This window comes from Spongiactinospora sp. TRM90649, from assembly GCF_029382225.1.
In the GTDB taxonomy this organism is placed as follows: domain Bacteria; phylum Actinomycetota; class Actinomycetes; order Streptosporangiales; family Streptosporangiaceae; genus Spongiactinospora.
The window spans coordinates 1-42,284 of record NZ_JARLTC010000054.1; the positions used below are offsets into that span (position 1 = coordinate 1).

The window sequence follows — 42,284 nt, forward strand, 5'->3', positions numbered from 1 at the left end:
CCCATCTGGGCGCCTTCCAGGCCGCCGCCCGCCTCGTCGTGAGCTCGGCGGAAACCCCGCCGTTCACGCTGCGCACCTGCCCCCTTCCCTCCCCTGACCCGGAGTTGCCGCAGCGCATCCGGGCCGCCGCCGCACAGGCGCACGGCCGTACCCGCGCCCGCCCCGAAGCCCTGCCGCAGGACGACCCGCGGCAGCGACCAATAGGAGGAAACTCATGAACGAGCACTACACGCCCCGCGTGCTGGCGTCGCTGGCCACGCGGCTGACCGGCCGTGACCGCAACCTGCTTCGCCTGGTCTGGGACCACAAGGTCCTCACCGGTCACCAGGTCACCCGCATCGCCTTCAACGACCCGAGCACCGCACGCCACCGGCTGGTCAAACTCCACCGCCTCGGCGTCCTGGACCGCTTCCGCCCCAAGCCTCCGGTCGGCTCGGCACCCTGGCACTACGTGCTCGGCGAATCCGGCGCGGCCGTCCTGGCCGCTGAGGAGGGCGTCGAGCCGCCCGAGTTCGGCTATCGCCGCGACCGCGCCCTGACCATCGCCTTCAGCCAGCGTCTCGCGCACACGGTCGGCACCAACGAGGTCTTCGCCGACCTGTACGGCACCGCCCGTCAGACGGACGGATGCCACCTCTCGACCTGGTGGCCCGAGGCCCGCTGCGCCGCACAATGGGGCAAACACGTCCGGCCCGACGCCTACGCCCGCTGGACCGAGGACGGCCGGACGTTGGACTTCTTCCTCGAATACGACACCGGCACCGAGACCCTCGACAGAGTCGCGGCCAAACTGCACGGCTACGCCGCGCTCGCCTCCGCAAGCGGGATCACCACCCCCGTCCTGTTCCTGACCAGCTCCGCACGACGAGAGACCAGCCTCCACACCCGGCTCCAGCTCCGTGCCACCCAAACGGCAGTGCCATGCGCGACCGCCGTGGCCCGTGCCGCCACCGCAGATGCGATCTGGCTCCCGCACAACCGCAGAGACGGACGGCTCCGCCTGGCCGCACTCGCCGATCACTGGCCTCAGCTCCCTGCGGAGGGACGCCGATGACGCAGGAAGCCGGACTGGTCCCGGCCATCGCCGTGGGCGGCGGTCTCATCGCCGGCGTTGTCCTGCTCGCCGGGATGTCCGCTGGCGCCCATTACGCCATCGCCCCTGGGGCCGGCGTATGCGGCGGGGGGAGACAGTGCGGAGAGGAGGTCATGGCCCTGGCCGGGAGGGGACTCGGCGTGGTCGCCGTGCAGGCCGCGCTGCGCATGCGCGGCGTGCCGTACTCCTGGGGCGGCGGCGGACCGGACGGCCCCAGCCTGGGCATCGGGCACGGTGCCGCCACACGGGGTTTCGACTGCTCTGGCCTGACCGAGTACGCGTGGTCGCGGGTCGGCGTCCGGATCGGTGGCGACACCTCCGCGCAGTGGAAAGCCGGAGTGCACGTGCCCAGGAGTCAGATCAGGTCTGGTGATCTCATCTTCTTCGCGTTCAACCCGGCCAGCCCGGCGACCATCCACCACGTCGGCCTGGCGATCGACGCCACCCGCATGGTCCATGCCCCGTCCACGGGCAGCACCGTACGGGTCGAAAGTTGGGCGGGCGTCCCATACCGGGAACGGGAGTTCATCGGCCTCGTCCGGCCTCGACACTCCGCTATCCGCGGTCCTGGCAGCGCCTTGTCACCGAAGGTAAGGTCGTGGCGACCGATTTCGGCTTTCCTTTGATGAAGAACTGATGTTGGTCCGAGGGCCGGTTTCGCACCCGGCCCTCATCACTCTTCCAGGCATCGGCGCAACAGCAGGAAGCCCGGCATCGTCTCCCTCGGCCGGATCCCCACCTCAAATATCTCCGGCTCTTCGAAGACCGGCTCCCCGCTGGGACGGCGCGCGTAGGCGACCCTCCCGTAGTCCACGCCATCCTCGCGATCGAAGCTCATCCAGGTGATCGCCTCCTGCTCCCCCTCCCTCAGAGGATGGTTGGAGACCGCCCGCACGGCGACCGTCCTCGGCGGAGTGAACAACCACACCTGCGGAACCGCGAACACCCAGCGCACGACCTCGATCTCCCGCGCCTTATCGGCAGCCCTGGTCTCGAACGCCACCGCAGCGGCACTGTCGCGCAGGTAGTCGTAGTCACTCAGGACCAGCTTGCTCGTCCCTTCGACGACGGCCAGGGCCGGGCACTCCCGGACCATGATGTTCTTCTCCAAGCGCTCCACCGTGTCGAACAACAGATGCGCGGTCGCCTCATTCATGTCACCCTCCACCCCAATGCTTGCAGCGCGCCGCTCCGCCACGGGCGCAGAAACACGCACCGGGGGGCGTGCGGCCCCGGGAAGGGGAAGGGCGACGTGCACCCAGACGTCGGCATCTGTGATCAAACCGTGATCGTCTCCGCAATCCCGGCTGACCCGCAAGCTGACCAGGGATTGACCTGCCCGTTGACCCTCATCACGACGATCGCCCGCGTCCCTAACCACACCGCGTGACCACGACACTGCACCGAACGCCTTGACCGCTCGCCATCGCTGATCGATATTCCAATTGATCGTTCGTTTTTCAACCTTTACGTTGACAGCGGCGACCGACCGGCGTCGCAGGTTTCATTCGCTTTTGGAGGCTGCGGCGTGGGTTTTTCGCGTGCCCGTTTATGGCTGATCGGCATTCTGGTGGCCGCGGTGGCCCTGTCCGGGGTCATCGTATTGAGCGATGCGAATCGCGGCCCCAGCGGTTCGGAACAATCGGTCGAAGGCCGCGAGATCCAGAAAGTCGCCGACACGACAGGTGCCGAGGACGCCCCTCCGCCGGTACGTGAGAAGGCCCCGCCGAACTGGCCGAAGCCCGCGACCGGGGACGTGCCCGTGGCGGCCACTCCGGCGCCGGTGCCTGGGACGCCGGTCATCGTCGCCGCCGCCGGGGCGAACGGCCCGGCGAAGGTCCGGATCCAGACCTACGGCCGCGAGGTGGCCGAACGGCTCGGCGGAGTCGGCATGGCCGTACGCACAGCCCGCGCCGACGGCGTGACGACCCCGGGGAAGGTCCGCCTGGCGCTTGACTACTCCGGCTTTCGTGACGCTCTCCCGGCGACCGCCGTCTCCCGCCTGGCGATGACCCGGATGCCTGCCTGTGTGCTGGAGCAGAAGCCCGATGAGACCTGCGTGCGCCAGGCACGATCCGCACGCAGGATCGCGGTCCGCAACGACCAGGCGCGTGGCCGCATCCAGGCGACGGTCGATGCCGACGACTCGGTGTACGTGCTGACCACGGCGGCGGCGGCCGATGACCCCGGAGCGGGAACCGGCAACTTCGCCGCGACCGACCTGAAGGCGGCGGGCACCTGGCAGGCCGGCGACTCCGGCGGCGGGTTCTCCTACTCCTACCCGATTCCGGTGCCGCCGTCGGTGAACGGCCCCGGCCCGGAACTGGCGTTGTCGTACTCGTCGTCGGCGATCGACGGCCTGACCAACTACACCAACAACCAGGCCTCGGTGGCCGGGATGGGCTGGGACGTCGGAGCCGGGTACATCGAGCAGCGGTTCCGGCCGTGCGCGGAGGACGCGGCCGAGACCTACAAGGGGGACCAGCTCGACTGGAAGGACCTGTGCTGGGAGTCGCCGGACGAGAACGACGGGGACGCCACGACCACCGACTACACCACCTCTCATCTGGTGGTGTCGCTGGAGGGCAAGTCCACCACGATCGTCAAGGACAAGGCGACCGGCGCCTACAAGACCGCCGAGGACTACGGGTGGAAGATCGAACGGCTGACCTCCAGCGTCACGCAGCAGCCGTTCTGGCTGGTCACCACCATCGACGGCAACGCCTACCGGTTCGGCTACCGCCGCGACTCGATGTGGCAGACCCCCTACCTCGGCGACGATACCGGTGAGCCCTGCCGGGACAAATACCCCAACGAGCACTGCTTCGCCCCGTGGCGCTGGAACCTGGACCAGGAACTCGACACCAACGGCAACCTGGTGGACTACCGCTACCAGCGGGAAGAGAACTGGTACTGCATCATCCACGGCGCGATGTGCAACCCCGGCGGGCCGTGGGACCCGGCCGACTCGCGGATCGCCTACGACCGCGGCGGCTACCTCCAGCAGGTCGAGTACGGCCACAACAAGCTGATCACCGGCACCACACCGATCGCCCGGGTCACCTTCAACGCGGTCGATCGCGGCACACCGCCCGCCTCCGGCGTCCCCTGGGACGACGACACGCCAAGTGATCTGGACTGCTCCAGCCCCGCCCCGGGCGAGTTCGTGAACTGCGATTCACCCGGCCCGACGTTCTTCACCGGCAAACGGCTGAACACCATCGTCACCTCCACCGCCAACACCTCCGGTGGATGGGACGAGGTCACCCGGCTGGAACTCGGCTACAAGTGGGTCTACACCCAGATCGTGGACCCGCTGCCGCCCGGCGGGCCGGTGCTGTGGCTGGACACCATCCGCACCGTCGGCCTGGCCGGGAGCGGCCCGGACATCCCGCTGCCACCGGTCGACTTCGAGGCCACCCTGCTGGACAACCGCGCCGACTACAACGAGAGCCAGGGCAAGGCGCGGCTGCGCTTCCCCCGGATCTCCGCCGTCTACAACGGGCTGGGCGGGCGCACCGACGTCTCCTACGGCCAGGCCAACCCGTGCCCCGTGCCGTCCGGCTACCCGGCCACCGGCTGGGACAACAACGCCCGCGACTGCTACCAGGCCACCCTCGGGGTCTACTACGACGAGGGCGGCATCGCCCGCACCGCCCGCGCGGTGTACATGAAGTGGCTGGCCACCCAGGTCACCGACAAGGACCTGGTCGGCGGCTCCCCCGACGTGATCACCCGCTATCAGTACGTCGGCACCCCGGCGTGGGCGCGGCCGTTCAACTACAACGACGCCGAAACGGTCAACGGCACCTTCTGCGGGCTTCCCGCCAACCAGTACTGCAAGCGGCTGAACGAGGACTGGGACGACTTCCGCGGCTACGGCACCGTCCGCACCATCACCGGCGACGGACCCGGCCCCGACGACTACAGCGTCACCAGCGCCACCTACTTCCGCGGCATGTACGACGACCCCCGCGCCGACGGCACCACCAAACAGGCCACCGTCACCGACTTCGACGGCACCAACCACAACGACCTACGCGTCCTGGCCGGCCGTACCCTCCAGGAACAGACCCTCCGCGCGACCACCGTCACCACCGGCGGCCTAACCGTCAACGCCCCTGCCCCGGCTGCAGCACCGTCCGGCAAGGGGATCAAGGTGGCCGCAGCCGTCGTCGCCCCCGCCCGCCGCCTGGTGAACCTCCTCACCGGCGCCGGCGAGCGCACCCTGGCCTGCACCTATCCCCTGTGGGAGAGCGGCGGCTTCTACATCAAGAACGACCGGGTCACCTGGAAGGACCACCACTGGGAGGCGACCGCCCCCACACTCTCCGAACCCGGTGCCAGTACCACCTGGCGCGACCTCGGCGTATGTGCGACCACCCCGACGCCCACCGTGACGGCCACACCGACGGTGACCGCCACTCCCACCGTCACCACCACCCCGACCTCCCCGACCGGCCCCGGCCCCAGCGGATTCACCGAGGTCAGCTCCACCCGGTATGAGTACGTCCGGACCTCCACCGGCACCGGCCCCGGCATCCACGACCCGCTGATGATCAGCACCAGCCGCGAGGTCACCCGCGAAGCCGCCACCACCGGCTGGCGCTACACCGACCAGCGCACCACCTACGACACCTACGGCCTGCCGGCCGATGTCAACGACTACGGCGACACCTCCACCGCCGCCGACAACACCTGCACGCGCACCAGCTACGCCCGCAACACCGCGAAATGGATTCTCAGTCCGACCGCAGAGGAAGTGCGCCGAGCCGGAGACGACTGCGCGACGGGGACGGTGCTCGGCAGGTCGATCAGACTGTACGACGGTGCCACCACACCATCGGCCAATACGCCCACACGTGGCAATACCACGGAGAAGCGCGCCTTCAGTAGCGGCTCTCAGTACAGCGCTGTCCAAACGACCTTCGATGATTACGGGCGTCCTGTATCAGTGACTGACCAGTTGGGCAAGGTCAGTACCACCGCCTACAGCCCAGCGACCGGCTGGCCACGTACCGGCATCACGGTGACCAACCCGCTCGGCCACACGATCACCACACGCAACGTCGCGCACAATGGCAGGCCGGGGTGGATATCAGATGCCAACGCCCGCGTCGTCGAGATGGACTACGACGCACTAGGGCGAACGTCGGCACTGTGGGGGCCGAGCGAGCCCCGTACCGGGGGCACTCCGACGGCGACCTTCGCCTATCAGATCCCCACCGGCAGCAGCGGCCTGGTGACCGGACCGGCAAGAACAACGACACGCCGGATTCTGTCCGGCAGCGGAGCGACCGCGAGCTACATCAACGCCTACACCTACGCCGACGGTATGGGGCGGCCCAGGGAGATGCAGACCGTCTCTCCTGCCGGTGGGCGGATCGTAACGGTTACCGGCTACGACGCCCGCGGACTGACCACGGTCGAATCCGAGCCCGCCCACAACGGTGGCGAGCCGGGCAGCGGACTACTCAACCCGGCCGTCACGAGCCTGCCGCAGTGGACCAAGTCGGCTTATGACTCCTTGGAACGCCCGGTGGCACGTATCGATCACCACCTGGCGAGTGAGCTGCGCCGCATCAGCACCACCTATCCCGGTGCCGACCGGGTCGAAGTCACCCCCCCGATCGGCGGAAAGACCGCCACGGTCAGCGATGCGCGAGACCGGCCGACCAAGATCGAGGAATGGGTCGACGGCACGACTCACCACGACACCACCTACGGCTATGACCACAGCGACAACCTCACTCGCGTAACCGACGCCAAGGGCAACGTTCGGACCTTCACTTACGACTTGCTCGGTCGCCGCGTCTCTGGCACCGACCCAGACTCCGGATCGTTCAGCGCGGGTTACGATGCGGCCGGTCGCCAGTTGTGGAGCCTGGACGGCAACGACACCAAGATCTCCTATACCTACGACGACCTGGGACGGCGCACTGGTCAGTGGTCCGGTGAGGCGGGCACCGGCACCCAACTCGCCAAATGGATCTACGACACCATCGCCAAGGGGCAGACGACCTCCGCTACCCGTTACCTCAACGGCGAAGCATATGTCGATGCGGTCACCGGCTACGACGCCGCATACCGTCCGACCGGCTCCAAATTGACCATTCCCGCTGCTGAGGGGCTCCTGGCCGGAGACTACGTCTCTACCGTCGGCTATGACCGGGCGGGCAACCAGACCCACGCCGGCCTGCCCGCCGCCGGTGGTCTGCCCGCTGAAACGCTCAGCCTGACCTACACCGGCCTCGGCCTACCCCGTGGCATGACTTCAGACTTCGGGGGCGGCACCACCTACGTCAACAACACCGCCTACACCGCTACCGCCCGCCTGGCCGAACGAGCATACGGTGCCAACGCCCAAATCAAGCGTGCCTATGGGCGGGATGAGCAGACCGGCTGGCTGACCCGGCTGACCACCACCACCAAAGCCGACACCACGGCGCCCCAACTCGCTCAAGACGACCATCTGACCTACAACCAGGCCGGCGATCTGACCCGAATCTTGGACGCCACCTCCGCCGTCTCCGGTGCGACCCCTGGCCAGTCCGAGTGCTTTGGATACGACGGACTGCACCGCCTCACCTCCGCCTACACCACCACTGCGCTCAACTGCGGGCTCGGCTCCAACGATCAGGGAGTCGACCCCTACGACCAGAGCTTCACCTACGACGCGGTCGGGAACATCACCGCTCTAACCGACGCTGGCATCACCGCTGGCTATACCTACCCTGCCTCCGGCCAGAACGCGGTACGTCCGAACGCGGTCACCGCCATCACACGTCCCGGCCGAACCGATACCTACAGCTATGACGATGCGGGCCAACTCACCGCTCGCACCGTGGACGGCAAGCAAGGCACCTTCTCCTGGAACCCGCTCGGCCAGTTGGAGACCGCGACCATCGACGGCCAGGACACCTCGATGGCCTATGACGCCGACGGCGAACGGCTCATCCGCCGCGACCCCGGTGGCGCCACAACGCTCTACCTCGGCTCCATGGAGATCACCGCCTCAGGCGGTCAGGTCAAGGCCACCCGCTACTACACCGGCCCAGACGGCACCGTAGTCGCCATGCGCACAGGCACCGGACTGACGTGGCTCGCCTCGGGCCTGCACGGCTCGACCCAACTGGCCATCGACGCGGCGACCGGCAACATCCGGCGGGAACGCTACCTGCCCTACGGCCAGCGCCGGGGCGAAGACGACCTGCCGTCCACCGACCGCGGGTTCCTCGGCCAGATCGAGGACGAATCCACCGGCCTGACCTACCTGTCCGCCCGCTTCTACGACCCTGCCATCGCCAAGTTCATCTCCACCGATCCCCTCCTCAGTCTCGAAAAGCCTCAGTGGCTCAACCCCTACAGCTACGCTGGCAACGACCCCATCGGACAGTCGGATCCAGAAGGTCTGCGCCCCGACCACGGCTGCAGCAGCCCCAAAGAGAAGAACTCGATCGCCTGCAAGAAGGCAGGCGATGACGCCAAGTGGCTGAAATGCGAAAATAAGCACGGAAAGGCGAAATGTAAGGAGTGGCGCAACACCGCTATCGATGTCCAGTTGATGCAGCTGTTCATCAACGACTGCGTCCCATTCGTCGCCTCACACGGCAAGGCGTGCACCCAACTCGCGGGGGCACTTGAAATAACCACCGAGCAGTGGAAGAAACTGGATGAAGACTGGCTCAAAGAGACGAACCTATACAAGGCCATCGACTTTGTAGCGAGCGACGCACGAGAGTGCCTTGAAGGATCTTGGGTCTCATGCATATCAATGACTGCCGATCTAGCCCCGACCACGAAGGTCGGCAAGTTTGTCGGCAAATTCTTCAAGATTCTCAAGAAATGTAGCAGCTTCGTCCCCGGCACCCTCGTGCTGATGGCGGACGGCACACGCAAGCCCATCGAAGCTGTGAAGGTCGGCGACAAGGTTCTTGCCACCGATCCGAAGACCGGTAAACCTTCAGCACAACCAGTCATCGCGCTCATAGCAAGCAAGGGCACCAAACACCTTGTCCAGATCACTATTGACGTTGACGGGAAAAATGGCAACGCCATCGGCATCATCATTGCCACTGACCAGCACCCCTTCTGGGTTTCAAACCTAAAGGTCTGGGCCGATGCTGCGGACCTCCGGCCGGGATCGTGGTTGCAGACAAATACCGGCACACATGTGCAGGTCATTGCCATTAAGTCTTGGATCGCACATGATCGACCGGTTCATAACCTATCGGTTAGCCGCATCCCTACTTACCATGTCGGCGCCGGCGGCGAGAACGTTCTTGTCCATAATGCTGGCCCCTGCTTCACCGGCCCTCCCCTAAGCATCTCCAGAAAACAGTTCGGCAAGAAATGGGGCAGGCATGCTGAAGACTTCGGGCTGAATGCTGGAGACCCCAAAGCTCGCGAATGGTTCACTCGCACCATCAAAGATGTGTACACTAATCCAGATGAAGTTCGGCGCGGCGATTGGAACCCCAATCGCGGAGGAGGGAGCGGCTACTGGTTCTACCGAAAAGGCAAGATCCTGGTAATCCTCAAACCAGACGGGACATTCGTGACGGCATTTCCAGACACCGCGGGAAGCAAATGGTTCAAGAAGGCCAAGAAAATGAGTTGATCGGAGTCGATCTCCTCGGCAAGAGCCTGACTCAGGTCAGGGCCACGTTCTACGAGTTCCAGGGAACGACAGAGAAGCAGGAAGGACTGGTCGAGCTTACGTTCACAGATGGAACATGTAGACGCTTCGAAGTCGGCGCCGATGGGGAGTCTCTGCGCGGAAGAGCCGGGCCGTGGGTAGATCCGTTTACCGCTCCTCTGAGTGAGGAGAATGAGCATTACGTCAGGCAGCACGGCAAATATACTGCCTTTGACCTTGCCGACGAACCCGGCTATCGGCAGATCATCGGACGGCGCGTTTCGGAGGTTAGGCCAATATTTGATGAGGAGTCTGGCAAACAGATCGGCGTCGTAGCCAATTTCGACGGAATCTGCTTGTGCATCGAGGTGGCAGCCGACGAACTTTACGTCAGTTTCGAGAAGGAAGGAACAAGGTAAATAGCCCCGCCGTCGACACTTGTTCCGCTGACACGGCTTCAACTTGACCACCAGGGCCCTTCCTTTGCTCTTTGTAGTTAGCTTGGTTCAACCGGTTGCTCGACACCGCGTCCGACCAAGAGGAGGCTCGTTCCGCATGGGAGACCAAGAGAGAGCATCTTGGCACCTTCGCTCTCAGTACGGCGGAGCCAATGAAATGCAACAAGGGCAATATCCAGGAACCGGCAGCCAACAGAAGATAAAACACATTGAGCGTTACTCACTGCGAGGGCGCACAAAGCCGTTGCATTCTCATCTGGCGAGATAATTGCAGCCCTGGCCTGGGCGGGCAGTTGAGCGTGCACCCGATACGGAAATGATAAACGCACCCCCGATGATCGCCGGTTGTCTACGCCAGACGATCGAAACAGGGACCACACCCGCTTGTTCTTGCCTCCTGCAAGGGGTGCGCAGCGGACCTTCAGCTCTTTGATAAACCTTGTTGGCCAAGGTGATGATCCCGGAGAGCAGGTCTGGCGACACCGTACCGGTAGCAGCAAGGATCACCAGGGCCAATGCCAGATCGGCGCTACTGGAGTAGACAGGGGCGCCCGCCGAACGCACATTCATCATGGCCTGCTCGTCGGGCCAGTTCATTCCGCTGTTGAGGGCGGCGGCACGCAGACGGTCACGAACAGGCCAGGCCGACGGTGCCGGAATGCCTCTGCGACGCAGCCTGGGAGTTCCGGGCATCGTGTCGGCGTCATTGTCTACAAGCCGGCCGACCGTTCCGATGCGGACGGCCGACCGCATGGAGGCGTACGCCACCGCGCTCACCATCCCGCCGGAAGTACCGGATGGGCGAAGCTGGGGTATTCGCGCGCCTGCGCGGCGATCGCGTCCTCCTGCTCACCCCAGTCGATGCCGAACATCATGGCGGGCGGCAAGCCCACCTGGATCGCCTGCCTGAGCAGCAGGGCCCACCTGTAGTCAGGATCGGCGGACAACGCCCGTTCGATGGCGACCCCCGCCAGCGCACCGTCTCCCCGGTACAGCGCGGCGAAGGCCAGGAGTGAGGCGGGAGCGGCGCCGAATGCGGGTGGAACCTTGCGGGTCACCTCCATCCACAGTTGCACCTGTACGTCGGCGCTGTAGCGCTCGATGCGGGTCAGCGCGAAGTCTCGGACCGCGATCGAGGTCAGCGCAACGCCCAGCCAGGCCACCGTTTCAACATCGAGATCCTGACCGTCCCGGATGCGATCCAGAGCTTCGGTGACCCGCGCGACGCCCTCGCCGTACCAGTCATGGCCTTCCTCGATCAGTTGCCGGGCATGAGCGCACATTTGCTGCATGGTGCTGTAGCCATGAGCCTGATCGAAGCCGCTCGATGGGTCCAAGGTCGCGGCAAGTGCCGCACGGTCAGGGAGGGCACGCATGCCGGCCAGTACCGCTGTCGCGGCGGGCACGCTGCCGGACACGTCAACCGCCACCCCATCGGGTGGACAGCAGGTCATGTCCGGACACAGGTAGGACCAGTAACGCCCGTCCTCGACGCGGAGAGCGTCTCCAACGCCGATCCCCGCGCTGCACATGGCCTGCATGGCGGCGTCCATGACCGGCGTGACTCGGGTCCCAGGTCCGTACCCCACAAGCAGTGCCTGCCGGATGCCATTGCGGACCAGAAGCCGAGCGGCCTGGGTCGTCTGTTCTGCGGTTTCCTCCGCCTCCTGTGACAGGTCGAAGCGAAGGATGCCTGCTGCGGTGCGCCCGTCGTCGGAGATCATGAACACGACCAGGCTCAACGACGGATGGAAGCCGATCATGTACGGCACGACGGCGATGGCGTCGGCCGGGCTCGTGATCACGATGGTAGGCATGGACTCGGTGACAGGCTCCGATACAGCGGTCATGAGGTACCTCCAGATATGAGAAAAGCCCTCATGCGAGGGCGAATGAAGTGAGGTCAGCGGGGCTGGTCAGACCCGTGACCGGCGATGTCGAGGACAGCGCCCTCAGAGGGCGTCCCAACAGACTTCGGAGAGGCGAGCAGTTCCCCTGTAGTGGCCAGAAACTGGCGTGCGGCCGTCCGTGAGGCGTGGGCCAAAGCGTGATCGAACAGAGTCCCCGGCCGAGCGGCTGCTGTTTGCCCGGTCAGATAGTGCCGCGCCCGCACGCGTACCCGCCGCACAGCGTGCGCCGCCTCGGCACCCTCTCGGCTGATGTGAGTGTCGACCTGTTCCCACCAGACCCGTACGGCGGCGCAGTATGCGACCGAGAACAACATCTGAGAAGTGAGCCGCTCGCCACGCTGTACCTGACACACCAGTTCTGCGGAAGCCGAGTAGTCGGCGTGCCGGGCCTGCTCGATAGCGTCGGCGATCTGTTGTCCTTGTGAAACACCCAACGGTCCCCCTTCCTGGGTGCGGCGCGTCAAGGAAGCGGGAAGGATCACCCAACTCAACCTGAACTATCACGCCATATGAACGCGCTCGCGTTGCTGCACTCCCGTGACGCGTCCTCCCCCTTTAATACGGTGACCAGAACGGCCCGACCGTCCGCACCCGGCGGCGTTCTCCAAGTCGCACGCCTCCGTTAACGACGGGCCGTCCCAGCCTCCCTTGTCCGCTCGCGACGCATCCATATCGAGCCGCGTATAAGGACAAGTGAGAAGCGGAGCATCACCGTTCACGTCGAGCGCTACCGGCGAATCTCGATCTCACTTAAATACGGTTAGCGGAGGCCCTCAACCGTCCGTGACTCCAACAATTCATGAGTCCAGCAAGATGGGATCGGCGTCACCGGTACAACAAAGGGCCCCAGAACTCCGCTGAGGCCCTCTGCGTTTCTCGTGGGTCAGTCGCCCTGGCTTTCCGCATCGCCGTACGTCAGCGTGTCCCGGGCCTCGTCAAGCCGCTCGGACAGTTCCCGCCACTCCACCCGCGCCGCCTCCCGTACCCGGATCACGGCCCGCCGGGAACCGTACGCGCCGCCGTAACGCTTCTGCGCCACCTTGCTCAAGATCCCCGCCCGCCCCAGATCATCGGCCCGCGCAGCAAGCTCCATGACCTCCGTGATGGTAGGAAAGTCCTGGCCGTCCCCGAAAGCCTGCCGGAAGATGGTGGCGCTGTTCTGCGCGACGCAGAACGCCACGGCCGCCTGTGCGACGTTCTCCGCATGCGGCAGCCCTCGCATGAGCTGAGCGCCCGGCGTGGCGTCGATCTCGCTCGGAGGCACGTCGATCCGGTACCCGTTCCGCGCCGCCGCATCCCGGACGGCCCACCGCTGTAGCGTCGTCCTGGTGATCGTCATCTCCGCGCCGTCCCGGCGGACGTAGACCCACGCCAGAGCGTCGGGCGTGCTCTCGGAAGCCGCACGGCAGGACGCGACAACGTCCCGAAGCCGCTGAGCGAAGAGGAGAACGGCGTCCTGCGTGACGTCATCCGAGACGTCATCTGTCCCGTACGGCGCGTGTCCCTGCTTGACGATGGTGGCGCTTCCGTCCATGCGCTTGCGGGATCGCGTGGCGTCGACCGTACGGCAGTAGCCCCGTGCCAACCGCTGAATTTCCGTCCAGTCGTCCGGCGTCACGCGCGCCATGTCTTCCGACGTAAGCCTTTCTCCAGGAACATTGGTGGGAACGGATTTACCGGCAGCGAGACTCGACATGATCTATCTCCGAACTGTTCTGATGCGACGCTCTTATACGCCGCACTTTCCTTTGATAGATCCATTCCATCTACTCGCGCCACGCAACACAACGACATCGATCGCGTCCCAGGCAATAGAATCGCAAATCTCAACACCACAAATTGTTGCACGCCAAGCAACCTCGGCGCGCGCACACAAAGCGCTCCGCCATAACGACAAGGTGATAGGAATGCCTTTTGATGCGACAGATATGAATTCACGGAAAAGCGGAGGGTGACATTGAAGGTGCGACCGCCAAAGGAAATTGCTCAACCCTTCCATCTTCTGATGGGCAAGGACATCCCTTCAGTCGGGCCACCGATCGGTTATGGCCGCCCGACCGTGACCTGGGAGTCCAGGCCACGCCTCTTGACCGCTCTCAATCGGCTACCCATCGGTGTGCCATCGGTCATTTCAGCGGTTGATCGAGCCGAATGAAGGCATAGTGCAGGGCAGTGGAAAGTCAGCCAGCACAAGAGCACGCGGCCTATCGTCACCTGCCGGGCCGCTCGCGCGAATCCGGTTCAATCATGCTCGACCGACACCGTCACCCATGACGGGCCACATTGACGGCTGAGATCAGCAGGAGGATGGCCAGAACGGGGATGAGCACCAGGGCCGGCATGACTCCCAGCAACAGGCTACCGATGAGCGCGCCCGTGATCGAGCCGACGACCATGACGGCAGCGAAGCGTAGGTTGGCTACCAGGACGGCGAAACTGCCATCACGGCTGTAGCGGGCGAAAGCGACGAGCATGGTAGGCAGGGAGACGAGTAGGGACAGGCTGCCAGCGATCTTGATGTCAGTCGCGTAGAGCAACACGATCGTAGGAATCAGCAGTTCGCCGCCTGCCACGCCCATAATGGCGGCCACCACACCGATGCCGAACCCAGCCGCGACAGCGGCGGCCACCCGGGCCGGGCCGGGCAGCTCCAAGGTGCCCAGAACGGTTACGTGGGCGAGCACCAGGGCGGCGGCCATGCCCATCATCAGCACGGCGAGCACCTTGTACAGGGTGGCGGTGTGCATGCGCACGGCCCACGTCGCGCCCGCCCAGGCCCCCAACAGGCTCCCGGACAATAGGTTGGCAGCGACGGTCCAGTGCACGGCCAGGTCGGTGAGGGGTACCGCCATCAGCCAGGCGGGCAGCGCGGTAAACACCATGATCAGGCTCATTGCCTTGTTCATGATGACCGCTGCCAGAGCGGCGAACCCGAACAGGCTGATGAGCAGTGGTAGTCGGAATTCAGCTCCCCCCAGACCGATCATGCCGCCTAACACGCTGACGGCGGCACCTGCGGCGAACACCAGTGGCAGGCAACGGGCGGCACCGACGGGCGAAGCGCTTTGGCCCGCGGACATGCGATTAGGCCCGCCAGCATTGGGACGCCGTCGCCAAGGCGCTCAAGCCCGTCTATACCGCTCCGACCGAAGCCCGCTGCCTTGGAGCGGTTCTTGGAGTTCGCGGAGGTCTGGGGCGGCCGGTATCCGGCAATCGTGAGGCTGTGGGAGGACGCCTGGGCCGAATTCGTGCCCTTCCTCACCTTCGATGCCGAGATCTGGCGGGTGATCTGCTCGACCAACGCGATCGAGTCGGTCAACGCCCGCATCCGCCGGGCGGTCAAGGCCCGCGGCCACTTCCCCAACGAGCAGGCCACGCTCAAGTGCGTGCACATCGCGGTCATGAGCTTGGACCCGACCGGGAAGGGCCGCAAACGCTGGGTCACCCGGTGGAAGCCGCGTTGAACGCCTTCGCCATCACCTTCGAAGGCCGCTTGACCCCGACTGCCCGATAGATCCCCTTCACAACCGAGATGCACCGATTACTGGACAAACCCATGACAGAGCGTGGGGATTCTTCCACACAGAAGTCGTGGCATATCAGTGTGTACGGGACCAACGTGATTGCCTTGTAAGTCGATCGCGATTGACAGCGAAGATCGCTGTGTAAGGGTAGACGCCATGAGCATGAAGCCACACAGCTTGATCGGCATGGGGTACGAGGGTGTGGGAGACATCGCATCGTTCCTGCGACGCGTCCAGGCGCACGACGTCTCAACCATCGTTGATGTGCGCCTCAATCCCATCTCGCGGAAGCGTGGCTTCAGCAAGACCGCGCTGAGCAATGCGCTGGCCGATGTTGGGGTGGCTTATGTCCACGCACGTGAACTCGGCAATCCTAAGTGGAATCGGCCCGGGTTTGCCGGGCCTCACGATGAGCTGATGGCGGCTCGCGCGATATATGCGAAAATCATCGATAGCGCTGATGCCGATGCTCGACTCGATGAGATCGCCGCTGCAGCAAACGATAGCATCGTGGCTTTGTTGTGCTTTGAGACCGACGAGTTCCGTTGCCATCGGCACGTTCTCCTGGACCGGCTCACATCCGGCAGGGGGTTGCCAGCCGGCATCGGCTAACGGCGGGGATAGAAGACGCCGAGCACGCTGAAGACGTGCTCACGCTTGGCCTGGTTTCCGACGTAGAACACTACGTCATTGCTGGGCGCGCACATTTCGCTGAGCCACCGTTTGCGAAGAGCTTGCATGGCCTCACGGTCGTCGAGTCCGGTCAGGTTGCGCTGCAACGCCACCAGTTCCCAGTCCAGAAGTCCCTGGCGATGGCCCGAGCAACGCGCCTCATGGCATCGATACCGGTACCACGCCTTGAACCGCGGAGCCTGGAGCGCCGTGCGCGGAGCCGACTCGAACAGGTCCAGCTGGCTGACGTATCTGTCGATTTTCACCCGTTCATCGAAAGTCCATCCCGGATGCGGTTCGATGTCGAAACCGGTGACCTCGCGCGGACGGATGGCCGCCAGTGACCGGCCTGGAGGCCTCGTACGGACTGCCTCCAAGAGTCCGCACATTGTCCCATGAATATGTTCCCGCACGTAGGGCAGTCGCCTGTTCCACGTCGGCAGGTGACCCTGCTTGGTGACGGTTGCGACAACAGGCCGCCAACTTTCCGGACGTCGATCACTGCGGTTCGGTCGTGCGTCAAGGGTGATTATGTCGTATTTCTTAAACTTGTTCGGCTGATCGAGCTCTCGATAGTTAATCGGGTAAAGCCGCACCCACCCTTCCTTCCCGAGATCAAGCCGTAGAGCAGCGACGCACACCGTCTCCCCGTACGACGCGGACGGATTCGGCGCTGCTTTCACTGTGATGAGCAACCGCATCTGTTCGACGCCTGGATGAACAGGTTTCACTGGGGTCTGATCCGGATCTGGAGCGAACAACGAGTGCTGCGTCACCTTGAGTCCTCCCCAGTGGGCGATCCCGACCTTTCATAACTAACCCGGAAGTGCCACGCCAGCAATAGCCCCGGGTGTTCGCCGCCACAGGTCGCGACTCAAGGAGTCCTCGCTATTGATTAAGGTGCAGCATCTCGACAGTTAAGGAACGCCCGAATTGCTGGCGCCAATGAAGCGAGGCCGCAGCGTCCGGAAAGCTGACCTACCTGCGCGATGAGCAATTGCCGGCTTCACCGCTTGGCCCTACGGCCAGCACCCGATCTCCGGCGGTGGGCGGTCGTACTTTAGCTTGTTCGCGGTGCTGCACGGCTTAGGTCTGTGAACCTCTAGCTTGATCACCATTTAGGTGGTACGACTAAACTATGGTTAGTGTCGGGAGGTTGGAGCCCGTGCCCTTGCGTGCAGTATGGCCGAACGAGGCTTCAGACTTCACGCCGTGGCTGGCGGATAACCTTGATGTACTCGGCCAGGCGGTCGGGCTTGCACTGGTGTTGAAGCAGCGCGAGTATCCGGTGGGCAGATATTCCCTGGACCTTCTGTTAGAGGACGCCGAAGGGCGAGTCGTCGCCGTAGAGAATCAGCTGGATCAAACCGATCATTCGCATCTCGGGCAATTATTGACGTACTGCGCCGGCGTTCAGGCGCAGTACGTGATATGGGTGGCTCACTCCATTACCGATGAGCACGCAGCGGCCCTAGCATGGCTGAATGAGAACACCATCGAGGGTGTTGGCTTCTTCGGCGTACAAGTCGAAGCGCTACGCATCGGTGATTCTTCGCCCGCGCCAAACTTCAACGTGATCGTCCGGCCCAATGATCAAATCAAAGCTGCGCGCCAGGCCCGTATCCGCGCGGACTGGACTTGGGGCGGCTATGCGGAAGAGCTGCGCATCCCCCCGGAGCGGATCGAGATTGGCCGTCTCCTCGTCGAGACCGTAGCAGAGGCGGTGGAAGAACGCGGACTTGCCTGGCAGAAGGTGATGAACAAGGGTTACATCGCGTTCCAACGCCCTGGTAGCTACAACGTTCTGATCATCGACCTCTGGTACAAGCGGGTACCCCGCCTTGCGGCCAAGGTCCCAGGTGCGCCGAGCGAAATCGGTCTCACCAATCCGTTCCCGCAACTGGAAGAATCGTGGGACAGCGACAACAGGGAGTGGGGCTGGACCGTCGCACCAGGTACTGCGATTCCCGACCTCAATCCGCTCCTCGATCTCATTCAGCCTTTGCAACCAGCCTCAGGACCGATGCAGGCCAGAGCAGGGTTGATTGCCGACGGCCATGACAAGCTCGTGGTGGGCGGCCAGTTGAGTCCCGGCTGATGGCCACGGAAATTCCTGGTGGATGGCCCCGGGTGTCCTGATCTCCGTCCTGTTCAGGGAAACCTCCCCGGACCGGTTTGCTGATGTTTGCCGCATTTCGCAAACCGACCGAAGAGGTCCCGTGACCAAGTCTGACAGGGAGATCATGAAGATCTTTGAGGCATACGACCTGACCAAGACGGTCTGGTCGGCCGCGCAGCTGACCGGAGCTGATCCCAAGACCGTGAAACGGTATGTCGAGCTGCGGGATCTGGGGCTCGACCCGCATAAGCGGGCGCCCCTGCCGAAGCTGATCGACCCGTTCCTGGAGAAGATCGAGGAATGGGTGGAGGCGTCGAAGGCGAAGATCCGTGCTGATGTCGCGCATGGCAAGCTGACCGCCATGGGCTATCGCGGCTCGCCGCGCTCGACCCGGCGGGCGGTGAACGCGGCCAAGACCGCGTGGAGGGCCAGTCGGCGGCGCACCTATCGGCCGTGGATCCCTGAGCCGGGCATGTGGCTGCAGTTCGATTGGGGTGAGGGGCCGCGAGTTGGCGGGCGGCGGACGTGGTTGTGGTGCGCCTGCCTGTCCTGGTCACGGTTCCGGGTGGTGATCCCGGTCTGGGACCGCACCCTGGGCACGCTGGTGGCGTGTCTGGATTCGGCGTTGCGGCGGATCGGCATGGGCGAGTCCGCGACACCACCAGCCGCGACGGCGAACCCCGCCTGCGTGCCACAGCTGCCGCAGGCGGTCCAGGACTTCCTCAAGGCACTCGCCAACCCCGGACGCCAGCAGATCATGCTGTTGTTCGCGCAAGGTGCCGAGTTGTCGGTCAACCAGGTCGCCGAACGCGCCGGCATCAGCCAATCCGCCGCCTCGCAGCAGCTCGCCCTCCTCCGTCGCAGCGGCATCGTCATCTCCCGCCGCGACGGCAAGGAAGTGCTCTACCGGGGCGATCGCGAGAGCATCACACGGATACTAGGTCACCTGCAGGACTACCTGAAGTTCTGCTGCTGAAGCCAGACGCAGGCAGGTGACCTCTCCGATCGAAGAGGGGAAGTGGTACACGCAATCTGCAGCTGCGAACGACCCATCTGAGTGATGTTCAGTCAACAGGAGCCGATCCCGATACATCATGAGGCGGTGCGAATACTGGTCCTAGGCGGGTCGTGGTTTGTGGGTCGCGCTGTCGTTAGGGAAGCTCTTCGGCGAGGAGAGGAGGTCACTCTCTTCAACCGCGGGCGCAGCATAGATCCCCCGGCGGGGGCTCGTCTGGTCCGAGGGGACTGGGAACGCTTAGAGGATCTCGACCGGCTTGCGGCTCGCGGGCCTTGGGATGTAGTCGTTGATGTCGCCGGTGCCGTACCCGTCGTAGTGCGCAACACCGCGCGAGCCCTGAGCCAGGCAGTAGGACGGTATGTCTTCGTGTCCACCATCTCGGTGTACCGAGATTGGCCGTACCAGCCGGTAGATGAAACTGCTGCTCAGTGGGACGGTGATCCGGACTTCGATCCCGGCACACGGCACTGGGACCCGGATGCCTACGGCCCGTTGAAGGTGGGAGGCGAACTGGCGATCCGCAGGGAGTTCGGCGACAGCGCCCTTTTCATTCGCCCCCATGTCATTCTCGGCCCCGGAGAGTACGTGGGACGTCTGCCGTGGTGGCTGAAGCGAGTCGAACGGGGTGGCGCGGTACTCGCGCCTGCTCCGGCGAACCGGTACATCCAGCCCGTCGATGTGCGAGACGTCGCTCGGTTCACACTGGACCTGGTCACGGCGAATGCCACCGGAGCGTTCAACGTCGCCACTCCAATCGGCCGCGATACCTACGGTGATCTACTTCAGGCTTGCAGAGACGCCACTGGATCGACGGCCGAGTTCGTGTGGGTGGATGAGGCGTGGCTGGCCGAGCGCGGGGTGCGGGAGTGGACGGAGATTCCGATCTGGCGGACTCTGCCGACGGCGTGGGCGATGAACACCGATAAGGCGCGACAGGCAGGACTGGTCTGTCGTCCGCTGCGCGAGACCGTGGCGGACACGTGGCGCTGGATGCGGGAAGGCGGTGTTCCCGTCGCGCATGAGCGCGCCGCCGAGCACGGGATGAGCGCCGAGCGGGAGTCGGAGCTGCTCAGGGTATGGCAGGACAGCCGGCGAGGTCCTTGATGAACGCACGGTTGATGGCGGGGTCGCGGTCCCGGACGTAGCGTTCGGTCGGCTGGTATCCGTTTCCGATGTAGAGGGCGAGGGCGGCGACGTTGCGCACCCCCGTCTCCAGGATGGAGCGCTGTGCCCCATGCGCGAGAGCATGCCGTTCCAGCTCGGTGATGATGCGCTCGCCCAGCCCGTGCCCGCGCAGGTTCGGAAGCGTGTACATCTTCTTGATCTCAATAGTGCGGGTTCGCAGGTCGTACGTGCGGTATCCGCCGCACGCCACCGGGACGTCATCGAGATAGCCGACGAGAAACAGGCCACGAGGCGAGGCATAGACGGCGGGGTCGGACTCGAAGGGGTCGGCGTACCCGTACCGCTCGGTCTGGTCGTCGAAGAGCGCGCGGACCAGGCGAGCGGAGTGCGGATGGTCGTACGCGCGGGTTCGCAGGACGAAATGGTGCAGGTTGGTCATCGGTGCATCAGTGCCTTGTCGAACTCGGGAAGGAACTCGGACACTACCGGGGAGCGGCTGCGTCGGGCGAAGGCCGGGCGCAGACGCCGCAGATAGGTGATTCCCCGGATCGACTGGACTTCGCTCAACCGGGACAAGGTGGCCCTGGCGGCTCCTATGGCCGGTTCTACCTCGCCTCTGAGTAGGTACGCCTTGGTGAGGAATACGCCGTGCAGCATGGCCGAGCGCGGGTACTCCGGCCGAGCCCCTGCCTGCGAAATCGGAGCGAGCAGGGCGATCGCCTCGCCGAGCAGCCGCTTACGGTAGATCGTCGCGGACTCGCCCAGGACGACGAGCGCCTGCCCGGCCTCGGCGATGAGCTGTGCCGGCTCCATGTAGTAAAGGTAGGTCGGCGAATCCTGGGCTGAGGAGAGCAGTTCGCGCGCCTTCTCCGATGCCTCACGAAACTCTGCCAGATCGCCTGCCGCCGCTGCCGCTGTGGCGACGCGGCCGACGATCCTGGCTCGCAGCACGGGATCGGAAGGACAGGACCGTTCGGCTGCCGTAGCGATCTGGACCGCCTCACGGCCGTGACCGGCGAAGGCGGAGATGTAGGCCAGCATGCCGATGGCGTTCGCGGCGCGGCCGAGTTCGCCCAGCCCACGCGCGACGCGCTCGCTGAGCAGCAGGTATCGCTCAGCCGCGCCGTACCGGTGTGCGTCGAAGTGGACCCAGCCGACGAGCTGGGCGAGATCGGCGACAGCGGTCAGCAGCTCGCGTCCGACGGCGGGCTCGTAGTCGGCGGACTGCACCAGGTCGAGGATGTTACGCAGCTCGCTGGTGACGTATCGGAGGCTGAGCACGCCGCCGCCGTGCCGGTCATCGAGTTTGCGCAGTGCGGCGACGTGTGCGCCGATCAGCTCTACCTGTGGCGCGAGCACCCGTTCCCGGCTCGCGCCCCGGCGCGTCAGTGTCAGGGTCACGTGCAGGCCATCGAGCACCACGGCCGCCAGGTCCGGCCCGGAGGCGGCGGTGACATCGGCGTGTTTCCCGGTGCTGACCGTCGTCAACTCGCTAAGCGACGCGAGCATGCCGTCGATGGTCGTGCCTTGGCCAAGACCCGATGCGGCGGAAACGGCCGCAGCCTGTCGATCCGGCCAGAGCTGATCAACCGGAATCGCGTACCCGAGTTGCTCGGAGAGAACCGCGGCCACCACCGACGGCAGGGGTTCGTACGGCTTGTACCCATGCCGCACCCAGGCGTAGGGCGCGGTGGGATCGATGCGCCGCGCGCCGAGGCCGCGTCCTTCCAGCCACGCGTTGACCGCTGCGGCGAGCTGTCGAGGGTTCATGCCCGCACGCTGCAAGATCTCGGCCAGTGCAGTAGGCGCCGCTGTCATCCGAGCCCTCCTCCCTAGTGGGACAGTAACCCCGCTTCATGGCCTCTGACCTGCGCTTGAGTCAGAAGCATCAACGTTCACGACCTTCACGACCTGATCGATACGTTCATGACCTTCACGCCGCACGGCCATTAACTCATCGTCGTGTTCCTGGTGCAGTTAGTGACGAAGCCGCGACCGCCGCGTGACCGGTCGCAGGAAATCCGGAGGCATGCCGTGGAACCTTCCATCCGGCCGCAAGACCCTCACGTACTCGCACAGCCGCTGCAGCCCGGCGCTGCCGCGCATCAGGCCCGATCGATCGTCCGCCAGGCGCTGCGGGACGCGGGAACCGCGATCACGGACATCGACGACGCGGAACTCGCGGTCGCCGAGCTTGCGGCGAACGCCGAGATGCACGGACGCCCGCCGTACGAGCTGCGGATCATCACCGTGGATGGCGCGCCGGCCTGGTGCGAAGTCGTTGACGGTGACCGGGATCTGAGCGCACTCTCCAAGATTCTCAACGACGCGGACGCCTGCGACCCGCTTGCCACCTGGTTCCAGGAGAGCGGGCGGGGACTTCTCCTGGTCCAGCAGCTCTCAGGCGGCCGATGCCGTGCCTATCCCACGACGACCGCCGACACAGGCGTACCCGGCAAGGCGGTCGGCTTCGCTCTGCCACAACCGGCCTCGGGCGCTTCGGAATTAAAGGAGCCCATCGGCACGCGGGTAGTGCCTGTCTTCGCCACCGTGCTGGCTGCCTGCCGAATGGGCCTTCGTGGCCGCTTCACGCTCCCACCTCTCAGGGAGAAGGTGCGATGATCACCGTTGAACGTCAGGCCGACCATGCCATCGTGGTGGCCTCCGGTGGCCTTGACTCCACCACCCTCGCCTACTGGCTGAGGTCCACCGGCGCGGGCCGGCTCACCTTGCTGGGCATCGACTACGCGCAGCGGCACCGCGTCGAGCTCGCCCGGCTCCCTGCCCTTGCACGGGCGCTCGACGCGACCCACGTGCGGCTCGACCTGCGAGACCTGGGGCTGCTCTTGGCGGGCTCCGCCCTCACCGATCACCAGGTGACGGTTCCCGCCGGGCACTACACCGACGACTCCATGCGCGCCACGGTGGTCCCCAATCGCAACGCCCTGCTGCTGGACATCGCGGTGGCACTGGCCGTCTCCAGCAGGGCCGACACCGTGGCCTTCGGCGCACACGCGGGCGACCACCCGATCTACCCCGACTGCCGGCCGCCCTTCCTCATCTCCTATCGGCGGATGACCGCCCTGGCCAACGAGGGACTCACGGTGCACGGCTTCCAGGTCGTCGCGCCGTTCATGGAAATGACCAAGGCCGAGATCGTACGGCTCGGCGCCGACCTCGACGTCCCCTTCGCCGACACCTGGTCCTGCTACCAGGGCGGGCCCCGACACTGCGGCCGTTGCGGCACCTGCACCGAGCGCAAGGAGGCGTTCAGGCTGGCGCGGGTGCCCGACCCCACGGACTACGAGAGCCCGGGGACGCCATGTATGTGATCGCCAAACGATTCGACTTCAGCGCGAGTCACCGGCTCGACCTGCTGCCCGAGGGACACCCGTGCCGCAGGGACCATGGACACAACTACGTGGTGGAGATCCACCTGGCCGCCGCGCGTCTCGACCACCACGGCTTCGTCACGGACTTCGGCGAGCTCGCCGCCGTGCGGAACCACCTGATGGACACCTACGACCACCGCTGTCTCAACGACGTCCTGGACCAGCCGACCTGTGAACGGCTGGCGAAGCAGATCTACGAGTGGTGTGCGGGCCACCTGCCGGTCGCCCGTCTGCTGCACGCCGTCCGTGTCTCTGAGACCCCGTCCACCTGGGCCGAGTACCGAGGTGAGCCATGAGCCTCCTCATCAGCGAGATCTTCGGCCCGACCTACCAGGGTGAGGGCCCATCGGCAGGGCAGCTCGCCGCATTCCTCCGGCTGAGCCGCTGCAACCTGACCTGCACCTGGTGCGACACCCCCGAGACGTGGGACACCAGCCGGTATGACCTGACCGCCATCACCCGCCGGATGACCGACGCGCAGGTGGTGCACGAGGTGCTCGCGATCCCCGCGCCGCTGGTCGTCATCACCGGCGGGGAACCGATGTTGCAGATGGACCGGCTGGTCTGGCTCGCCGACATGTTCCGCGCCAACCGCCGCCGGGTCGAGATCGAGACCAACGGCACCATTGTCCCGTCCAACGGACTGCTCAACGCGGTGAGGCAGTGGAACGTCTCGCCCAAGCTCGCGAACTCCGGCTTGCCGTACCGCAAGCGGATCAACTCCGAGGCGCTCCGCCGGTTCAACAGCTCGGGGCGAGCCGCCTTCAAGTTCGTCGTCGAGCACCCGGCCGAGTTGGAGGAGGTCGCGAAGCTTGAGACCGAGTACCGTCTCGCACCGATCTGGGTGATGCCTCAGGCGACCACCTCGGTAGGGGTCCTGGCGCGGATGCGAGAGATCGCAGACGAGACCCTCGCCCGCCGCTGGAATCTAAGCTCTCGCCTGCACATCCTGCTGGAGGGCACCGATGTCCGCTGAAGCCGGACCTGAGCGGGGCCGTCGTTCCGAGCTTCCCGGGCCGCGTGTGCTGGGTTGCAGGCCCTCGTTCGGAGGGGAAGCCGGGATCGTTCCTGCCGCTCAGGCGAACACCAGCGTACTCCCGCAGGGCCATTCTCTGATGCCTCTTCTCGGCGAAGTGCATCTCGCCCGGGCACTTCGGCAGTGTGGCCGTCGCTGTTCGTCCCCAGGTGCGGACGGCATGACCTGGGCCGCGTACCGCATGGCCGCTTCTGTGCGGATCCCCCGGCTCGCGGTCGCGCTGCGGGAAGGGAGTTGGCGACCGGATCCCCTGCGGGACAACCCGTTCCCCACCTACACGGGCAAGCAACTGGTGTCCGTCATTCCCATCGTTGAGGACCGCCTGGTGCACCGGGCGATGCGCAACGCGGTCGAACCCATCCTGGAAGCGCGGGTGTTCGCGCCGTGGGTGTCCGGCTATCGGCCGGGCCGCAATCGGCTGACCGCCCTACGCCAGGCCATGGCCTACATCGACGCCGGGCTGAGCTGGGTGGCCGACGTGGACGTCGCCCGCGTGTCGGACGGCTCGAACGCCGTCGAGGTCACCGGCTGGCTCGCCGAGTACGTCTACGACGGCACGTTTCTGAACCGGTTCCGCACCGCGCTGTCCGGCCTGCCGTCCCCGCTGATCCCCGGCACCGGCCTCGCTCCCCTGCTGATCAACCTGCGGCTGTCACCGGCGGACCGGCTGCTGTCCGACCTCCGCGTCGTGCGCTTCGTGGACAACTACTGCGCCTTCGCCGCGAGCCGCCGTGAGGCGGAGAAGGCGATGCGGCGCATCCAGCGCTCCCTCAAGACGGTCGGCTTGGCCGCCAATGCGAGCAAGAGCCGGATCAGGTCCACGGCCTGCGTCGAAGACCTGTTCCTGATCGCCGGCTGACGAAAGGAGGTAATGGCATGGCACTCACCTGGATCTTCGTTCCCGGCGGGACGTGCGAGTACGGCGACGAAGGCCGTCCGGTATCGGTTCGCCATCTCCGCTGGACGGCGACCGCCATCACGACCGATGACGACCGCCCGCTGACAGGAGTGAGCCACGGCGAGGCCACGGACATCGCCGCACGGCTCGGCGGCAGGCTCCCGACGTCGGCCGAGTGGGAGTGGATGGCCGCCGGCCCCGAACGCAGGCCCTACCCATGGGGAGACCAGCCTTGGCAGCCGGACCTGGCCAACCTGCGTGGTTCGCTGGTGGGCAACCCCGAACCTGTCGGCGCCCATCCGAAGGGGGCGACTCCGCTCGGCCTGCTCGACGTCGCGGGCAACGTGTGGGAGTGGACGTCCACGACCACGCTGGGCAAAGGCGCGATCATTCGCGGCGGCTCGTTCGCGTCCCTCCCCCTCTACGCGCGATGCACGTTCCTCAACGCCGCTCCCGTGGAGCTGGCCTCCCCCGGCATCGGCTTCCGGGTGGTGCGCGAGCTGTGAACCTGGTCATCGCCGGATGCTCCCGCCGCAAGCGGGCCACCGCCGTCCCCGTTCCCGCCCTCGAACTCTACGAGGGCGGCTGCGTCCCGCAGCTTCGCCAGCGCCTCGGCCATCTGCCTGAGCTGCGCCGATGGCTGCGCATCCTGTCGGCCGAACACGGCCTGATCGACGCCGACCGGCCGCTGCTGCCCTACGACCGGGTGCTGACCTTGGAGCGGGCTCGCGAGCTGCGTTCCAGCGCCGGGTTCGTCCTGGCGCAGGAGTTCGATCGGTACGGCAGGCCGCGCGAGGCTCTCCTGATCGCCGAACCGCTCTATCAGGGCATCGTGCTCGATCACCTGACGGGAGTCCGGCTGCACCTCATCGGCGACCTGTATGACCGGGCGGCCGTGTCCACCGTCCTGGACTCGTGGGGGTGGCCGTGACCGAGTCGCTGCAGGCCCTGCTCAGACGCCGGGACAACGACCACCGGGGGATCACCGGGCGGTTCGAGGTGGAGAACAGCCACCCCTGGCACACGGCGGGAGCGCTTCCCACCAGGCCGAACGTCTCTGTGGTGATCCCGGCCCACAACGTCGAGTACTGCCTGCCCGCCGTCCTCGACGCGCTGTCCGCCCAGACCACTGCCGCAGAGGTCGTCGTGGTGGACGACGCCAGTACGGACGGCACGGCCGAGATCGCCCGGAGGCACACTGCCGTCGACCAACTGATCCGCCTTCCCGGGCACCTCGGTTCCGCCGCCGCACGCAATGTCGGGGCCGTCGCGGCCTCGGGGAGCACGATCGTGTTCCTGGACGCAGACATGGTCCTCCCGCCCCACGTGATCGCGGACCTCGCGGCCCGCGCCCACGAGGGCGCCGTGCTGATCGGTTTCCGGCACGGCATCGACCATGGAGCGGAACCGCCCGACACACCTGACGTCCACGCCGATCACCGCGTCCGCTGGCGTCCACCAGTAGGCAGGCCGTTGCTGTACTCCGGCATCGTCCTGGACGAACCGGTCGACGGACGCCCGTTGGATCACACCCATGACCTGCTCGACCTCGGGTTCGGGCGGACGTACTACGACTGGGACCTGCCCAGGATGGTGGTCACCGCCCTACTCGCCGTGCCCCGGCATGCCCTCTTCGAGGTGGGCGGTTTCGCCCCCGAGTTCGGCGCGCTCGGGTGGGGCATGGAGGACACCCATCTCGGCGCGAAGCTGATCGCCGCCGGACTGCTGGTCATCCCGGTACGGCAGGCCGTCGGCTTCCACCTCAACCCGCCCGACGCCGCCGCCCTCTGGCAGGCCAAGCTCGCCTCCTGGCCGGCCACCCTCCGCCATTACCGCTCTCTCCTTGCCGCTCCACCACCGCGGCGCTCTGCCCTGTTCGCCGCAGAAACGCTCCGTCTTCTCTCCCGATGTGAGGTGAACAGGTGATCCGAACATTCGGCGTGGCCGCGCGGGACGGGATCGCATTCGTCCACGATCCGGCGACCGGCCTCACCCATCGCGCCCCGCACGGCCTGCCGTCCGGCCGTCTGGAACTGGACGCGGCCGACGTGGACGGCTGGCCCGCCGTCCATCCCTCCACCTGCGGCGGAACCGCGCCGGTCAGCGTCTGCTGGTCGCCGATCGTGCGCTGCAACCTGCGCTGCCCGCACTGCCTGGACGACAAGTCCGTCACCGAGGTGGGCGCCGCCGACCGGCGCCGGATCGCCCACGTCATCGGGCATGCGGGCATCCTCGGGGTGGACATCTCCGGTGGCGAGCCGCTTCTTCTCCACGATCTCGCCGAGCTGGCCGACGAACTGACGGCGGCCGGGTGCGTGGTCAGCGTGACCACCAACGGCTGGCACCTCAAACGCCGGGCCGTCCAGCTCACCGGGCACGTGGACGCCATCAAGGTCAGCCTGGACGGTCCCAGCAGCCTGCTGCACGACGCCTGGCGCGGGAGAGGGTCGTTCAACCGAGCCGTTGACGGCGTGCGGGAGGCCGTCGCCGCCGGACTGCACGTGCGGCTCCAGACCGTGCTCATGGCCTCCAGCCGCGCCTTCGCCCAGGACATGGTGACGCTCGCGCACCGTCTCGGCACGGGCGGCGTCACCTTCCTGCAGATGCTCCCGATCGGCGAAGCCACTCGCCTCCCTGACGGAGACCAGGAGATGCTCGGAGACGACGAGGCCCACGCCCTCGTCGAGCAGCTCGACGTACCGCCGGGGCTGACCGTACGGCTCCGCACCCGCCAAGGGGCGGGCGGGTTCACCGTCATCCGGGCCGACGGGCGGGTGTGGCGCAACGACCACCCGGCCGAGCGCATCTCCGCCCTGCGCGCGCTGCGCACTCCGGCGGACCTCGCCTTGACCGGATCGGACGGATCCGCCTGATGAGGATCTTCGAACACCGCCGCCTGTGGCACATGGCCGCAGACCAGTACTGGGCCGCCACCCGCCTGCTGGCCGCCGAAGCGGCAGAACGCCTGGGAGAGGTGCGAACGGTCGTCGGCATCGCGGAGGGCGGGCGTGCCCCGGCGTACGCGATCGGCGCGGAGACGGGAGCGTCCGTGCACATCGTCAAGGCCCGCCACAATGCCTCCGACGAGATCGGCCTGCCCGCCACCGGAAAGGTGACCTACGACCTGGGGGCGGTACCGAACCCCTTGCGCGGGCCGGTGCTCGTGGTGGACGACATCTGCGGCAGCGGTTCGACGCTCATCGCCGTCGTGTCCGCGCTTCAGCCGCTGACCGTTCCCGACGCCATGATCTGTACGGCGACGCTATGTCGCAACGCGGGGGCACCACCCGGTTTGCCCGACCTCTACATGTGGGAGGTCGCCGACTGGGTGGTCTTCCCCTGGGAACGAGTTCCGCCTGGACGACAGGCCAGCCCGTTGCCCGCTCACCCAGGGATGTCCCTGTGGTGATCGCCTTCGTCCTCGTCTCCTACAAGCCGGACACGCCCGCCGGAATCGAGCGCGCCACCGCTGCCCTCGCCGCGGGCCTGCGGCAGCGCGGTCACGAAACGCCCATCATCAGCGGCATCGGAGACCTCGATCTGAATGTGTCCTTCCCTGCCGACGACGCCACCCTGCGGCATGCCTTGGACTCCGGGCTACGCGAGCAGATCGCGAATATCCTTGTGCAGCGGAAGGCGGACATCGTCGTCTACACCGACGCGCTGTGGGGTGCCGGACGCGCGATGGCCGTACATCCCGCCCGCAAGGTCCTCGCCGTCCACGTCATCGGCCCCGATCAGGATCTCCGGCCGGCGCTCGCCTCGGCGGAAGCCGTCATCGCCCCCTCGGCCACCGTGCTCCACCAGGCCGCCGAACGCGGCCATGCCACCGAGCAATGGCACATCGTGCCGAACGCCCTGCTGCACGACGAGAGCGCCTGGCTCGACGATGCCCGCCGCGAGCGGCTCCGCCGCCGAGGACCCATCCGGGTGCTGAGCCGCCCGGCGCCGGAGAAGGGCGTGGAGGCCCTGCTCTCCTCCGCGCCGCCAACAGAGCGACCCGTGCAGGTCATCCTGGCGAGGGCGCCCTTCGAGGACCAGAACGGTGGGCAGGCCGAGATCGTACGCCGCTGCCTCGCCCTCCGAACTCCGGGGGTGACGGTACGAACCTGCGGCCTCGCCTGGCGGCATGTGCCCGGCTGGCTGTCCAACGCGGCCGTGGTCATCGTGCCCTCACACGCCGAGACCTTCGGGCTCGTCGCGCTGGAGGCGATGAGTGTCGGCACCCCCGTCGTCGCCTACGACGTGGGCAACCTCCCCGAGCTGATCGGCACCGGCGGCGTCATCGTCAAGCGCGGTGAAGGCCCGGACGGTCTGTGGCGAGCCGCCGCGGCCATCACCGAGGACCCGGTAACCTACCTGCGTACGTCACGGGCTGCGTACTACCGGTCACGGGACTTCCGGCCCACCACAATCGCTGACACGTTCCTGAAGGCGGTCTGGTGATGGAAGTCCCGCTGCTCCTTGTCGATGGCCACAACCTGCTCTTCCGGGCGACCTTCGGGTTCCCCGCCCCGATCCACTCCCGCGACAAGACCCGCGACCTCACCGGAGTCTTCGGCTTCTTCGCCCTGCTCCGGGTCGCGATCCGCGATGAACTGCCCGACCCTCCCGAAGTGATCGTGGTGTTCGACGGCGAGCACGGCTCAGCCGCCCGCCGGGAGGCCGACGCCACCTACAAGGCCAACCGCGTCGCCGACGAGACCACGCTAAAGCCCATCCTGGCGTTGCCGGACGTCAAACGTGGGCTGGACGCCTACGGCATCCCGTGGATGGAGATCGACGACTGCGAAGCCGACGACACCATCGCCACCCTCACCCACCTCACCCCCGGCCGCGAACGGCTGATCATGTCCGGCGACCGCGACTTCTACCAACTCCTCACCGACGACGTGCAAGTCCTCAACACCGCCATGCACCCAGGCAAACGTCACATCGGCCCCGCGCAGGTAATCGAGCGCTACGGCGTCACCCCAGGCCAGTGGCCGTGCTTCCGAGCGCTGTGCGGCGACCCATCCGACAACATCCCCGGCGTCCAGGGCATCGGACAGGTCACCGCCGCCCGCCTCCTGTCCGACGGACTCACCCTGGAAGACCTCCCCCGCTCCGGCCGCCTGACCGGAGCCAAAGGACAACGAATCCTCCACACCTTCGACCAGGTCCTGGCCTGGCGGGAACTGATCCGCACCCGCACCGACGTAGCCGTGCCGTACCGGCCCAGCGGCGGTGCCGCACCTGCCCTTCCCACCCCCGCCGAGATCCTCGACAAGCTCGGCCTGTGGTGAAACCACCGTCGATGCTGACCGTCATGGGACACCCCGACGACGCCGAACTATGGGCCGGAGGCACCCTCGCCCGGCACGCCGAAGCCGGAGCCAAGGTCACCATCGCCGTCCCCTCCCACGACCCCGTCCGCGACGCCGAGGCCGCGGCCGGCGCCTCCGTCCTGGGCGCCTCGCTCCGCCTCCTGCCTGAGCTGACCACGTCGACCATCGCCGGACTCCTCGCCGAGCTGTCACCGGACGTCGTCATCACCCACGGCCCCCGCGACGTTCACCCCGACCACCGGCGGGCCTGCCGCGCCGTCCTGGACGCGCTCCCCATGCCGGTGATCACCACCGGCCACCCGCAGCGGGTCTACACCTGCGACTCCTACAACGGCCTGTCCCTGGACGGCCCGAACGCGCCGCACACGATCATCGACATCACCACCACGTTCACCACCAAGATGCGCGCCCTCACCGCCCACCGCTCCCAGCCCATCGACGAGCACTTCGGCCCGATGGCGGAGACCCTGGCCCGCCTGCACGGCGGCCGCATCGGCACCGCCTACGGCGAGGCGTTCACGCCCGTCCCCGTACTCGGCCGCCTGCCCGCCTCCGACTTCCTGTGACCCCACCGGAGGGCCACCATGGCGCTCTATCAGTACAGCCTTCTCACAGCCGACGCCCAGGTCAGCCTTGCCCGCCAGGTGATCGCCACAGGCCGACTCGGGTCCATCGGCGGCATGCGTGTCCCCCAGTTCGAAGCCGCGGTCGCCGCCCGCATCGGTCGCGCTCATGCAACGGCAATGGCCAGCGCCACGGCTGCACTCGAAGTGACGCTGAGGGCGCTCAATGTTGGCCCTGGCTGCGAGGTGGTGATCCCCGCGCTCGGCTGGATATCGCTCGGCGCAGCGGTCACCGCCACCGGCGCCTCGGTGAGGGTCGCATCGACACGGGAGCATCTCACCCCATCCTTCGAGGACGTCGCCCACCTGCTGACAGCCGACACAAGGGCCGTTGTCATCGCTCACCTACGCGGCTGGACGGCCCCGGACATCGCGCGTATCGCAGCCGAGCTGCGCCGGCGCGGCATCCCACTGATCGAAGACTGTGCCCAGGCGTGGGGCGCGCCTGGAGCCGGTTCGTACGGCACCGCCGCCTTCTTCTCCACCCAGACCTACAAGGTCGTCGCGACGGGAGAAGGCGGCCTCGCACTCTGCGACGACCCCGAACTGGCGTCACGTATCCGCGCGCTCGCCGGGGACACACGGGTGCGGACGCCCACTCCACTCTGGCGTGGCAACGCCCGGATGCCAGAGATCTCGGCCGCCCTCGCGCTCCCCCAGCTCGACCAACTCGATGATCTGGTGCAGGAGTTGCGCTCGCTGCAACGACCAGCCGCCGAACTGCTCAGCACGATCGGCACGGTTCTTCCCGGCGACCTCGATGCCGGTAACGGCACCCACGTTGGCGTGTGGCTGGATACACCGGCAGCCGCCGAAGCGTTCTCGTCACGGCTCGCGGATCTCCACTGCTGGCGACCTACCGTGGGTGACCTGCACACCTGCGCGGCCTGGCCTGTTGATACGCAGGCAGGCGGCTGGGACCGCTACCTTGACATCCAGATTCCATACACCGATCGCCACGCACGCCGAGCGTTCCTGGATTGCCTGCGTCGAGCGATCAAAGGTGTGCAGGCATGAGGCGGCGAGTTCGCTGCGCCATCGCCGGATGCGGGATGGTCGCCGAGGAGTACGCCCAGACATTGCGCTCCAGCCGCGCCATCAATCTCGTGACCTGCGCTGACATCGACGTCGCTCGCGCCCGGGCATTCGCTCGGCGGTACTCCATCCCGCGCGTGGTCTCTCCCGGCCAGCTCGACGCCGACGTGGTGATCGTGCTTACTCCTCCGGAACACCACGCCGACGTCGCGCGCTCGGCGATCGAAGCCGGCATGAGCGTGTATCTGGAAAAGCCGCTGGCACGCACCGCCTCCGAAGCCGAATCGCTGCTCGCCCTGGCCGACCGGCGCGGTGTGCTCATCGGAGCGGCACCGGACACCTTCCTCGCTCCGCCGATCCAGGCCGCAGCCGAAGCGATCACCGCCGGACTCATCGGCGAGCCCATCGCCGCCACGGCAGCACTCCTTTCACCGGGTCCGGAACGCTGGCACCCACGGCCAGAGCCCATCTATGACCTGGGCCCGCTTCTCGACATGGGGCCGTACTATCTGACCGCCCTGATTCACCTGCTCGGCCCTATCGCCACCGTCCACGGCGCCATCTGTGGAAGCCGCCCCCGGCGCACCCGCCCTTCCGGCGCGGAGTTCACGACGACGACCGCAACGCACGTCGAAGCCTTGCTGGAAACCGCCGCCGGTGTCTCCATCACCCTGACCACGAGTTTCGACACCCAGGCGACCACCCGCCCGCACCTGGAAATCTACGGGACGGACGGCACGCTGGTCCTTCCCGACCCGAACTTCCATGAAGGCACCGTCCGGATCCGCCGCCAAGGTGAGAACGACTGGTCCGCCCTCACGCCGAAGATGCCCGGGTTCGAGGTGGTCGGCCGCGGCATGGGCGTTCTGGATCTCATCAACGGCCCGCGCCGGGCCTCGGGCGAAACGGCTCTGCACCTCCTCCACGTGATCGAAGCCGTTCAGCGGACGTCGGTTTCGAACTCGGGCTCGGCCGTACCGGCCATCTGGCGCGCGGGGCAGCGTTGATAAATCGCTGGTAATGATTGAACCGCCACACCGTTGAGCGCGCGAGAGGTGCCACTACCCTCAACTTCGTTGACTCTAGGTAGCGAACCGATCCCTCTACGCAAAGGTGCTGGACAGTGCGGGTCACTCCCCCATTCCCCAAACGCGTCCTCCCCTTGGTCGCGATCCTCACGGTCACGGCCAGCGCCGTCGCTGCCTGTCAGTCCGGCGGTACGACTCCCGAAGCGATCCGAACACCGGCACTGCCCTCGCCGACGCCCACCGGGGACAAGGACGCCGTCGTGGCCGCCTACCGTGAGCTGTATCTGGCCGGCCCACGTGCTGAGCATGCAAGGCCCGAAGAACGCAGAGCGGTCCTCAAGCACGTGGCGACCCGGCCTCTCCTGGACACGATGCTGGAGGGCATCGCCGCCCTTCGCGCCAGCGGCCGAGTGACCTGGGGAAATCCCACGCTGCACACCTTCGACGTGAAGGTCCAGGGCGACCGGGCCACCCTGCACGACTGCCAAGACGCCCGAAAAGCAGGCCAGGCCGACGCCCGATCCGGCAAACGGCTCACCCACGGCATGCCCGGCACCCACATGGTCGCCGCTCTCATCAAGGAGGCCGACGGCGTGTGGCGCGTCGCCAAGGTCGACCAGTTGGAGAAGCCGTGTTCACCGGAGGCATGACCCGGCTCCTCGTCGCCGGGCTCGCGTTCCTTCCAGCGGGGAACGACGACGGCGACGGCGTTGGCGTATCGGCCCAGTCCTTCAACTACCTCGTCTGGGCTCGTAAGAATCAGCTTCCGAGGTCGTCGACCCCAGCCGCGAAGGCGACCCGCCCGCAGCGCGCCTGTGTCTATAAGGACTGGCTCACAAGCGAGCCACAGAGCACGGAGCCGACCGGGAGCAAGTACTACCAGATCGAGTGCTCCGACGGCTCCCAGGACATCGCCTGGAACGGCACCGGAGACCTCATCTGGATCAGGCCGAATGCCGAGCCTCCCGCATCCCCCGAGAAGCTCGCACGCCGTGCATACAAGCTGATCCCGATCACACCCCCATCGGTGTTGACGGCTCCGCCACGCGGGCGAGACGGGGTGGTCGGTCTGCCGCACTGGTTCTGGCTGACCGGCGGTCAGTGGGCGGCCAAGTCCAAGCGCGTGCACGCGGGCGGCGTCTGGGCCGAGGCCACCGCCACACCGCAACGGATGACCATCACCACCGGCGACGGACGAACGCTCACCTGCGACGGCCCTGGAATCACCTACACCGACGCCCTCCCCACTGACCGGCAGCGATCCAGTTGCTCACACCGGTATCAGCGTCCTGCGGACACCTACCAGGTCACCGTGTCGGTGACCTGGAGCGGCACCTGGCACGGATCGCGCGGGACGAGTGGAACGCTGCCGCCGATCACCCGGTCGAGCACGTTCCCGGTTCGAGTCGTAGAAGCCCAAGCACTCGTCACGAAGGGATAGCCCATGCTCCAGCGGCTCGCGCCGGCGAAGGAACCGGGCCTGGCCGGGGCCGTCCGCCCGCTGCCGAACAGGCGCAACCCGATGCTGCTCGCGGCGAGCGTCGGGCTGACCGCGCTGGGCGCGTTGATCGCGTGGCAGTTGTACGGCGTCGCCGGCCATCGGACGCCGGTGCTCGTGATGGCCCGTGACGTTCCGATCGGACAGGAGCTGCAAGCGCAAGACCTTCGACCGGTGGCGCTCGGCCTGGACGCGGCGGTTCAGGCGCTGGACGCGTCCGGCAAGAGCACAGTCATCGGCAGGCGCGCCGCCGTGGATCTGAAGGCGGGCAGCCTGCTCTCCCCCGCCCACGTGACCGACGCACTCGTTCCGGCACCCGGCCAGGTCATCGTGCCGGTCGCGCTCAAGCCCAGCCAACTGCCCGCCAGAGGGATACAGTCCGGCGACCAGGTCATGGCCACTGCCGTCCCGGCCGGAAGTGCGCCCGCCGATCATCCGGCCCGGGTCGATCGCGTCGGTCAGCCGGACGCCGACGGACTTGTCGTGGTCGATCTGGTCGTCCCGGCCACCGACGGTACGGCACTGGCCCGCCAAGCCGCCGAAGGCAAGATCGCGATCGTGCTGCAGTCACGGGCCGGGTGAAGCAACGTGCTGATCGTGGTGTGCTCTGGCGGGCACAGCCCCGGCGCGACCACGGCCGGGCTGGCTCTCACGCTCGCCTGGCCGCGTGACGTGCTGCTCGCCGAATGCGATCCGGCCGGCGGCAGCCTGCTGTCCGGATATCTGGTGGGGCAGCCACAGGATCGCGGCCTGGGAGAGTGGGCGGTGCGGTTGCGGCGTGGCGGTGACTCCGCGGCCACGCTCGCCGAGCAGGTGGTGGAGCTGGCCGGGCCTGTGGCACGCCGGATCCTGCCGGGTCTCGCCGAGCCCGCCCAGGCAGCTTCGGTCCAGCCGCTGTGGTCGCGCATCGCCGAGACCTTCGCGACCGCGTCCGGCGACGTGATCGCCGACATCGGACGGGTCGGCGGCTCGGACACACCGAACCCGCTCCTGGCCGACGCGGATGAAGTGCTGCTGGTCGCCCAGCCGACCCTGCGGCACCTGTCCGCGCTCGCCGCCCGGCTCACCGAGATCTCGACGCTGCGCGGTTCCGCTGCGCCCGCACGGGTTCTCCTCATCGGGCCCGGGCCGTACAGCAGCCGGGAAGTAACGCGGGCGCTCGGTGTGGAGGTGGCCGACCAGTTCCCGCGTGACCCTCGGGCGACGGCGATCCTTACCCACGGGGTCGGCAACGAGCGCTACCTGCCGCGTTCCCCGCTGCTGCGAGCCGCGCGCACCCTGGCGAACGGCCTATGCCAGCGGGCCGTACGGGAGGGGGTGGCGGCCTCGTGAGCTTCGATGCGCAGCAGGCGGTGCGCGAGGTACTGCCGCGCGTCACCGAGGCGCTCGACGAGGCCGAGGGCGTCGGCGATGAGGCGATCCGGGAGTACGCCAAGGCCGCCATCACCGACCTGGTCCGCGAGTACGCCGACGGGCGGGCGCTGGCAGGCAAGCACACGCCCACCCTGCTTGAGGAACGCGTACTCACCGAGGCCGTCTACAACGAGATCTTCGCGCTGGGGCGCCTGCAGCCGTTCGTCGATGACGCCGAGGTGGAGAACATCGACGTCAACGGCTGTGACCAGGTGTGGATCACCTACCGCGACGGGCGCAAGGAGCTCGGTCCGCCGATCGCCGACAGTGACGAGGAACTGGTCGGCAACGTTCGCCGCTGGGCCGCCTACCAGGGCCAGACCGCGCGGGACTTCTCGATCGCCCGGCCGCGTCTGCACCTGTCGGTCGGGCATCGGACGCGGATCGCGGCGCTGATGGGCGTCACCCCGCGTCCGTCCCTGTCGATCCGCCGACACGGCATGCTCCACTCCGACCTGGACGACCTGATGGCCGCCGGCACCCTGGACAAGGGACTGCGCGCGTTCCTCGCCGCCGCCGTACGCGCCCACAAGGACATCGTGATCACCGGTGGGATGGGCGACGGCAAGACCACCTTCGCCCGGGCACTGGCCGCCGAGATCGACCCGGACGAGCGGATCGCCACCGTGGAGAAGGAGTACGAACTCTTCCTGCACCGCCAGCCCGACCGGCACCGGGACGTGCTCGCGCTGGAGGCCCGCGAGAGCAACACCGAGGGGCTGGGCGCGATCACGATGCACCACCTCATCGAGGACGCCCTCCGATTCAACGTCCGCCGCATCATCGTCGGCGAGGTACGCGGCGACGAGCTGGTGCCGATGCTGGAGGCGATGAACACGGGCGGGTCCGGCTCCATCTGCACCATGCACGCCGACTCGGCCGACCAGGTCTTCGCCCGGATGCTGATCCTCGCCGGATCCGGTGGCCTCGCCATCGCCCCGGACACCCTCTTCCGCACGATCGGGATGGCCGTGGACTTTGTGATCCACCTGCGGCACGAGCTCCGCCACGACATCGACGGGCCGGTCAACCGCCGCTTCGTCGCCGAGGTCCACGAGGTGCTGCCGCCGGGCGACGGCCGGGAACCGGCGGTCAACCGCGTCTACGTGCCAGGTCCGGACGGCCGGGCCGTACCGAACACGATGCCGCAGTGCATGCCGGAACTGGCCGATGCCGGGTTCGACCCGGGGCTGTTCACCCACTGGGGATATGCGTGAACGGCCTGCTGGCCGCGCTGGCCGGAGCGGCGCTGGTCGCCGGTCCGCTGCTGGCCGTGGCCGCGGCCCGCCGGGTTCCGGTACGGCTGCCGCGTCCGCCTCGATGGCGACCGCCCCGGATGACCCTGGCTCCCACGATGACCGCATTGACCGTGTTCGTGGTGACGTGGTGGGCGACGAGCTGGCCGGTCGCCGCCGCCGGAGCCGCGGCGGGTGCGGTGGCGTTGCCGCGCATGCTGAGTAACCGCGACACCATGCGGCGGATCGAACGCCTGGAGGCGCTCGAAGGCTGGACCCGTCACCTCGCCGACGTCCTCGGCGGCAGCGCCGGCATCGAAGAGGCGCTGCGCTCCGGCGCCGACAACCCGCCCGCGCCGATCGCCGCCGAAGTGCGGGCGCTGGCCCGTCGATTGGCCTTCCGTACGCCGACCGAGCAGGCATTGCGGGCGTTCGCCGATGACCTGGACGATCCGACCGGGGACATGATCGCCGCCGCTCTCATCCTGGCCTGCCGGGCCCGCGGCAAGGGGCTGCGCGAGGTGCTGCAGGGCCTGGCCCGCACGGTGGCCAAGGACGTCGCGGCGCGGCGGGAGATCGACGGCGAACGCGCCACGCACCGCACCACCGCCCGGTGGGTCGTCGGCGCGCTGCTCGGCTACACCGGCTTCGCCCTGCTCAACACGACCTATGTCGCTCCGCTGGGGACGGCGGGCGGGCAGATGGTGCTCGCCGCCGTGATCGCCCTGTACGCCGGGGCCTTCACCTGGCTGTACCGCCTGGCCAGACCTCCGAAAGGGCTTCGATTCCTCAACTCGGCAGGAGAACGCACATGAGCGGGCTCGTGCTGGCCTCCGGTGCGCTCGTCGGCCTCGGCGGGTCCTTGGCCGTCATCGCGCTCTTCCCCGCCCCACCCGCGCTCGGTCCCGCGATGGAACGACTCCGACCCGGCGGGGGCCGTACCGAACCAGACCGGGACTGGCGATCCCGCCTGGCCCGGAAACTGTCCGGCACCGTGCTCGGGGCGCGAGCCCCGCGTGCGGACCTGGCCCTGCTCGGTAAGACGGCCGACGCCTACCTCACTCAGAAGGGCCTGGTGATCGGGCTCGGCGTGGCCGCCCCGGTGGTGTTCTGGGCTTGGTGCGCCCTGCTCGGCGTCACCCTGCCCTGGGTCGTCTCCTGGACGGCATGCGCCGCCTTCGCCGTCGCGGTGTTCTTCGCCCCGGACATCGCGATCCGCAGCCAGGCCGCCGAAGCGCGCACGGCGTTCCGGCAGGCCATCATCGCCTACCTGGACCTGGTCGCACTCGCCCGCGCGGCCGGAGCCGGACCCGCCGACTCGCTGGAGTCCGCGGCGAAGGTCGGCCAGGGATGGACGTTCCAGCGACTGGCCCTCGCCCTGGACCCGGCGCGCCGGACCACGGGCGGCGCGTGGGACGAGCTCACCCGCCTGTCTGAGGAGATCCGAGTCCCCGAACTCGCCGACCTGGCCGCGATCGCCCAGCTCGCCGGAACCCGGGGCGCGGGCATCCTCGACACCCTCATGGCCAAGGCCCAGTCCTTGCGCGAGGCCGACCTGTCGGCCGCCGTGTCCACGGCCCGATCACGTACCGAGACCATGACCGTTCCGATGGCACTGTCGGTCATCGGCTTCCTGCTGCTGCTCGGCTACCCCGCCTTCGCGCGGATGACCGGCGGCTGACCTTCCGGAGGAATCCAATGATGATCTACAGATGCGTCCTCGCGGTGGCCGCGCGGGTGGACGACCTTCGAGCCGCCGTCGGCCGGCGTTCGGAGCACGGTGGTTCGACGGTGGAATGGGTGGTCATCGCCGCCGTCGTCTTCCTGCTGGCCGTGGCCGTGGGATCGAAGATCACCACGGTCGTCAACGAGCATCTCGCCAAGATCAAATGAGTCGTGGTGAGCAAGGATCGGCGACCCTGGAGACCGCGCTGGTCTATCCGGTGGTCCTCCTGCTGGTCCTGCTCGCGGTCAACGCCGCGCTGTGGTTCCACGCCAGGAACATCGCCCTTTCCGCCGCTCAGGAAGGACTGCGGTCGGCGCGCGTCCATGGGGCCGCCCTGTCAGCCGGGCAGGTCGCGGCCGAGCGGTTCATCCAGCAGACCGCGGGCTCGTTCCTCACCTCCGCCCAGGTCCGCGTCCAACGCCGGGCGAACACCGTCGAAGTGGCCATCAGCGGCGAGGCGATCAGCCTGGTCCCGGTGCTTTCCCTCGGCGTGCACCAGGTCGCCCGGGCCCCGGTGGAGAGGTGGACATCCGAATGACCACTGAGCCGGAGCGCGGGTCGATGGCGCTGGAAGCGGCGATCATCGCCCCCGCGCTGGCCGCCCTGCTACTGATGATCATCGGCCTTGGGCGGATCACCCTTGCAAACGGCGCGATCGACGCGGCGGCGCGGGACGCCGCCCGGCAGGCGTCCATCGCCCGTGACTCGGCCGGCGCAAGGTCAGCCGCCCTGGCCAGCGCGCACGCGGCGCTGGCGCGTGAAGGGCTGTCGTGCTCGCCATCGGTGACGGTGGACACCGCTGGATTCTCCGCTCCGGTGGGGACTCGCGCTGACGTGGTCGCTCACGTCTCCTGCCAGGTGGACCTTAGCGACATCACGCTGCCGGGAGTCCCCGGGAGCAAGCGGCTGACCAGCAGTTTCACCAGCCCGATCGACCCCTTCCGGGCGCGGAAGGAGTGAAGGTGCAGGAGTTGAGGGCGGAGGAGCCGAGGGTGAGGGAACGCGGTTCCATCACGGCTTTCGCCGTGGTGATCGCCTTGGCGCTGCTGGTCTGTGCCGGTCTCGTCGTGGACGGCGGCGCCAAGATCCAGGCTCACCGCGAGGCCCATGCGACGGCCGAGGAGGCCGCCCGCGCCGGAGCGGGACAGATCGACGTTCGCCGGGCCTACGCCGATGGGCGAGTCGAAGTCGACGGCGCTACGGCGCTCTCCGCCGCGCGCGCCTATCTGTCCTCCGGCGGCCACTCCGGCCGTGTCACTCTGAGCGGCGGCCAGGCCGTCCAGGTCACCGTGACCGTGTCCCGGCCCACCAGGCTGCTCTCGCTGATCGGCATCGCCAGCGTGACGACCACCGCGAGCGCCACGGCGCGCATGTTCCACGGCATCGAGCGCATCGAGCAAGGCATCGACCAAGGACGGCCCTGATGTACCGGCTGCGTCACCCCATCCTCAGCAAGCTCGTGGCAGCGGCGGTGCTGGTGGCGTTGCTGACCGGCATGCCCGCTGTCCTGCTGGCCTTCTTCTGGCCTGTGGAGCTGCCCACCCTCGATGACCTCGCCACCCCCGGGGAACCACTGGTCAGAACGCTCCTGATCGTGGTGGTGTGGACCTGCTGGGCGCTGTTCGCCTGGTCGGTGCTGGTGGAACTGGTGGGCACGATCCGTGACCGGCCCAGCCGGGTCCGGCTGCCGTTCCAGCGGCTCGCCGCCTATCTGATCACCGCGCTCACCGTGGCCGCCACGGCACCCGTCGCCGCGCCTCGCGGCATGGTCCCGGTCGCAGCGGTGGCCGTCAGCCCTGCGGAACTGCCCACACGCTCGGCGGCGGTCGATGAGCCACGCGACGCCGAGACGGGAAAGCCGTACCTGACGTACGTGGTCCAGCCCCGGGACACGCTGTGGACGATCGCCGACAAACAACTCGGCGACGCGATGCGCTACCCGGAGATCGCCGCACTGAATCAGGGTCGCGTGATGGGCGACGGCCAGACGTTCACCACAGGCGACTGGCTACGGCCCGGCTGGACCCTGCGCCTGCCCGCCGACTCCGCCGCCGCCAAGAAGCAGTCACGCGCACCCGGCCGCACGCACACCGTCGCACGTGGGGAAACCCTGTGGGACATCGCCGAACGCCACCTTGGCGACGGCCACCGCTACCAGGAGATCTTCCACCTGAACAAGGGCCGGACGCAGGCCGGTGGCATGCGACTGACCGATCCCGGCGAGCTGGAACCCGGCTGGCGGCTGATTCTTCCCGAACGCGACTCCCGGAAGGCCGAACCGCTTCGCCACCGAGCCGCTCCGCAGTCTCCAGTGGCTGATCCCGCACCAGGCGAACCGCTCCACCGTGAGCCTCACTCCGCGATCAAGCTGCCTCAGGTCCGCCCCGCAGTCCACGAGATCGTCTCGCCTGGTCCCATCCCCGGCCCCACACCGCACGCCCCTAGGAGCTGTTTGAGGTTCGGATCTAGGTGAGGTCCGGTGGCGGGCCGGCCGTGGCTGGTAGAACCTCGGATGT

Annotated in this window: 44 protein-coding genes and 1 pseudogene; 37 read left to right on the top strand and 8 right to left on the bottom strand. The window is 67.2% G+C overall.

Annotation, left to right across the window (positions count from 1 at the left end; all coding sequences use genetic code 11):
- The 3 genes from P3X83_RS41035 to P3X83_RS41045 form a co-directional block, all read left to right on the top strand.
- The coding region (locus tag P3X83_RS41035; protein ID WP_277310843.1) for a hypothetical protein at positions 1 to 218 on the top strand (218 nt) is incomplete at its 5' end.
- A complete protein-coding gene (locus P3X83_RS41040) occupies positions 215 to 1,054 on the top strand; it encodes a replication-relaxation family protein (protein ID WP_277310844.1) in 840 nt (279 codons plus the stop codon). The genes P3X83_RS41035 and P3X83_RS41040, both read left to right, overlap by 4 nt.
- Positions 1,051 to 1,719, top strand: a complete 669-nt coding sequence (locus P3X83_RS41045; protein WP_277310845.1) for an NlpC/P60 family protein — start codon at positions 1,051 to 1,053, stop codon at positions 1,717 to 1,719. Before P3X83_RS41040 ends, P3X83_RS41045 begins: the two co-directional genes overlap by 4 nt.
- A gap of 47 nt (positions 1,720 to 1,766) precedes the next feature.
- Here the strand turns inward: P3X83_RS41045 and P3X83_RS41050 are convergent, their stop codons facing one another.
- Positions 1,767 to 2,249, bottom strand: coding sequence for a hypothetical protein (locus P3X83_RS41050; protein ID WP_277310846.1), 483 nt, complete (start codon positions 2,247 to 2,249; stop codon positions 1,767 to 1,769).
- Positions 2,250 to 2,621: 372 nt separating this feature from the next.
- Here P3X83_RS41050 and P3X83_RS41055 point away from each other — a divergent pair, with 372 nt between their 5' ends.
- Complete coding sequence (locus tag P3X83_RS41055; protein ID WP_277310847.1) at positions 2,622 to 9,713, top strand: RHS repeat-associated core domain-containing protein; 7,092 nt, start codon at positions 2,622 to 2,624, stop codon at positions 9,711 to 9,713.
- The gene (locus tag P3X83_RS41060; RefSeq protein WP_277310848.1) at positions 9,710 to 10,150 is read left to right on the top strand and encodes a hypothetical protein; all 441 of its coding nucleotides are present in this window, start codon (positions 9,710 to 9,712) and stop codon (positions 10,148 to 10,150) included. Before P3X83_RS41055 ends, P3X83_RS41060 begins: the two co-directional genes overlap by 4 nt.
- Positions 10,151 to 10,441: 291 nt before the next feature.
- Here P3X83_RS41060 and P3X83_RS41065 read toward each other — a convergent pair whose 3' ends face one another.
- From P3X83_RS41065 to P3X83_RS41080, 4 genes are all read right to left on the bottom strand, one after another.
- On the bottom strand, positions 10,442 to 10,957 hold the full coding sequence (locus P3X83_RS41065) for a magnesium chelatase domain-containing protein (RefSeq protein WP_277310849.1): 516 nt from the start codon (positions 10,955 to 10,957) through the stop codon (positions 10,442 to 10,444).
- A gap of 5 nt (positions 10,958 to 10,962) precedes the next feature.
- A complete protein-coding gene (locus tag P3X83_RS41070) occupies positions 10,963 to 12,039 on the bottom strand; it encodes a DUF4192 domain-containing protein (protein WP_277310850.1) in 1,077 nt (358 codons plus the stop codon).
- A gap of 943 nt (positions 12,040 to 12,982) precedes the next feature.
- Positions 12,983 to 13,726: a hypothetical protein gene (locus P3X83_RS41075; protein ID WP_277310851.1), complete on the bottom strand. Its 744-nt coding sequence runs from the start codon at positions 13,724 to 13,726 to the stop codon at positions 12,983 to 12,985.
- Between the two features lie 637 nt (positions 13,727 to 14,363).
- The gene (locus tag P3X83_RS41080; RefSeq protein ID WP_277310852.1) at positions 14,364 to 15,125 is read right to left on the bottom strand and encodes a sulfite exporter TauE/SafE family protein; all 762 of its coding nucleotides are present in this window, start codon (positions 15,123 to 15,125) and stop codon (positions 14,364 to 14,366) included.
- A gap of 62 nt (positions 15,126 to 15,187) precedes the next feature.
- Between P3X83_RS41080 and P3X83_RS41085 the strand changes: the two are divergent.
- Together P3X83_RS41085 and P3X83_RS41090 are read left to right on the top strand one after the other, a co-directional pair.
- Positions 15,188 to 15,613, top strand: a pseudogene (locus P3X83_RS41085) (transposase); the annotation flags it as partial.
- Positions 15,614 to 15,779: 166 nt separating this feature from the next.
- Positions 15,780 to 16,235, top strand: coding sequence for a DUF488 domain-containing protein (locus tag P3X83_RS41090; protein ID WP_277310853.1), 456 nt, complete (start codon positions 15,780 to 15,782; stop codon positions 16,233 to 16,235).
- Here the strand turns inward: P3X83_RS41090 and P3X83_RS41095 are convergent.
- Positions 16,232 to 17,071 carry a hypothetical protein gene (locus tag P3X83_RS41095; protein ID WP_277310854.1) on the bottom strand — a complete coding sequence of 280 codons (840 nt, stop codon included), beginning with the start codon at positions 17,069 to 17,071 and terminating at the stop codon, positions 16,232 to 16,234. The two genes, P3X83_RS41090 and P3X83_RS41095, sit on opposite strands and share 4 nt — an antisense overlap.
- Before the next feature lie 389 nt (positions 17,072 to 17,460).
- On the opposite strand from P3X83_RS41095, the gene P3X83_RS41100 reads away from it, so the two are divergent.
- The 3 genes from P3X83_RS41100 to P3X83_RS41110 all read left to right on the top strand — a co-directional run bounded on the left by P3X83_RS41100 (position 17,461) and on the right by P3X83_RS41110 (position 20,536).
- Positions 17,461 to 18,393 (top strand): hypothetical protein, encoded by a 933-nt coding sequence (locus P3X83_RS41100; protein ID WP_277310855.1) that lies wholly within the window; start codon positions 17,461 to 17,463, stop codon positions 18,391 to 18,393.
- Between the two features lie 121 nt (positions 18,394 to 18,514).
- A complete protein-coding gene (locus P3X83_RS41105) occupies positions 18,515 to 19,390 on the top strand; it encodes a metalloregulator ArsR/SmtB family transcription factor (RefSeq protein WP_277310857.1) in 876 nt (291 codons plus the stop codon).
- A gap of 84 nt (positions 19,391 to 19,474) precedes the next feature.
- Positions 19,475 to 20,536, top strand: coding sequence for an NAD-dependent epimerase/dehydratase family protein (locus tag P3X83_RS41110; RefSeq protein ID WP_277310858.1), 1,062 nt, complete (start codon positions 19,475 to 19,477; stop codon positions 20,534 to 20,536).
- On the opposite strand, the gene P3X83_RS41115 is transcribed toward P3X83_RS41110, so the two are convergent.
- Positions 20,502 to 20,996 (bottom strand): GNAT family N-acetyltransferase, encoded by a 495-nt coding sequence (locus P3X83_RS41115; RefSeq protein WP_277310859.1) that lies wholly within the window; start codon positions 20,994 to 20,996, stop codon positions 20,502 to 20,504. The genes P3X83_RS41110 and P3X83_RS41115 overlap by 35 nt on opposite strands.
- Positions 20,993 to 22,375: a hypothetical protein gene (locus tag P3X83_RS41120; RefSeq protein ID WP_277310860.1), complete on the bottom strand. Its 1,383-nt coding sequence runs from the start codon at positions 22,373 to 22,375 to the stop codon at positions 20,993 to 20,995. Before P3X83_RS41120 ends, P3X83_RS41115 begins: the two co-directional genes overlap by 4 nt.
- A gap of 144 nt (positions 22,376 to 22,519) precedes the next feature.
- Between P3X83_RS41120 and P3X83_RS41125 the strand changes: the two genes are divergently transcribed.
- From P3X83_RS41125 to P3X83_RS41255, 27 genes are all read left to right on the top strand, one after another.
- Positions 22,520 to 23,179, top strand: a complete 660-nt coding sequence (locus P3X83_RS41125; RefSeq protein ID WP_277310861.1) for an ATP-binding protein — start codon at positions 22,520 to 22,522, stop codon at positions 23,177 to 23,179.
- Positions 23,176 to 23,889 carry a 7-cyano-7-deazaguanine synthase QueC gene (queC, locus tag P3X83_RS41130; protein WP_277310862.1) on the top strand — a complete coding sequence of 238 codons (714 nt, stop codon included), beginning with the start codon at positions 23,176 to 23,178 and terminating at the stop codon, positions 23,887 to 23,889. Before P3X83_RS41125 ends, queC begins: the two co-directional genes overlap by 4 nt.
- Positions 23,880 to 24,245 carry a 6-carboxytetrahydropterin synthase gene (locus P3X83_RS41135; protein ID WP_277310863.1) on the top strand — a complete coding sequence of 122 codons (366 nt, stop codon included), beginning with the start codon at positions 23,880 to 23,882 and terminating at the stop codon, positions 24,243 to 24,245. Before queC ends, P3X83_RS41135 begins: the two co-directional genes overlap by 10 nt.
- Positions 24,242 to 24,925, top strand: a complete 684-nt coding sequence (locus P3X83_RS41140; protein WP_277310864.1) for a 7-carboxy-7-deazaguanine synthase QueE — start codon at positions 24,242 to 24,244, stop codon at positions 24,923 to 24,925. The genes P3X83_RS41135 and P3X83_RS41140 overlap by 4 nt, the downstream gene beginning before the upstream one ends.
- 220 nt (positions 24,926 to 25,145) lie before the next feature.
- Positions 25,146 to 25,844, top strand: a complete 699-nt coding sequence (locus P3X83_RS41145) for a reverse transcriptase domain-containing protein (RefSeq protein ID WP_277310865.1) — start codon at positions 25,146 to 25,148, stop codon at positions 25,842 to 25,844.
- Positions 25,845 to 25,861: 17 nt separating this feature from the next.
- A complete protein-coding gene (locus tag P3X83_RS41150; RefSeq protein ID WP_277310866.1) occupies positions 25,862 to 26,389 on the top strand; it encodes an SUMF1/EgtB/PvdO family nonheme iron enzyme in 528 nt (175 codons plus the stop codon).
- Positions 26,386 to 26,814 (top strand): DUF6884 domain-containing protein, encoded by a 429-nt coding sequence (locus P3X83_RS41155; protein ID WP_277310867.1) that lies wholly within the window; start codon positions 26,386 to 26,388, stop codon positions 26,812 to 26,814. The genes P3X83_RS41150 and P3X83_RS41155 overlap by 4 nt, the downstream gene beginning before the upstream one ends.
- On the top strand, positions 26,811 to 27,809 hold the full coding sequence (locus P3X83_RS41160) for a glycosyltransferase (protein ID WP_277310868.1): 999 nt from the start codon (positions 26,811 to 26,813) through the stop codon (positions 27,807 to 27,809). The genes P3X83_RS41155 and P3X83_RS41160 overlap by 4 nt, the downstream gene beginning before the upstream one ends.
- Positions 27,806 to 28,756 carry a radical SAM protein gene (locus P3X83_RS41165; RefSeq protein WP_277310869.1) on the top strand — a complete coding sequence of 317 codons (951 nt, stop codon included), beginning with the start codon at positions 27,806 to 27,808 and terminating at the stop codon, positions 28,754 to 28,756. Before P3X83_RS41160 ends, P3X83_RS41165 begins: the two co-directional genes overlap by 4 nt.
- On the top strand, positions 28,756 to 29,292 hold the full coding sequence (locus tag P3X83_RS41170; protein WP_277310870.1) for a phosphoribosyltransferase: 537 nt from the start codon (positions 28,756 to 28,758) through the stop codon (positions 29,290 to 29,292). The genes P3X83_RS41165 and P3X83_RS41170 overlap by 1 nt, the downstream gene beginning before the upstream one ends.
- Positions 29,286 to 30,329: a glycosyltransferase family 4 protein gene (locus P3X83_RS41175; RefSeq protein WP_277310871.1), complete on the top strand. Its 1,044-nt coding sequence runs from the start codon at positions 29,286 to 29,288 to the stop codon at positions 30,327 to 30,329. The genes P3X83_RS41170 and P3X83_RS41175 overlap by 7 nt, the downstream gene beginning before the upstream one ends.
- Positions 30,329 to 31,168 carry a 5'-3' exonuclease H3TH domain-containing protein gene (locus tag P3X83_RS41180; protein ID WP_277310872.1) on the top strand — a complete coding sequence of 280 codons (840 nt, stop codon included), beginning with the start codon at positions 30,329 to 30,331 and terminating at the stop codon, positions 31,166 to 31,168. The genes P3X83_RS41175 and P3X83_RS41180 overlap by 1 nt, the downstream gene beginning before the upstream one ends.
- Positions 31,162 to 31,776 carry a PIG-L family deacetylase gene (locus tag P3X83_RS41185; RefSeq protein ID WP_277310873.1) on the top strand — a complete coding sequence of 205 codons (615 nt, stop codon included), beginning with the start codon at positions 31,162 to 31,164 and terminating at the stop codon, positions 31,774 to 31,776. Before P3X83_RS41180 ends, P3X83_RS41185 begins: the two co-directional genes overlap by 7 nt.
- An 18-nt stretch (positions 31,777 to 31,794) precedes the next feature.
- Positions 31,795 to 32,850 (top strand): aminotransferase class I/II-fold pyridoxal phosphate-dependent enzyme, encoded by a 1,056-nt coding sequence (locus P3X83_RS41190; RefSeq protein ID WP_277310874.1) that lies wholly within the window; start codon positions 31,795 to 31,797, stop codon positions 32,848 to 32,850.
- On the top strand, positions 32,847 to 33,875 hold the full coding sequence (locus P3X83_RS41195) for a Gfo/Idh/MocA family oxidoreductase (protein WP_277310875.1): 1,029 nt from the start codon (positions 32,847 to 32,849) through the stop codon (positions 33,873 to 33,875). Before P3X83_RS41190 ends, P3X83_RS41195 begins: the two co-directional genes overlap by 4 nt.
- A gap of 281 nt (positions 33,876 to 34,156) precedes the next feature.
- Entirely contained in the window at positions 34,157 to 34,546 is a 390-nt protein-coding gene (locus P3X83_RS41200; protein WP_277310876.1) for a hypothetical protein, read from the top strand.
- Positions 34,528 to 35,337, top strand: coding sequence for a hypothetical protein (locus tag P3X83_RS41205; protein ID WP_277310877.1), 810 nt, complete (start codon positions 34,528 to 34,530; stop codon positions 35,335 to 35,337). Before P3X83_RS41200 ends, P3X83_RS41205 begins: the two co-directional genes overlap by 19 nt.
- A gap of 3 nt (positions 35,338 to 35,340) precedes the next feature.
- Positions 35,341 to 35,976, top strand: coding sequence for an SAF domain-containing protein (locus tag P3X83_RS41210; protein ID WP_277310878.1), 636 nt, complete (start codon positions 35,341 to 35,343; stop codon positions 35,974 to 35,976).
- Between the two features lie 6 nt (positions 35,977 to 35,982).
- A complete protein-coding gene (locus P3X83_RS41215; RefSeq protein ID WP_277310879.1) occupies positions 35,983 to 36,726 on the top strand; it encodes a hypothetical protein in 744 nt (247 codons plus the stop codon).
- Positions 36,723 to 38,024, top strand: coding sequence for a CpaF/VirB11 family protein (locus P3X83_RS41220; RefSeq protein ID WP_277310880.1), 1,302 nt, complete (start codon positions 36,723 to 36,725; stop codon positions 38,022 to 38,024). Before P3X83_RS41215 ends, P3X83_RS41220 begins: the two co-directional genes overlap by 4 nt.
- On the top strand, positions 38,021 to 38,857 hold the full coding sequence (locus P3X83_RS41225) for a type II secretion system F family protein (RefSeq protein ID WP_277310881.1): 837 nt from the start codon (positions 38,021 to 38,023) through the stop codon (positions 38,855 to 38,857). Before P3X83_RS41220 ends, P3X83_RS41225 begins: the two co-directional genes overlap by 4 nt.
- Complete coding sequence (locus tag P3X83_RS41230; RefSeq protein ID WP_277310882.1) at positions 38,854 to 39,723, top strand: type II secretion system F family protein; 870 nt, start codon at positions 38,854 to 38,856, stop codon at positions 39,721 to 39,723. The genes P3X83_RS41225 and P3X83_RS41230 overlap by 4 nt, the downstream gene beginning before the upstream one ends.
- A 17-nt stretch (positions 39,724 to 39,740) precedes the next feature.
- A complete protein-coding gene (locus tag P3X83_RS41235) occupies positions 39,741 to 39,935 on the top strand; it encodes a hypothetical protein (RefSeq protein WP_277310883.1) in 195 nt (64 codons plus the stop codon).
- Positions 39,932 to 40,306: a TadE/TadG family type IV pilus assembly protein gene (locus P3X83_RS41240; protein ID WP_277310884.1), complete on the top strand. Its 375-nt coding sequence runs from the start codon at positions 39,932 to 39,934 to the stop codon at positions 40,304 to 40,306. Before P3X83_RS41235 ends, P3X83_RS41240 begins: the two co-directional genes overlap by 4 nt.
- Positions 40,303 to 40,728 (top strand): TadE/TadG family type IV pilus assembly protein, encoded by a 426-nt coding sequence (locus P3X83_RS41245; RefSeq protein WP_277310885.1) that lies wholly within the window; start codon positions 40,303 to 40,305, stop codon positions 40,726 to 40,728. Before P3X83_RS41240 ends, P3X83_RS41245 begins: the two co-directional genes overlap by 4 nt.
- 2 nt (positions 40,729 to 40,730) lie before the next feature.
- Positions 40,731 to 41,192, top strand: coding sequence for a pilus assembly protein TadG-related protein (locus tag P3X83_RS41250; RefSeq protein ID WP_277310886.1), 462 nt, complete (start codon positions 40,731 to 40,733; stop codon positions 41,190 to 41,192).
- Positions 41,192 to 42,241 carry a LysM peptidoglycan-binding domain-containing protein gene (locus P3X83_RS41255; RefSeq protein ID WP_277310887.1) on the top strand — a complete coding sequence of 350 codons (1,050 nt, stop codon included), beginning with the start codon at positions 41,192 to 41,194 and terminating at the stop codon, positions 42,239 to 42,241. The genes P3X83_RS41250 and P3X83_RS41255 overlap by 1 nt, the downstream gene beginning before the upstream one ends.
- Positions 42,242 to 42,284 lie beyond the last annotated feature (43 nt).

What these genes read in the sequence shown, in the direction of transcription:
- P3X83_RS41115 (WP_277310859.1), bottom strand. Translation starts at nt 20,996, where the DNA reads ATGACCAACCTGCACCATTTCGTCCTGCGAACCCGCGCGTACGACCAT.
- P3X83_RS41210 (WP_277310878.1), top strand. Translation starts at nt 35,341, where the DNA reads ATGCTCCAGCGGCTCGCGCCGGCGAAGGAACCGGGCCTGGCCGGGGCC.
- P3X83_RS41110 (WP_277310858.1), top strand. Translation starts at nt 19,475, where the DNA reads ATGTTCAGTCAACAGGAGCCGATCCCGATACATCATGAGGCGGTGCGA.
- P3X83_RS41045 (WP_277310845.1), top strand. Translation starts at nt 1,051, where the DNA reads ATGACGCAGGAAGCCGGACTGGTCCCGGCCATCGCCGTGGGCGGCGGT.
- P3X83_RS41150 (WP_277310866.1), top strand. Translation starts at nt 25,862, where the DNA reads ATGGCACTCACCTGGATCTTCGTTCCCGGCGGGACGTGCGAGTACGGC.
- P3X83_RS41245 (WP_277310885.1), top strand. Translation starts at nt 40,303, where the DNA reads ATGACCACTGAGCCGGAGCGCGGGTCGATGGCGCTGGAAGCGGCGATC.
- P3X83_RS41120 (WP_277310860.1), bottom strand. Translation starts at nt 22,375, where the DNA reads ATGACAGCGGCGCCTACTGCACTGGCCGAGATCTTGCAGCGTGCGGGC.
- P3X83_RS41230 (WP_277310882.1), top strand. Translation starts at nt 38,854, where the DNA reads ATGAGCGGGCTCGTGCTGGCCTCCGGTGCGCTCGTCGGCCTCGGCGGG.
- P3X83_RS41255 (WP_277310887.1), top strand. Translation starts at nt 41,192, where the DNA reads ATGTACCGGCTGCGTCACCCCATCCTCAGCAAGCTCGTGGCAGCGGCG.
- P3X83_RS41240 (WP_277310884.1), top strand. Translation starts at nt 39,932, where the DNA reads ATGAGTCGTGGTGAGCAAGGATCGGCGACCCTGGAGACCGCGCTGGTC.
- P3X83_RS41140 (WP_277310864.1), top strand. Translation starts at nt 24,242, where the DNA reads ATGAGCCTCCTCATCAGCGAGATCTTCGGCCCGACCTACCAGGGTGAG.
- P3X83_RS41170 (WP_277310870.1), top strand. Translation starts at nt 28,756, where the DNA reads ATGAGGATCTTCGAACACCGCCGCCTGTGGCACATGGCCGCAGACCAG.
- P3X83_RS41070 (WP_277310850.1), bottom strand. Translation starts at nt 12,039, where the DNA reads ATGACCGCTGTATCGGAGCCTGTCACCGAGTCCATGCCTACCATCGTG.
- P3X83_RS41180 (WP_277310872.1), top strand. Translation starts at nt 30,329, where the DNA reads ATGGAAGTCCCGCTGCTCCTTGTCGATGGCCACAACCTGCTCTTCCGG.
- P3X83_RS41040 (WP_277310844.1), top strand. Translation starts at nt 215, where the DNA reads ATGAACGAGCACTACACGCCCCGCGTGCTGGCGTCGCTGGCCACGCGG.
- P3X83_RS41145 (WP_277310865.1), top strand. Translation starts at nt 25,146, where the DNA reads ATGACCTGGGCCGCGTACCGCATGGCCGCTTCTGTGCGGATCCCCCGG.
- queC (WP_277310862.1), top strand. Translation starts at nt 23,176, where the DNA reads ATGATCACCGTTGAACGTCAGGCCGACCATGCCATCGTGGTGGCCTCC.
- P3X83_RS41190 (WP_277310874.1), top strand. Translation starts at nt 31,795, where the DNA reads ATGGCGCTCTATCAGTACAGCCTTCTCACAGCCGACGCCCAGGTCAGC.
- P3X83_RS41075 (WP_277310851.1), bottom strand. Translation starts at nt 13,726, where the DNA reads ATGGCGCGCGTGACGCCGGACGACTGGACGGAAATTCAGCGGTTGGCA.
- P3X83_RS41235 (WP_277310883.1), top strand. Translation starts at nt 39,741, where the DNA reads ATGATGATCTACAGATGCGTCCTCGCGGTGGCCGCGCGGGTGGACGAC.
- P3X83_RS41195 (WP_277310875.1), top strand. Translation starts at nt 32,847, where the DNA reads ATGAGGCGGCGAGTTCGCTGCGCCATCGCCGGATGCGGGATGGTCGCC.
- P3X83_RS41050 (WP_277310846.1), bottom strand. Translation starts at nt 2,249, where the DNA reads ATGAATGAGGCGACCGCGCATCTGTTGTTCGACACGGTGGAGCGCTTG.
- P3X83_RS41135 (WP_277310863.1), top strand. Translation starts at nt 23,880, where the DNA reads ATGTATGTGATCGCCAAACGATTCGACTTCAGCGCGAGTCACCGGCTC.
- P3X83_RS41090 (WP_277310853.1), top strand. Translation starts at nt 15,780, where the DNA reads ATGAGCATGAAGCCACACAGCTTGATCGGCATGGGGTACGAGGGTGTG.